Origin of the sequence: Nonomuraea sp. NPDC049709, assembly GCF_040674815.1 — a bacterium.
GTDB lineage: Bacteria > Actinomycetota > Actinomycetes > Streptosporangiales > Streptosporangiaceae > Nonomuraea.
This window is the reverse complement of sequence record NZ_JBFANM010000062.1, coordinates 1-55,384: the sequence shown is the minus strand read 5'-3', so window position 1 is coordinate 55,384 and position 55,384 is coordinate 1. Positions and strand designations below refer to the sequence as shown.

The 55,384-nt window shown below is 71.0% G+C and carries 56 protein-coding genes (1 of these 56 cut by a window edge); 32 read left to right on the top strand and 24 right to left on the bottom strand.

What is annotated here, in order from left to right:
* On the bottom strand, window positions 1-607 hold the 5' portion of the coding sequence (locus AB0J69_RS44425; RefSeq protein ID WP_364131165.1) for a TetR/AcrR family transcriptional regulator C-terminal domain-containing protein. It extends 86 nt beyond the left edge of the window; only the first 607 of its 693 coding nucleotides appear in the window; it begins with the start codon at window positions 605-607; its stop codon lies off the left edge, out of view.
* A gap of 53 nt (window positions 608-660) precedes the next feature.
* Here AB0J69_RS44425 and AB0J69_RS44420 point away from each other — a divergent pair, with 53 nt between their 5' ends.
* Both AB0J69_RS44420 and AB0J69_RS44415 read left to right on the top strand, forming a co-directional pair.
* Window positions 661-1,260, top strand: coding sequence for an NAD(P)-binding protein (locus AB0J69_RS44420; protein ID WP_364131162.1), 600 nt, complete (start codon window positions 661-663; stop codon window positions 1,258-1,260).
* 67 nt (window positions 1,261-1,327) lie between these two features.
* Complete coding sequence (locus AB0J69_RS44415; RefSeq protein ID WP_364131160.1) at window positions 1,328-1,504, top strand: hypothetical protein; 177 nt, start codon at window positions 1,328-1,330, stop codon at window positions 1,502-1,504.
* Window positions 1,505-1,757: 253 nt separating this feature from the next.
* On the opposite strand, the gene AB0J69_RS44410 is transcribed toward AB0J69_RS44415, so the two are convergent.
* Window positions 1,758-1,967: a hypothetical protein gene (locus tag AB0J69_RS44410; RefSeq protein WP_364131157.1), complete on the bottom strand. Its 210-nt coding sequence runs from the start codon at window positions 1,965-1,967 to the stop codon at window positions 1,758-1,760.
* A gap of 302 nt (window positions 1,968-2,269) precedes the next feature.
* Between AB0J69_RS44410 and AB0J69_RS44405 the strand changes: the two genes are divergently transcribed.
* Entirely contained in the window at window positions 2,270-2,611 is a 342-nt protein-coding gene (locus AB0J69_RS44405; protein ID WP_364131154.1) for a helix-turn-helix transcriptional regulator, read from the top strand.
* Between the two features lie 269 nt (window positions 2,612-2,880).
* Window positions 2,881-3,648 carry an alpha/beta hydrolase gene (locus AB0J69_RS44400; RefSeq protein ID WP_364131151.1) on the top strand — a complete coding sequence of 256 codons (768 nt, stop codon included), beginning with the start codon at window positions 2,881-2,883 and terminating at the stop codon, window positions 3,646-3,648.
* 155 nt (window positions 3,649-3,803) lie between these two features.
* On the opposite strand, the gene AB0J69_RS44395 is transcribed toward AB0J69_RS44400, so the two are convergent.
* Window positions 3,804-4,220, bottom strand: a complete 417-nt coding sequence (locus AB0J69_RS44395) for a carboxymuconolactone decarboxylase family protein (RefSeq protein WP_364131222.1) — start codon at window positions 4,218-4,220, stop codon at window positions 3,804-3,806.
* Window positions 4,221-4,397: 177 nt separating this feature from the next.
* Between AB0J69_RS44395 and AB0J69_RS44390 the strand changes: the two genes are divergently transcribed.
* Entirely contained in the window at window positions 4,398-5,270 is an 873-nt protein-coding gene (locus AB0J69_RS44390) for a sigma-70 family RNA polymerase sigma factor (RefSeq protein WP_364131148.1), read from the top strand.
* Window positions 5,271-5,419: 149 nt separating this feature from the next.
* Here the strand turns inward: AB0J69_RS44390 and AB0J69_RS44385 are convergent, their stop codons facing one another.
* The 4 genes from AB0J69_RS44385 to AB0J69_RS44370 all read right to left on the bottom strand — a co-directional run bounded on the left by AB0J69_RS44385 (window position 5,420) and on the right by AB0J69_RS44370 (window position 10,985).
* Window positions 5,420-7,729 (bottom strand): helix-turn-helix domain-containing protein, encoded by a 2,310-nt coding sequence (locus AB0J69_RS44385; protein WP_364131145.1) that lies wholly within the window; start codon window positions 7,727-7,729, stop codon window positions 5,420-5,422.
* Window positions 7,730-8,324: 595 nt separating this feature from the next.
* The gene (locus tag AB0J69_RS44380) at window positions 8,325-8,822 is read right to left on the bottom strand and encodes a hypothetical protein (RefSeq protein WP_364131142.1); all 498 of its coding nucleotides are present in this window, start codon (window positions 8,820-8,822) and stop codon (window positions 8,325-8,327) included.
* The gene (locus AB0J69_RS44375; protein WP_364131139.1) at window positions 8,819-10,303 is read right to left on the bottom strand and encodes a HAMP domain-containing sensor histidine kinase; all 1,485 of its coding nucleotides are present in this window, start codon (window positions 10,301-10,303) and stop codon (window positions 8,819-8,821) included. The genes AB0J69_RS44380 and AB0J69_RS44375 overlap by 4 nt, the downstream gene beginning before the upstream one ends.
* A gap of 7 nt (window positions 10,304-10,310) precedes the next feature.
* Window positions 10,311-10,985: a response regulator transcription factor gene (locus tag AB0J69_RS44370; RefSeq protein ID WP_364131137.1), complete on the bottom strand. Its 675-nt coding sequence runs from the start codon at window positions 10,983-10,985 to the stop codon at window positions 10,311-10,313.
* 192 nt (window positions 10,986-11,177) lie between these two features.
* On the opposite strand from AB0J69_RS44370, the gene vanY-N reads away from it, so the two are divergent.
* From vanY-N to AB0J69_RS44350, 4 genes are all read left to right on the top strand, one after another.
* Window positions 11,178-11,732, top strand: coding sequence for a D,D-peptidase/D,D-carboxypeptidase VanY-N (vanY-N, locus tag AB0J69_RS44365; RefSeq protein ID WP_364131134.1), 555 nt, complete (start codon window positions 11,178-11,180; stop codon window positions 11,730-11,732).
* A gap of 159 nt (window positions 11,733-11,891) precedes the next feature.
* Window positions 11,892-12,782, top strand: coding sequence for a hypothetical protein (locus AB0J69_RS44360; RefSeq protein ID WP_364131131.1), 891 nt, complete (start codon window positions 11,892-11,894; stop codon window positions 12,780-12,782).
* Between the two features lie 317 nt (window positions 12,783-13,099).
* Window positions 13,100-13,345 carry a hypothetical protein gene (locus AB0J69_RS44355; RefSeq protein WP_364131128.1) on the top strand — a complete coding sequence of 82 codons (246 nt, stop codon included), beginning with the start codon at window positions 13,100-13,102 and terminating at the stop codon, window positions 13,343-13,345.
* Window positions 13,346-13,416: 71 nt separating this feature from the next.
* Window positions 13,417-14,694: an MFS transporter gene (locus AB0J69_RS44350; RefSeq protein WP_364131126.1), complete on the top strand. Its 1,278-nt coding sequence runs from the start codon at window positions 13,417-13,419 to the stop codon at window positions 14,692-14,694.
* Window positions 14,695-14,825: 131 nt separating this feature from the next.
* Here the strand turns inward: AB0J69_RS44350 and AB0J69_RS44345 are convergent, their stop codons facing one another.
* The gene (locus AB0J69_RS44345) at window positions 14,826-16,010 is read right to left on the bottom strand and encodes an FAD-dependent oxidoreductase (RefSeq protein ID WP_364131123.1); all 1,185 of its coding nucleotides are present in this window, start codon (window positions 16,008-16,010) and stop codon (window positions 14,826-14,828) included.
* Between the two features lie 81 nt (window positions 16,011-16,091).
* Window positions 16,092-17,033, bottom strand: coding sequence for an RNA polymerase sigma-70 factor (locus tag AB0J69_RS44340; RefSeq protein ID WP_364131120.1), 942 nt, complete (start codon window positions 17,031-17,033; stop codon window positions 16,092-16,094).
* Window positions 17,034-17,378: 345 nt separating this feature from the next.
* Between AB0J69_RS44340 and AB0J69_RS44335 the strand changes: the two genes are divergently transcribed.
* The gene (locus tag AB0J69_RS44335; RefSeq protein ID WP_364131117.1) at window positions 17,379-17,816 is read left to right on the top strand and encodes a DUF5980 family protein; all 438 of its coding nucleotides are present in this window, start codon (window positions 17,379-17,381) and stop codon (window positions 17,814-17,816) included.
* A 191-nt stretch (window positions 17,817-18,007) separates the two neighbouring features.
* Complete coding sequence (locus tag AB0J69_RS44330; RefSeq protein WP_364131114.1) at window positions 18,008-18,544, top strand: VOC family protein; 537 nt, start codon at window positions 18,008-18,010, stop codon at window positions 18,542-18,544.
* 522 nt (window positions 18,545-19,066) lie between these two features.
* Here the strand turns inward: AB0J69_RS44330 and AB0J69_RS44325 are convergent.
* Window positions 19,067-19,900 (bottom strand): TetR/AcrR family transcriptional regulator, encoded by an 834-nt coding sequence (locus AB0J69_RS44325; RefSeq protein WP_364131111.1) that lies wholly within the window; start codon window positions 19,898-19,900, stop codon window positions 19,067-19,069.
* Between the two features lie 29 nt (window positions 19,901-19,929).
* On the opposite strand from AB0J69_RS44325, the gene AB0J69_RS44320 reads away from it, so the two are divergent.
* From AB0J69_RS44320 to AB0J69_RS44310, 3 genes are all read left to right on the top strand, one after another.
* Window positions 19,930-21,678, top strand: a complete 1,749-nt coding sequence (locus AB0J69_RS44320) for a right-handed parallel beta-helix repeat-containing protein (RefSeq protein ID WP_364131108.1) — start codon at window positions 19,930-19,932, stop codon at window positions 21,676-21,678.
* A gap of 4 nt (window positions 21,679-21,682) precedes the next feature.
* Entirely contained in the window at window positions 21,683-21,892 is a 210-nt protein-coding gene (locus AB0J69_RS44315; RefSeq protein ID WP_364131107.1) for a hypothetical protein, read from the top strand.
* Between the two features lie 464 nt (window positions 21,893-22,356).
* Complete coding sequence (locus tag AB0J69_RS44310; RefSeq protein ID WP_364131104.1) at window positions 22,357-22,758, top strand: DUF998 domain-containing protein; 402 nt, start codon at window positions 22,357-22,359, stop codon at window positions 22,756-22,758.
* 215 nt (window positions 22,759-22,973) lie between these two features.
* Here the strand turns inward: AB0J69_RS44310 and AB0J69_RS44305 are convergent, their stop codons facing one another.
* Window positions 22,974-25,784 carry a BTAD domain-containing putative transcriptional regulator gene (locus AB0J69_RS44305; protein WP_364131101.1) on the bottom strand — a complete coding sequence of 937 codons (2,811 nt, stop codon included), beginning with the start codon at window positions 25,782-25,784 and terminating at the stop codon, window positions 22,974-22,976.
* Window positions 25,785-26,138: 354 nt separating this feature from the next.
* On the opposite strand from AB0J69_RS44305, the gene trpB reads away from it, so the two are divergent.
* From trpB to AB0J69_RS44285, 4 genes are all read left to right on the top strand, one after another.
* Window positions 26,139-27,344 carry a tryptophan synthase subunit beta gene (trpB, locus tag AB0J69_RS44300; protein ID WP_364131098.1) on the top strand — a complete coding sequence of 402 codons (1,206 nt, stop codon included), beginning with the start codon at window positions 26,139-26,141 and terminating at the stop codon, window positions 27,342-27,344.
* Window positions 27,341-28,156 (top strand): tryptophan synthase subunit alpha, encoded by an 816-nt coding sequence (trpA, locus tag AB0J69_RS44295; RefSeq protein WP_364131096.1) that lies wholly within the window; start codon window positions 27,341-27,343, stop codon window positions 28,154-28,156. Before trpB ends, trpA begins: the two co-directional genes overlap by 4 nt.
* Window positions 28,153-28,908, top strand: a complete 756-nt coding sequence (locus AB0J69_RS44290) for a GntR family transcriptional regulator (protein WP_364131094.1) — start codon at window positions 28,153-28,155, stop codon at window positions 28,906-28,908. The genes trpA and AB0J69_RS44290 overlap by 4 nt, the downstream gene beginning before the upstream one ends.
* Before the next feature lie 68 nt (window positions 28,909-28,976).
* A complete protein-coding gene (locus AB0J69_RS44285; protein ID WP_364131093.1) occupies window positions 28,977-29,117 on the top strand; it encodes a hypothetical protein in 141 nt (46 codons plus the stop codon).
* A gap of 443 nt (window positions 29,118-29,560) precedes the next feature.
* Here AB0J69_RS44285 and AB0J69_RS44280 read toward each other — a convergent pair whose 3' ends face one another.
* Entirely contained in the window at window positions 29,561-30,025 is a 465-nt protein-coding gene (locus tag AB0J69_RS44280) for a hypothetical protein (protein ID WP_364131090.1), read from the bottom strand.
* Window positions 30,026-30,082: 57 nt separating this feature from the next.
* On the opposite strand from AB0J69_RS44280, the gene AB0J69_RS44275 reads away from it, so the two are divergent.
* Window positions 30,083-30,265 carry a hypothetical protein gene (locus AB0J69_RS44275; protein WP_364131088.1) on the top strand — a complete coding sequence of 61 codons (183 nt, stop codon included), beginning with the start codon at window positions 30,083-30,085 and terminating at the stop codon, window positions 30,263-30,265.
* On the opposite strand, the gene AB0J69_RS44270 is transcribed toward AB0J69_RS44275, so the two are convergent.
* Complete coding sequence (locus tag AB0J69_RS44270) at window positions 30,239-30,751, bottom strand: urea carboxylase-associated family protein (protein WP_364131219.1); 513 nt, start codon at window positions 30,749-30,751, stop codon at window positions 30,239-30,241. The genes AB0J69_RS44275 and AB0J69_RS44270 overlap by 27 nt on opposite strands.
* On the opposite strand from AB0J69_RS44270, the gene AB0J69_RS44265 reads away from it, so the two are divergent.
* Entirely contained in the window at window positions 30,722-31,351 is a 630-nt protein-coding gene (locus tag AB0J69_RS44265; protein WP_364131085.1) for a GntR family transcriptional regulator, read from the top strand. The two genes, AB0J69_RS44270 and AB0J69_RS44265, sit on opposite strands and share 30 nt — an antisense overlap.
* Before the next feature lie 142 nt (window positions 31,352-31,493).
* Here AB0J69_RS44265 and AB0J69_RS44260 read toward each other — a convergent pair whose 3' ends face one another.
* Entirely contained in the window at window positions 31,494-32,330 is an 837-nt protein-coding gene (locus tag AB0J69_RS44260) for a helix-turn-helix transcriptional regulator (RefSeq protein ID WP_364131082.1), read from the bottom strand.
* A gap of 101 nt (window positions 32,331-32,431) precedes the next feature.
* Between AB0J69_RS44260 and AB0J69_RS44255 the strand changes: the two genes are divergently transcribed.
* The gene (locus AB0J69_RS44255; RefSeq protein WP_364131079.1) at window positions 32,432-33,154 is read left to right on the top strand and encodes an SDR family NAD(P)-dependent oxidoreductase; all 723 of its coding nucleotides are present in this window, start codon (window positions 32,432-32,434) and stop codon (window positions 33,152-33,154) included.
* A gap of 11 nt (window positions 33,155-33,165) precedes the next feature.
* Window positions 33,166-33,546: a hypothetical protein gene (locus tag AB0J69_RS44250; RefSeq protein WP_364131076.1), complete on the top strand. Its 381-nt coding sequence runs from the start codon at window positions 33,166-33,168 to the stop codon at window positions 33,544-33,546.
* Window positions 33,547-33,622: 76 nt separating this feature from the next.
* On the opposite strand, the gene AB0J69_RS44245 is transcribed toward AB0J69_RS44250, so the two are convergent.
* Entirely contained in the window at window positions 33,623-34,042 is a 420-nt protein-coding gene (locus AB0J69_RS44245) for a VOC family protein (protein WP_364131073.1), read from the bottom strand.
* A gap of 57 nt (window positions 34,043-34,099) precedes the next feature.
* The gene (locus tag AB0J69_RS44240) at window positions 34,100-34,813 is read right to left on the bottom strand and encodes a histidine phosphatase family protein (protein WP_364131216.1); all 714 of its coding nucleotides are present in this window, start codon (window positions 34,811-34,813) and stop codon (window positions 34,100-34,102) included.
* A gap of 721 nt (window positions 34,814-35,534) precedes the next feature.
* On the opposite strand from AB0J69_RS44240, the gene AB0J69_RS44235 reads away from it, so the two are divergent.
* The 3 genes from AB0J69_RS44235 (at window position 35,535) to AB0J69_RS44225 (ending at window position 38,893) form a co-directional block, all read left to right on the top strand.
* Complete coding sequence (locus tag AB0J69_RS44235) at window positions 35,535-36,491, top strand: NADP-dependent oxidoreductase (protein WP_364131070.1); 957 nt, start codon at window positions 35,535-35,537, stop codon at window positions 36,489-36,491.
* Window positions 36,492-36,816: 325 nt separating this feature from the next.
* Entirely contained in the window at window positions 36,817-37,464 is a 648-nt protein-coding gene (locus tag AB0J69_RS44230) for a hypothetical protein (RefSeq protein ID WP_364131068.1), read from the top strand.
* A 220-nt stretch (window positions 37,465-37,684) separates the two neighbouring features.
* Window positions 37,685-38,893: a DUF6596 domain-containing protein gene (locus AB0J69_RS44225; protein WP_364131066.1), complete on the top strand. Its 1,209-nt coding sequence runs from the start codon at window positions 37,685-37,687 to the stop codon at window positions 38,891-38,893.
* 21 nt (window positions 38,894-38,914) lie between these two features.
* Here AB0J69_RS44225 and AB0J69_RS44220 read toward each other — a convergent pair whose 3' ends face one another.
* The 3 genes from AB0J69_RS44220 to AB0J69_RS44210 form a co-directional block, all read right to left on the bottom strand.
* Window positions 38,915-39,274: a YciI family protein gene (locus AB0J69_RS44220; protein ID WP_364131063.1), complete on the bottom strand. Its 360-nt coding sequence runs from the start codon at window positions 39,272-39,274 to the stop codon at window positions 38,915-38,917.
* Between the two features lie 368 nt (window positions 39,275-39,642).
* A complete protein-coding gene (locus tag AB0J69_RS44215; protein WP_364131061.1) occupies window positions 39,643-40,218 on the bottom strand; it encodes a hypothetical protein in 576 nt (191 codons plus the stop codon).
* A gap of 118 nt (window positions 40,219-40,336) precedes the next feature.
* On the bottom strand, window positions 40,337-40,759 hold the full coding sequence (locus AB0J69_RS44210; protein WP_364131059.1) for a hypothetical protein: 423 nt from the start codon (window positions 40,757-40,759) through the stop codon (window positions 40,337-40,339).
* A 313-nt stretch (window positions 40,760-41,072) separates the two neighbouring features.
* On the opposite strand from AB0J69_RS44210, the gene AB0J69_RS44205 reads away from it, so the two are divergent.
* Together AB0J69_RS44205 and AB0J69_RS44200 are read left to right on the top strand one after the other, a co-directional pair.
* Entirely contained in the window at window positions 41,073-42,413 is a 1,341-nt protein-coding gene (locus AB0J69_RS44205) for a protein kinase (protein WP_364131056.1), read from the top strand.
* A gap of 203 nt (window positions 42,414-42,616) precedes the next feature.
* Window positions 42,617-43,753, top strand: coding sequence for a DUF6042 family protein (locus tag AB0J69_RS44200; protein WP_364131054.1), 1,137 nt, complete (start codon window positions 42,617-42,619; stop codon window positions 43,751-43,753).
* 284 nt (window positions 43,754-44,037) lie between these two features.
* On the opposite strand, the gene AB0J69_RS44195 is transcribed toward AB0J69_RS44200, so the two are convergent.
* Window positions 44,038-45,075 (bottom strand): DUF4240 domain-containing protein, encoded by a 1,038-nt coding sequence (locus tag AB0J69_RS44195; protein ID WP_364131051.1) that lies wholly within the window; start codon window positions 45,073-45,075, stop codon window positions 44,038-44,040.
* Between the two features lie 27 nt (window positions 45,076-45,102).
* On the opposite strand from AB0J69_RS44195, the gene AB0J69_RS44190 reads away from it, so the two are divergent.
* From AB0J69_RS44190 to AB0J69_RS44175, 4 genes are read left to right on the top strand one after another with little or no spacing between them, the layout of a single operon-like run.
* Window positions 45,103-47,562, top strand: coding sequence for a nitrate- and nitrite sensing domain-containing protein (locus AB0J69_RS44190; protein WP_364131049.1), 2,460 nt, complete (start codon window positions 45,103-45,105; stop codon window positions 47,560-47,562).
* Window positions 47,562-47,993, top strand: a complete 432-nt coding sequence (locus AB0J69_RS44185; RefSeq protein ID WP_364131213.1) for a roadblock/LC7 domain-containing protein — start codon at window positions 47,562-47,564, stop codon at window positions 47,991-47,993. The genes AB0J69_RS44190 and AB0J69_RS44185 overlap by 1 nt, the downstream gene beginning before the upstream one ends.
* The gene (locus AB0J69_RS44180; RefSeq protein WP_364131047.1) at window positions 47,990-48,388 is read left to right on the top strand and encodes a DUF742 domain-containing protein; all 399 of its coding nucleotides are present in this window, start codon (window positions 47,990-47,992) and stop codon (window positions 48,386-48,388) included. Before AB0J69_RS44185 ends, AB0J69_RS44180 begins: the two co-directional genes overlap by 4 nt.
* Window positions 48,369-48,968, top strand: a complete 600-nt coding sequence (locus AB0J69_RS44175; RefSeq protein ID WP_364131044.1) for an ATP/GTP-binding protein — start codon at window positions 48,369-48,371, stop codon at window positions 48,966-48,968. The genes AB0J69_RS44180 and AB0J69_RS44175 overlap by 20 nt, the downstream gene beginning before the upstream one ends.
* A 33-nt stretch (window positions 48,969-49,001) precedes the next feature.
* Here the strand turns inward: AB0J69_RS44175 and AB0J69_RS44170 are convergent, their stop codons facing one another.
* The 3 genes from AB0J69_RS44170 to AB0J69_RS44160 form a co-directional block, all read right to left on the bottom strand.
* Entirely contained in the window at window positions 49,002-49,982 is a 981-nt protein-coding gene (locus tag AB0J69_RS44170) for a DUF1838 family protein (RefSeq protein ID WP_364131042.1), read from the bottom strand.
* Between the two features lie 153 nt (window positions 49,983-50,135).
* Window positions 50,136-52,685, bottom strand: a complete 2,550-nt coding sequence (locus AB0J69_RS44165) for a tetratricopeptide repeat protein (protein ID WP_364131040.1) — start codon at window positions 52,683-52,685, stop codon at window positions 50,136-50,138.
* A gap of 370 nt (window positions 52,686-53,055) precedes the next feature.
* Window positions 53,056-53,499, bottom strand: a complete 444-nt coding sequence (locus tag AB0J69_RS44160; RefSeq protein ID WP_364131037.1) for a hypothetical protein — start codon at window positions 53,497-53,499, stop codon at window positions 53,056-53,058.
* Between the two features lie 267 nt (window positions 53,500-53,766).
* Here AB0J69_RS44160 and AB0J69_RS44155 point away from each other — a divergent pair, with 267 nt between their 5' ends.
* Entirely contained in the window at window positions 53,767-54,780 is a 1,014-nt protein-coding gene (locus AB0J69_RS44155; protein WP_364131035.1) for a helix-turn-helix domain-containing protein, read from the top strand.
* A 127-nt stretch (window positions 54,781-54,907) separates the two neighbouring features.
* Here the strand turns inward: AB0J69_RS44155 and AB0J69_RS44150 are convergent, their stop codons facing one another.
* A complete protein-coding gene (locus tag AB0J69_RS44150; RefSeq protein WP_364131032.1) occupies window positions 54,908-55,174 on the bottom strand; it encodes a MerR family transcriptional regulator in 267 nt (88 codons plus the stop codon).
* Between the last annotated feature and the right edge of the window lie 210 nt (window positions 55,175-55,384).

The following is a 55,384-nucleotide window of genomic DNA, read 5'->3' as shown; positions in this document are numbered from 1 at the left end:
CCGTGCCGTCGTGCACGAACTTGGCCAGCGCCGGGAAGCGGCCCGTGGCCAGCATCCTGCTCACATGCGGGCCGGAGGCGCGCTGCCACTCGCGCTTGGACAGGCCCGTGGCGCGCTCGGCCCGCAGGTTCGCGACCTCGCGCCTGATCGCGCCGGTGAAGTAGGCGCTGACGGTCTCCACGGCGCGCATGACGGTGCCGAGGTCGGCGAGACCGTCGAGGGCGGCCAGCGTGGCCTCGGTCACGGCGAGGGCGTTCGGGCCCAGGGCCGGACGGCCGCCGAGCAGATCGGCCAGCCATTCGTGACGGAGGGTGGCCTGCCTGGTGCGGTGAGCGCGGACGCGCAGCGCCTCCCGCCAGTCGGCGGGCTGCTCCTCGGGGAGGATCTCGGCGTGGACCTCGTCCACCATGAGGTCGAACAGCTCCTCCTTGGTGGAGATGTATCCGTACAGGCGCATCGGGCCGGCGTCCAGCCGGGCGGCGACCTTGCGCAACGACACCGCCTCCAGCCCGCCCTCGTCGGCCAGGGCGATGGCGGCGGCGACGATCCGCTCCCGGTCGAGCGGCGCGGGTCGAGTCGGCGGCTCTGGCCGGTCCCACACAGTCATGCGTACATCGTACTGTTGCGATACACCATCTCAGCGAAATACAGTGTATCGACGTGAGACACCGTATCGCCGTGGTTGGAGGCGGCCCCGCCGGCCTCACCTTCGCCCGCGTCCTGCACCGCCACCATCACCCCGTCACCGTCCTCGAACGCGATCCCGCCCCCGACGCCCGTCCCCCGGGCGGCACGCTGGACCTGCGTCAAGCTGGGCCAGCTCGCGCTGGGCAAGGCGGGGCTGCTGGCGGAGTTCCAGGCGCTGTCCCGTCCCGAGGGGCAGGCCATGCGCATCCTGGACACGGACGGGACCGTCCTTCGCGACTGGCAACCCCGTCCGGATACCGGGCCAATCCCGAGATCGACCGCGGGCAACTCCGTGACCTGCTGCTCGGCCCCCTGGACGTTCAGTGGGGGCGGGGCGTGACGGAGGTGGTGCCGGGTCCGCCCGGCAGTCTCGTCCGCCTCAGCAGCTCGCCACGGCTGCACGGGACAGCACCCGCACCGCCACGGGTTCCTTCCGGCAGACCCCCGGACGCGGAACGAAGCCGCCAACGCTGTGACGCAGGTCGACGACTACGCCCGGGTCGTATCCGCCTCCGCTCCCGTGGCTCCTTCAGTCCCCGGTCCTCGTGCGGGGCCGCGCTATCGCCGCGCTAACCGCCCGCCAACGCCCGTCCCGATAATCGCCACGATCGTCAGTAGGTAGGGGATACGAGGAGGCAGGATGAAGATGCTCATCGACAAGGCTCTGGCGCTGGTACTTCCGGAGGTGAGGGCGTCGGCGATATGCGCGTACCAGTACAAGTGCTTCTCGAGCGGCTGGCACAGGAGGCTGTGCTGCTCGTCTTCCGCCGACAACTGCTCGCCCTGGCAGAAGCTCGGCCCCAGCTGCCCGGTCTAGCGAGAAGACCCGCCACGCACCGTACCGTCAGAGGTGGGAACCATCGCCGCGCTGTCGCTCCCGGACGCGCCGATGGTCCGATCTGACGGTTGTTCATCGCTGACGGGCCGGGCTCCGCAGGGGCCCGGCCCGTCCGTGTCCTGGCGGGCACGCCGCCGGCTGCATGGGGATCGGCGGCCAGCTCCCCAACTCGTCCGCTGCTCGACCCGGCCGGCCAGAGTGTGCAGCGCGGTGGCGGTGGCGCTTACACACTTCACACGGTCACCCGGGGACGCCGTCGCCGGCCTCGTCGGGGGCCGCGCCCGCCCGCCAGCCGGCCGGCGGGCCGGGCGCTGCGCAGGCCGAAGGCGGAGACCGCCGCCCCCAGCAGCACCATGATCACCGGGACGACGAGGGCGGTGCGGTAGGCGTCCAGCACCGCGCCCGGTGAGCCATCGGCGCCGGCCGCGGCGAGCCTGTACACCGCCGGTCACCGCGGAGATCCCGACCGCCGAGCCGAACTGGGTGAAGGTGTACAGCAGGCCGCCGGCCAGACCCTGCTCCTCCTCCGTCACGCTGTCGGTGGCCGCGATGGTGAGCGGACCGTAGGCGAGGGCGAAGGCGGTGCCCGCGATGATCAGGGTCGGGAACACCGCCGCGTGCCGTACTGCATCGATGTGAGGCCCTGCTGGCCGCGGACCCGGACGCCGAGGAGCACTTCATCGCCGCCCTGGACCGTACGGACCGCCCCTTCGAGCAGGCCCGCACCGAACTGCTCTACGGCGAATGGTGCGCCGCAACCGGCGTCGCACCGACGCGCGCGCCCACCTCCGCGCGGCCCAGGAGACCTTCCGCGGTATCGGCGCCGCCCAGTGGGCCGACCGCGCCGCGGCCGAACTGCGCGCCACGGGAGAGACGCTCAGCCGCCACGACACCGACGACCTGGCCGCCCGGCTCACCGCCCAGGAGCTCCAGGTCGTCCGGCTGGCCGCGACCGGCGCGACGAACAAGCAGATCGCCGCTCAGCTCTTCCTCAGCCCCAAGACCGTCAGCCACCACCTCTACCGGGCCTTCCCCAAGCTGGGCGTCACCGTGCGCACCGAGCTCGCCCACATCGACCTGGGCTGAGTTCGGCCGTCGTCGACGGCCGCGTCAGGTGGACGAGACTCCCGCCGCGGCCAGGTGCCTCAGTCGCTCCCAGCCATCGTTTCTGGCGATCGAGTCCATCGGAAACAATCGCTTTTCACGATGGCGTCTGGCTCCTAACGTGGTCGGCATGACATTGACCACGTGCCGCCCCTCGTCGGCGGCGTGATCGTGGTGCTCGCGGTCGCCGTCTGTCGTGCGCTCCGGGTTCCACCGATGAATCCGGATTCCAACAATCAAGGGAGAGTCCAATGAGCACATTCGTGTTGATCCACGGCGGAGGAGACGTCGGATGGTCCTGGCACCTGGTGGAGGCGGAGCTACGAGCGCGCGGGCACGACGTGCTGGCTCCCGACCTTCCGGGTGACGACGAGTCGAAGACCCTGGCGGACTACGCCGACGCCGTGGTCGAGGCCGTCGGCGACAAGCAGGACCTGGTCGTCGTGGGCCACTCCTTCGGTGCGTTCACCGCCCCGTTGGTCGCCGCTCGGCTGCCCGTCGATGTGCTGGTCCTCCTGGCCGGCATGATCCCGACGCCGGGTGAGTCGCCGGATGAGTGGTGGGCCAACACCGGCTACCAGAGCGCGATGGAGGAGCAGGCCAAGCGCGATGGCGGTTTGACCGGCAACGCGGATCCGTTCGTGAGCTTCTACCACGATGTACCCCGGAAGCTGGCCGAGGAGGCGCTGAGCAAGGAGCGCGACCACCCGTCCATGGCCGCATCGGCCGCTCCATGGCCGTTGGATGCGTGGCCGGACGTGCCGACGAAGTTCGTGCTCTGCGGCGAGGACCGCTTCTTCCCGCCCGACTTCTTCCGCCGGCTGGCGCCCGAGCGCCTGGGCATCGTCCCCGACGAGATCGCGGGCGGCCACTGCGTCGCACTCAGCCGCCCCGAAGAGGTGGCGGACCTGTTGGCGGGTTACGCGGCTGCCGCGTCCGCCACCCGGACCGAGCAGCGAACCGTTCCTCGTGACGCCCGCCCTGGCGGGGAGCGTCAGAGCGGCGCTGGGCGAAGCTGAGACCGAGACTTCCGCACATTCCAGACCAGCGGCGACGTACGTGGCGATGGGGCCGCCCGCGCGCGCCGCATGACGCACAGCTCCTGAAGGCGTACGTAGTCACTGCGGCGGCCCGCCGGGGGGTGGGCCGCCGCAGTACGTTCACGCGTACGTGATCAGTCCCACCTCCGGCCGGCGGGCACCCGGAACGTGGTGTTGATGCGGTTGAAGAAGTTGGTGGTCGCGATCATCAGCACCAGGGCCCCGAGCTGCCGCTCGTCGAAGTGCTTCGCGGCCTCGGCGTAGATCTCGTCGGTCACCGCGCCCGGACGGTCGGAGAGCCGGGTCGCGGCCTCGGTGAGCGCGAGCGCGGCACGCTCGGCGTCGTCGAAGATCGGGTTCTCGTACCAGGCGGCGAGGTTGAGCATCTTCTCCGCGCTCACCCCGGAATGCGCGGCACTGGCGGTGCCGGCGTCCACGCATGCGCTGCAGCCGTTGATCTGGCTCGCGCGCAGATGCACCAGCTCCAGCGTCTGCTGCGGCACGCCTCCGGCGTACATCGCCTTGAAGAGCTGCTGTACGGCGCCCGTGATGTCGGGCTGGGTCGAGGCGTCTTGATACGCGCCATTTCTACTCCCCGCAGGGTCGTCGGATCGGTTGACGCCACTACGACGTGCCGCCGCCCGGGAAGGTAACGCGGGTGCCCGCGTTACCTTTGCGGCTCGCGAGACGTCCAAGTGCCGGTACCGAGGAAAAGACCGAGGAGGATCGTGACCGTGACCGACGAGGAAGAGCTCGCCGCCGCGTTCGAGGCCCAGCGCTCCTATCTGCACGCGATCGCGTTCCGCCTGCTCGGCTCGCACGCGGACGCGGACGACGCCGTGCAGGAGGCGTGGCTGCGGCTCGTGCGCAACGGTGCGGACGGGATCGGGGAGCTACGCGGCTGGCTCACCACGGTGACGGTCCGGATCTGCCTGGACGCGCTGCGCAAGCACGGGGTGCGGCGGGAGCAGCCGCTCGAACTGGAGGTCGGGATGCTCCCGCGGGAGGCGGTCTGGGGCTCCGGGACCGACCCCGAGGAGGAGGTCCTGCTCGCCGAGTCCGTCGGTCTCGCGCTGTACGTCGTCATGGATGCCCTGACCCCGGCGGAGCGGGTGGCGTTCGTGCTCCACGACGTGTTCGAGGTGCCGTTCGACGGGGTCGCGGCCATCCTCGGCCGGAGCACCGCGGCCACGAAGATGCTCGCCAGCCGGGCCCGGGGGCGGCTGCGGACCAGGGTGGCCGCCGCCGACGCCGCGGGCCGGGAGGTCGTGGACGCGTTCTTCGAGGCGGTCGGCAAGGGTGACGTCGCCCGGTTGCTCACCATGCTCGCGCCCGATGTGGAGCTGCGTGCCCAGACGCCCGGAGGTGCGGTCACCATTCGCGGAGCGCGCAACATCGCCGGTCAGGCGACGCTGTTCAGGAACGCGGACGCGCGGATGCATCCGGCGCTGGTGGACGGCGCCCCTGGAGCCGTCATCACCTTCGGCGGGCGGCCGGCCACGGTCGTGGCCTTCACGATCGTGGACGGCCTCATCACGGTGATCGGCTCCATGACCGACCCGGCCCGGCTGGGCCAGGTCGTGCCGGCGTGGGTGGAGTGAGGCGCGGCAGCGCGTCATGTACGGGTGAGCTCGATGTGACGTTCATACCCATGCACCGCAGCCCTCGTCGAGGAGCCGAGCGGAGGTCTTGTGGCGGTGCCTGAGGGCATCGGCGATCGCTACCGCGCCGGCCTCCCCGTCAGGTGACATCACCCACCTGTCCCGTCAGCTGCTTCCGGCCTGCCGAGGGCCGCCAGCTCCGCTTTCACCTGCTCAAGCGATCTGGGCGTCCACGTTTTGTGCTTCTCCGCCAGCTCGATCGACCGGGTCAGATACTCGCGGGCCTGGCCGGTCGCACCCAGCCCGGCATATGCCCGGCCCAGCGCCAAGCGCATGTTCATCGTCCAGATGCTGCCCTGCTCCAGGGTCTCGGCCAGAGCGGGCTCCGCCACCTCGATGGCCTCCTGCCAGCGCTGCGCGGCGAGCAGAGCGCCGGCCAGGCCCCCCAGAGCGAACATCCGTGAGTGCTGCGCCGCAGCGGAGGCGACCGGCTGTTCGTCAATGTTCCTCAGCAAGCTGCGGTACTCCTCGATGGCCTCCTCCTGCCTGCCGAGACGGGAGAGCGCGATCGCCACTCCGCCGCTGGCCCAGTAGTAGGTGTGGTGGTAACCGGCGGCTTCGGCCAGCTCTCGCCCCCGGGTGTACGCCCACAGCGCCTGATCGATGTCGGGGAGGGTCCGCCAGGCCTCGGCCGCGTTGCACACCGCGTCGGCCTGCTCCCTGTCGGCGCCGAGGCTTTCGGCGAGCCGGTAGACCTCCATCGCCCGCTCCGCACCCTCACTCAGCGCCGCCTCCCCGCGGCGTGAGTAGGCGGCGAGGAACGCCCAGACGTGGCGGTTCATGTGCCACAGCTCCCGGCGGCGGTCGGACAGCCGGGCGGCGGCGGCACGCGTCAGCCCGAACACCTCCAGCCAGTCGCCCAACCAGTGCGGCGTGTAGGCCGCGAACCAGCGCATCGCCTCACCGAGTCCGGCCACCTGCTCGTGCCGGTCGGCGGCGGCCGCCATCCGCAGCGCGGACAGCCAGGTGTCCCTTTCGGCCTCCAGCCAGGCCCGCGCCTCCTCCTGCGTGGCGAGCGGAACGAGGCCCTTGTAGCCGGGGGGTGGTGCTCCGTAGTCGGGTTCGAACCACCGCCCGGCCACGGTCGCGGTCTCCACCAGCCAGTCGGCCATGCGCCGCTCGGCCGCCGCTCTGGCCTCTGCGGGTTCCTCCTCGCGCAGCCGGTGGCTCGCGTACAGCCGGATCAGGTCGTGGAAGCGGTAGCGGTCGGCGCCTTCGTGCTGCAGCAGGCCCAGCTCGACCAGGTCATCGAGCTGATCCTCGGCCGCGAGCACCTCGCTCCGGGTGAGCACCGCGGCGATCGGCGCCGCGAAGTCCACCGCCGGAACCAGCGCCAGCCGCCGGAAGGTCGCCTTCGCCCGCGACGACAGCACCGCGTACGACAACGCGAACGCCGCCTCCACCCCCACATCGCCCACCGCCAGGTTCGCCAGCCGGCGATCCGCGTCCGACAGCCGCTCCGCCAGGTGTCGCATCGTCCATCCGGGCCGGGAGGCCAGCCGGGTGCCGGCGATCCGCAACGCCAGCGGCAGGTGTCCGCACAACCCCGCCACCTGCGCCGTCTCCGCCGCCGCGCGATCGGCGGCCTCTCGCACGATGGCCTGCAACAGCTCCGCCGACTCCCGCGGCGAGAACGGCGCGAGCGCGATCCGCGTCACCCCCTCCAGCCCGCCCAGCGTGCGACGGCTGGTCACGACGACCATCCCCGCGCCGGGACCCGGCAGCAGGGGGCGTATCTGAGCCTCGTCGGCGGCGTTGTCCAGCACCAGCAGGCACCGCCGCTCCGCCATGACCGCCCGCAACTGGCTGGCCCGCTCCTGCTCCTCCTCGGCGATCGCGCGCGGGTCCAGGCCCAGCGCCCGCAGCAGCCGGTGCAGCGCTTCGGCCGCCGGCATCGGCTCGGCGTCGACGCCCCGCAGGTCCACGTAGAACTGCCCGTCCGGGAACACCTCCCGCAACAGCTCGGCCGCCCGCACCACGCACGCCGTCTTCCCCAAGCCGACCTGGCCGTGCACCACCACGACCGGGGTGGGGCCGTCTGCGGGCGCCGCCCGCCCTTGCGCGCACAGCAGCTCGAGCTCCGCCTCCCGGCCGACGAAGTCGCCGAGCCCCCGCGGCAGCTCGTACAGCCGCGGCCGCCCCACGCGCTCCTCCCCCGGGCCGCTGGACCGCGGCCGGCCCGCCCTGGCGGCCTCGGCCAGCTCCGCCCGCTGCTCCTCATCAAGCCGCAACGCTTCGGCCAGGGCCTGCACCGTTCGCCGTTGCGGGCCGCGGCTGATGCCGCGTTCCATGTCCCCGATGGCCCGCACGCTCACGCCGGAGGCGTGGGAAAGCTCCTCGATCGTCAAGTGCGCGGCCTGCCGCAGGCTCCGCAGGAGCGGGCCGAACGAGTTGACCATCCATCCTCCTCGCTGCCTGCCCCCGGCCACCGGGCGGCGTGATCCAAAGTACCGGCGTGCCCGAGATCGGCGACCGGCGGGCCGTGCCAGGGGTGGAGTCGCCGGTTCTGCCTCCCGTCATGACCCGTTCACGGCCAGCATGCGTCCGCGCCTGCTGAACACCAGCCGCCCGGCCCGGTCGGGGATCGTGCTCAGCAGGCGCGGGCCCAAAGAATCACGCCATCGCGGGCGCCGGCCAGGATCCGGCCGTCGGCGCTGTACGCGAGCCGGTACACCACGTCGCGGTGCCCGGGGAGACGGGCACCCCGAGGAATGAACACGGTCGATCGCAATCTTCCCAGCCCGTACTCGTCACACTGCCAATATTCATCGACTGCGCTACCGGGCTTCCACCATTCCCGGAGCCTTTGTAACGCTCCTCACCGGTAGCCGCGTTCGTGGCCCATGCACGGCATTCGGCGTGCCGTCTCACCCGACTTCACGCAATGATCGCTACGTACGTGGGAGCGGAAGCGTAGGCTGTGCCGCTGCTCCCGTACGCGGAAGTCGATCTGACCACGACCGCGGCGATCTGTCCGAAGGAGAGGATGGGTCGTCACCGTCGCCCCGGACAGCTCCGCAGGTCGACGTCCTCCCCCGTGCCGACGACGGTGACCTGGGCAGGGCTGTCCGGCGTCATGGCGGCGGCCGTGCACACGATCTGCTGGACGGCGAGCGTGGACAACTCGCCGGCCGCAGCGGACGGGGTCACCAGCAGGTGGCCGGCCGGTTTGGCGGTCACCAAGAACGGGGCGGCTTGGGGTGGGACGTCGGTGGTGAACCCTTTCGCCTGTTCCCTCGCGGTGGGTCCGTCTGCCAGCAGCGCCAGCGTGTCGGCCCCGAACAGCGGACGGCCACCGGGCCCGGGCCGCGCCACCGGGCTGAGCCGGCCGTTCTTGACCAGGTAGAGAGTGATCGTCGTGACCGGTAGGACGTCTCCGCTCGGCGGGTCGCCGGCTTCGATGACGTCGCTGGGTCGCACGCCGCAGCCGGCCACGGCGGCGAGCGATACCAGGCCCGCGGCGAGCACGCGGCGGGCGAGTCCGGTCCTCACTCGGGGCCTCCCGTGTCGGTCTGCCCGTCCGGATCGTGTGCCCGGCGCGGCAGGCGCAGCGTGAAGACGGCGCCGCCATCCGGGGCGTTGGTGACGGTGAGGTCGCCTCGGTGCAGGCGCGCGTTCTCCCGCGCGATGGCCAGGCCCAGGCCGCTGCCCTCGGACCGGGCCCTGGCCGCGTTGGCCTTGTAGAACCGGTCGAACACGTGCGGCAGCACCGCTTCGTCCAGCCCCGGTCCGTGGTCGCGGACCTCCAGAGCGATCCAGTGCGGGTCGGCGGAAAGCCGTACCGACACCGGTGGCTCGCCGTGCCGCAGGGCGTTGCCGACCAGGTTCGCGAGGATGACGTCCACCCGGCGCGGGTCCAGCAGGGCCGTCACCTCAGGTGGCAGCTCGGTGTCCACCCGCTCTGACCAGCCCCGGGTACGCAGGGTCGCGCGCACCAGCTCGGCCACGTCGATCTCGTTCAGCGCGAGGGCCGCGACGCCGGAGTCGAACCTGCTGATCTCGATGAGGTCGTTCACCAGAGCGGTGAGGTTGAGCGTCTCCTGGCTGACCAGCCTGGCGGCCCTGCCGGCGGGCTCGGGCAGCTGGGCCGCCTCCTCGTCCAGGACGTCGGCGACCGCGGTGAGCGCGGCCAGCGGGGTGCGCAGCTCGTGGGACACGTCGGCGACGAACCGGCGCGCGTCGGCCTCCATCTCGCGCAGCTGTTTGACGTGCCGTTCCAGCTCCGCGGCGGTGTTGTTGAACGTGCGCGCCACGTCGGCCAGCTCGTCGGAGCCGCGGACCGCGATCCTGGTCCGCATCTCGCCCTCGCCCAGCAGGCGCGCCGCCCGGCCGAGCTCGCGCACCGGGCGCAGCACGCTCCGGGTGGCCAGCAACGCCAGGGCGACCGCGAACGCCAGGGCCACCCCGCCGGTGGCCCAGGCACGTGCGGCGAGCTCGTCGATGCTGCGCTGTTCGGAAAGCAGGCTACGCGCGGCATAGACCTCGATGCCGGACACCCGCGTCCTGTGGTCCGGCTCGGCGATCAGCAACGGCGTGCCGACGATCAGCCAGGGCATGCCCTCCCACACCACGCGTTGCCACGCCAGGCCGCCGTCGGCCACCACCCGGCGCAGCTCTGGTGAGATCACCGTGAGATCCAGCACCCTCCCGCCCGGCCTCCAGCGCCCCGGCGGGGGGACCGGCGAGTGCATCTCGCGGTAGACGGCGACCGCGAACTCCACGCTGGTCTGGTCGGGCACGGCGGCGGCGATGTCGTCGAGCTCGCCGGGGCCCGGCGTCGAGGTCCGCAACGGGTAGAGCGCCTGCACGCGGCTTCTCATCGCCTGGACCGTGGCATCCTGGGTCCGCTGCAGGATGTCGTTGCGGGCCTGGACGTAGAGCCCGCCGGCCACCGCCGCCGCGGTGACCACACACAGCAGTGCGAAGGCGAACAGCAGCCGGGTACGCAGCCCCAGGCTCGGCCGAGGTGACACCGGCGGCTCACACCGGCCCGAAGCGGTAGCCGAACCCACGCACCGTCTGCACGTAGACGGGCGCCGCCGAGTCGTCCTCGATCTTCGCGCGCAACCGCTGCACGCACGCGTCCACCAGGCGCGAGTCGCCGAAATACCCGTGCTCCCACACCGACTCCAGCAGCTGCTGGCGGCTGTGCACCCGGCCCGGCGTGGCGGAGAGCTCGAGCAGCAGGCGCAGCTCGGTCGGGGCGAGGCTGACCGGCACGCCGCGGTTGGCGACCACCAGCCCGGCCCGGTCGATGGTCAGCTCGCCGTGCCGCTCCAGCTCCGCCTGGTCCCGGCCGACCCGCCGCAGCACGGCGCGAATGCGCGCCTCGAGCACCCTGGGCTGCACCGGCTTGACCACGTAGTCGTCGGCGCCCGCCTCCAACCCGGCCACCACGTCCATGTCGTCGCCGCGGGCGGTCAGCATGATGATCGGCACCTCACCGGCGGCCCGGATGCGGCGGCAGACGGCGAACCCGTCCATGCCGGGCAACATCAGATCGAGCACGACGACGTCGGGCAGGTCGGTGCGCAGCCGGTCGAGCCCCTGCTCGCCGGACTCCACGGCGCGCACCCGATGCCCATGCCGGCTCAGGGCCAGCTCAAGGCCCTCCCGCACAGCCGGGTCATCCTCGATCAACAACACTCGCGACACGCCCCCGAGTATCACAGTACGCTCCGTAACTCGCCTGCCCGGTCAACCCCATCCACTGTCGGCCGGCCGTGTCCCCGCCTCGTCCGCGCCGTGTCATGGTTGTGTCACGGTCGCGCCGGCCGTGGTCGCCGTCGATAAACCATGACATGCGGCGGACAACGCACGCATATTCGGCGCCAATCGTAGTTCGTCATGAGCGAACCACGCACCATCCCACCTCGGCCCCGTGACCGGCTGTACGCGGCTGTCACGCTGGTGCTCGCCGTGCTCCTGCTGCCCGTGGCGTTCGCCCGCCATCCCGGCCGCGCCCGCGAAGTGGCCTGCCACTGGGCGTTGGGGATGCGATTCCCCGCCGAGGACCTCACCGGGCTCACCGACGGCGCCAGGGCGGCGTTCACCGCGGCGCGCACCGAGGCGCTCTGGCGTCACGGCCAGCTCATCGGCCTCACCTCCGGATACCGCGATCCCCTTGTCCAGCAACGGATGTTCGACGAGGAGGTACGCCGCTCCGGCTCCCCGGCCTCGGCACGAATGCTCGTGCTGCCACCGGCGGAATCCAACCACGTCAAGGGCATCGCGCTGGACGTGCGCCCGCACGAAGGCGCCCGCTGGCTCGAGGAACACGGCGCCCGCTACGACCTCTACCGCATCTACGACAACGAGTGGTGGCACTTCGAGCACCGCCCGGACAGCTGCGGCACGCCACCACGACGACGACCCCACCCCGGCGTCGGCTACGTCAGCTGACCTGACGCACTCCAGGCCATGACCTGACACGTACGTCAGGGTCGCTGCCGGCGGCACGCGGTCCCCAGACGGCGGCTTCCACGAACGGCCGGCGCCACCGCGGCATCGTAGAGGCTCCGTCGACACCTCAACTGCTCACTACCCGGAGGATCCGAATCCGTGGCGGATGTGATCGTAGACCCCGGCGTACCGCCGCAGGACGCGCAGGTGCTCAGAAAGAGCCGGCGCGTTCTGATCAAGATGCGCCAGGGATGGGCCCCCAAGCTGTGGCGGCCATCCTCCGGCCTGCACTACTGGATGCTGGCGGCGTTCGGGCCGGCGGCCTCCTTCGGCCTGCTGCTGAGCCTCGGCCTCATGAGCCCGGGGCTCGCCGTACTGCTGCTGGCACTGCTCGGCATCCCCTTGGTGATGTTGCGGCTCGGCCGCGACGACCAATCCACGGACGAGGCGGATGAGTACGCGTTCGAGCGGCAGGCCTTCGCGCAGCTTCGCTGGTACGAGGGTCGCTACGTGCTCGCCGACGACCTTGATGAGCCCGCCGCCCGGCTCCTGGCCCGCGCGCAGCGCGCCATCGCCACCGTGAGCGGCTCCCGGATCAACGCCGAGGGCCTGCTCGACGACGTGCGCAACGCGGTGATGCTGCCCGCGCAGGAGTGGGAGATCGCCCGCCTGCTGGCCAAGCTGTCGGCGCTGCGCGCCCAGCACACGGAGGTCATCTCACTGGGGCTCACGCCCGACGTGGCGGCCGTGGCCGAACCCTTGACGCAGGCGCTGAACAGCAGCGAGGCAGCGGTGCTGGCCCGGGTCGAGGCGCTGGAGCGGTACGCGGGCAACGTCGCCGACGCCGAGCGCGCGTACCTGGCCCACCACCAGATCGAGGAACTGCGGAGCCACGTGCACCAGTACGAGGAGCTGGTGGCCGAGACGGGGGCCGACGCGTTCACTGTGCCCGAGCTGGAGCGCCTGGCCGCAGACGCCGGCCAACTGGAGCAGGCCCTGAGGCGGAGCGTGAGCTCCGCCCGCGAGACCATGCGTCGTTTGTTCCCATGAGCTCGCCCGAGAGGTGCTTCTCCGCGAGTCGTCAGTGCGTCGTCACGCCCGGTTCACCGGCGCCCGCCGTACGGTCACCGTCGTCACCACCGCCGGCACTGCGCCATGCCCCACGAGCCCTCGATGCGCCGAGTCCGCCCCTCCTCGCCGACTGGACGGTGACGATCTTCCTGTCCAGGTCGCGATCGCCACGCCCACCGGCAACCCCTGCCGATCCGGGACTTGCGCCCTGATTTGGCACCCTACCTATTGGTAGGTAGGGTGCGTTCGGCCCCAAAGCCTCGCATCGCTCATGACGAGACCGGAGTGGAGCGCTCGTGACCCAGCAGGCCGGCACGCGCGCCCGCGCCCGGGACGAGTTCGCCCGGCTCCTGACCGAACGCGGCCATCCGAGGGACGGGGTGCCCTGGCGGGCGGCGCTGGACTCCGGCGGCACCCTGCGAGACCGGCTTCTGGCCCAGGCCTGCACCTACGCGCGGGGCACCGACAACTCCCCCCTCGGCGACGGCGAACCGGGTTTCCGCGCCCTGTACGGCGCGGCCTCCGACCGGCCTGCCGCCTGACCACGACGAGCCCAGCCCCCTGCCCACCCGGCGCGGAGAAACCACGTCCAGCGCGAGCGGAGAAGGACCAGATGACCACGACCACCCGCTGGCGGCGTAACGTCGCCCTGTTCCTGACCGGGCAAACCGTGTCGCTGTTCGGCTCGATGATCGCGCAATACGCGGTGATGTGGTGGGTGACGCTGCAGACCCGCTCCGGGCTGGCGGTGGCACTCTACGCGGTGGCCGCGTTCCTTCCCCAGGGCCTGGTGTCGATCTTCGGGGGTGTGCTCGCCGACCGGATGAACCGCCGGGTGCTGGTCATGGCCGCCGACGGCGCCATCGCCGCGGCGACGCTGGCGCTCGCGCTGCTGATGGCCAACGGCGTGAACGACCTGTGGATCGTCCTGCTGGCCGTGGCGGTCCGGTCACTGGGAGCCGGCGTCCAGACTCCCGCCGTACAGGCGATGATCCCGCAGATCGTGCCGGGCGAGCACCTCATGCGCGTCAACGGGATCTTCCAGACCATCCATTCGGCGATGGCCCTGCTCGCCCCCGCGGCCGCCGGTGCGATCTTCGCCGCGTACGGACTCGTCCCTGTCTTCTTCCTGGACGTGGTCACGGCGGTGATCGGCATCGGGCTGCTCGCCCTGGTCGCCGTACCGACCCTGGAACGGGTGACCGAGTCCCGCGCCTCCTACCGGCAGGACCTGACCGAGGGGATGCGCTACATCCGCACCCACCCGATCGTGCGCTGGCTGCTCATCGTGTACGCGGTCATCTTCCTGCTCACCGTGGCCCCCTCGTTCGTCACGCCGCTGCTGGTCGCGCGCAGTTTCGGTAACGAGGAATGGATGCTGGCGGCACTGGAGATCGCCTTCAGCCTGGGCATGATGCTCGGCGGCATCCTGATGTCCACCGTGCTGGCCAAACGCAGCCCGATAGGACTGATCCTCGTCGCCGTCTACGGTTTCGGGCTGGTGACCGTGGCGCTCGGGCTGAGCGGCAACCTGTGGGTCTTCTACGGCTTCATGTTCGCCTTCGGACTGCTGGTGCCGCCGTTCGCGACGCCGTTCATGACGCTGATCCAGGAAACCGTCGAACCGGCCCTGCACGGTCGCGTGTTCAGCTACGTCGGCATCGTGATGGCGCTGGCCACCCCGGTCGGCATGGCCGTGTTCGGCCCGCTGGCCGACGTGGTCAGCGTGCAGGTCCTGCTCATCGGCGCCGGGCTGGCCGCCATCGTCGTCATCGCGATCGCGACCCGCCTGCCCTCCGGCCGGGCCACCATCGCCGCCGCCCGCGCCCACGCCACGCACGATCCCGATGCCGAGACTCTCCCCGAGGAGGAGGCCGCCGGCGGCCGGTGAGTGCCGGACCAGCGTGAGTGTCGTCCGGCGGTGCGCGGGCAGCTGCCGGCCGCCGATCTCGACATCGTGGGTGGCGGCCCTCGGGAAACTCGGCGATCTGCGCAGACCGGCAACGTCGTCCACAACGACGCTCATACCGTGTCCTGCCTCAGCGTCTGCTCAGGCGTGACGCGGTGCTGCCGGGTCGGCATCCCGAACGTCGGGTTGGCGACGCTCCACGCGGCGCTCTTGCAGATCAGTTCCTTGTACGCGGCGGCCAGCCGGCCGGTCAGGACCCCCTGCTTGGCACGGTCGTCGGCCGTGACGTACTGGATCAGGCCCTCCTTGCGGCCCAGCGAGATGCACTGGTTGAAGTAGCCGATCGTCTTGTCGGGGACCTTCCGGCCGGTCAGGCGGGCCGCGATGGCGTCGGCGGCCAGCGCGGCGGCGGGGATTCCCGAGGCGCACGACATCCGTAGCGGCTTGTCCCCCGCGCCCATCGCCATGGCCGCGTCGCCGACGGCGTACACATCGGGGTGTGAAACCGAGCGCATGGTCCGGTCGACCACGATCTGGCCGGTGCCGGAGACCTCCAGGGAGGTCGCCTTCGCGATCGGGTGGACCGCGAAACCGGCGGTCCATACGGTGACCGCGGCGGGGATGACCTTGCCGTCGGCGGTGGTGACGTGGTCGGCCTCGACGCCGCTGATGGTGGTGTGCTCGTACGCGGTGATGCCGAGCTTGCCGAAGACCTTCCTCACGTGCTCGCGGCCCTTGGGGGAGATCCAGTCGCCGAGGCCGCCGGTGACGGCCAGGGCGACGTCGAGGTCCGGGCGGGCCTCGGCGAGCTCGGCGGAGGCCTCCACGCCGGTGAGGCCGCCGCCGACCACCACCACGGTCTGCCCGGCGTCGAGTCCGGCCAGGCGCTCGCGCAGCCGGAGTGCCCCGGTACGGCCGGCGATCTGGTGGGCGTGCTCGGCGGTCCCGGGTACGCCCTGGCTGTTCCAGCCGCTGCCGAGGGCGTACACGAGGGTGTCGTACTCCAGTTCCGCGGCACCGTTCGCACCGGTGACGGCGACGGTCTTGCGGTCGACGTCGACGCCGGTGACCTTAGCGAGCCTCAGTTCGACGCCGGTGCCGGCGAAGATCTCGCTGAGCGGCCGGGGTTTGAGGTCCTGGCCGGTCGCCAGCTGGTGGTTGCGAATGCGTTCGACGAAGTCGGGCTCGGCGTTGACGAGGGTGATGGCGACGTCCTCGCGGCGGAGCCGCTTGGCGAGGCGGCCGGCGGCGCTGGCTCCGGTGTATCCGGCTCCGAGAACGATGATGCGGTGCTTCATTTCAGGCTCCTGTCCGGTTCGGATTCGCCACTTGAACCGGATGGCCCGCCGTTTCCTGACAGGAGCGGAATGTGAATCACGTCACATCACGAACAGGGGCTCCCCATGGCCGGCCGCCGCCCATTGCTCGGTCGCGCGTGCGAGCTTGTCGGGGTTTGCCTGGGTACGGCAGGCGGCGATGCCCTCGGCGGTGATCTCCAGGCACATGATCGCGACGACCCGGCCCTCCACGACCGCCACAACGGCCGGTTCGCCGTTGGCGGTCCAGGCGTATATCTCGGGCGCGCCGCCGACGACGGCGCGCTTGGCCTCGGCGGGCTTGAACATGCCCCACACGAACTTCGCGACCGCGACGGCACCCTCGAAAGCCTTGGTGCGTGCCGGAACCTTCCCTCCGCCGTCGCCGATGGAGATGGCGTCCTTGGTGAGCAGGCGTACGAGCTCATCGGTCTGACCGCTGGTGGCGGCCGCGAGGAACTCCTCGACGATCCGCCGGGCGGCGGCCTCGTCGATCTCGGCGCGGGCCTTGCCGTACGCCACACGCTTCCTGGCACGGTGAAAGATCTGCTGGCTGGCCGCCTCGGTGATGTCGAGGATCTCGGCGATCTCCCGGTGCGGGTAGTCGAAGGCCTCCCGCAGCACGTACACGGCCCGTTCGTTGGGCGACAGGCGCTCCATGAGAGTGAGGACCGCGTACGAGACCGATTCGCGCTGCTCGACGGTGTCGGCCGGGCCGAGCATCGGGTCCCCGGCGAGCAACGGCTCGGGAAGCCATTGGCCCACGTAGGTCTCGCGGCGCGCCCGCGCGGAGGTGAGCTGGTTGAGGCACAGGTTGGTGAGCACCTTCGTCAGCCAGGCCTCGGGAACCTCGACGCGGTCGACGTCGGCGGCCTGCCAGCGCAGGAACGTCTCCTGCACGGCATCCTCCGCCTCGTCCGCGGAGCCGAGCAGCCGGTAGGCGATGGCCCCCAGACGGGGCCGCGACAACTCGAACCGGTCGACGTCGTCCACCGTTAATGGCATGACCTGATCCTAATGGCGTGGCGGCGCTTGATCGACCAGCCCGCCTACCTGACCTGGGAGATCAAAGCGACCAAGCATTTGACGGCCACAGTTCGCGGAGCACTTTCGAGGCGTCCGGCCCGACCGCGACTCCTCGTAGACAACCCGACCCTGGACCAGGTCGCCGCCCGCACCGCCACACTGTCCGCCGTCTGCCGTCCGCGTGGCCCGAATGCTTAATTCAATGAGACCTAGCACCGTAAAAGTGAAAGTTTCATAAGAATACCGAAACTTCCAAAAGATTCTTTAATCGTCAATAATTGCGGGCAGGCAAACGTCCGAAGCACAAGCACCAAGGAGGCAGACGTGAAAACGATTCACCGTGCCGCCAGGCTGGCACTCGGCGCGACGGCCGGACTGGCGCTCGCATTGTCCGGCAGCACACCGGCCTCGGCGGCGACGTGGGAACTGCTCGACTTCCAGCCCCAGCAACAGATATGCGTCCAGCCGGGCGCCCACCGCGACACGTACCTCGTGGCCGCAGTCGTCGGAAGCTGGTCGACAACCGTCCGCATCGGACTGCGGAACTTGCCCCCCGGCTCAACCAGCGCGGGCGGCTCGCAGATTCCGCCCGGCTCCAACTACACCAACCCCGAAACCGGATCGACGGTGCTGAACGGCTTCGTCCAGATATCCGTCGCGCCGCTCCCAGCCGGGGTGTACAACCTGCTGCTGACTGCCTCGGACGGGACGGAGACCCAGAGCAACCCCGTCGCCATCAACGTGAAGGACCGCTGCTACTAGACCCCTCAGGGCGCTTCCCAGGCGGTCAGCTGCCGCTCGGGCCGGCTTCCTCGCGTGCACTGGTTGATCAGTTCGGCGAGGGCGTGATGTGATGCGTTCAAGCGGGGTCATGATGGACTCCTGACCAATGGTGCACCCGGTGCAACCGGCTGCCCTAGCAAAAAGACGGCCCAGGTCAGCACGCTGCCGACTTGGCAGAGCCAGGCCTTCAGGTCGGCGATCATCTGGGGCAGCAGGCGGTGTTCTCGCGCCGGACCGCCTGCGGGTCGACGGCTGCGGCCGCAGTGCCCTACGGTGAGGCCATGGGGCTGCGTATCGGTGCCTTGATCGTCGATTCTCAAGATCCCGGACGACTGGCCAGGTTCTGGGCAGAGGCACTGGGTTGGGTGATCAGCAAAGACGAAGACCCTGAGTGGGTCGTCGAGCCACCCGAAGGCAGTCGCGAAGACTGCGTGGTGGCCGACCTGTTGTTCATCAAGGTGCCTGAGCCCAAGACGAGCAAGAACCGCCTCCATCTCGACCTGCGACCCGAGCACCAGTCCACAGAGGTTGCCCGCCTGGAAGCGCTGGGAGCCACCCGCGTCGATGTCGGCCAGGGCAACAACCAGACCTGGGTAGTGATGGCCGATCCGGAAGGCAACGAGTTCTGCGTACAGGACGCCCATCCGCCGCAGGTCCGAACACAGTGGTTACAGCGGTACGAGGCATACCAGCCGGTTCACACCTGAACGTGCTGGTCCAGATGGCCGGCGACAAGCAGCGTTGCGGCGACTGGCGCACTCTGTTACCCCAGCCGCGGTTTGTCGTTGTTGATGGGCGAAGCCCATATTTATTGTGCACCGACCGCCTTTACATTGTAGATTCCCTCGAAGGGCGGGAGCCGGCCAAGCGCCCTCCAGCCACCCGTGCGCACTCCCTCACGGCCCTCCGCTTCCGAAGATGTCCCCAGCCCTCGGTGAGGATGTGCCGCTGCCGCAGCAGCGACTGGGTCGCGGTTGACACGCGCGAGTAGACGGGCCGCACCGAAGACCTAACCCGACACCCTCGCAAAGGCGGTCGCCGTCCCGGCCGCCGCGCTGCTCGCCGTCCACGGGCTGCTGGCGTTCCTGTCAGGCTTCTTCGACGGCGGGTACGCGGCCGACCTGACGGCCGCGCAGCGCGTCTACCAGATCACGCTCGTCTGAGCCCATTTGGGGCTGAGCAGCCCGACCGGGCGCCCGCCTGGTCAGGCTCACCAGGCGGGCGCACGGTCAGGCGTCCCTCCGGCGCCTGCGGTAGGCGCGCTGCTGACACGCTCGCGAGCAGTACGCGCGCGGCCGCCCCGACACCGGCTGCTCCACCGGCTCACCGCACACCTGGCACCGACTTTCATCACGCCTTTCGTCACGCTCTTGGGTGACGAGCAGCTCGACGCCGTCGAGCAGGCGGGCCAGGCCGAACTCGAACGGGTCCTCCGGCTCGTCGTAGCCCCCCGACTCCCACAACCAGGTGAGCGTCGGATAGCGGTAGAGGCGGGCGTAGAGCGAGTCGCGCGCCCCCCACCACTCCTCGTGGCTGACGCCGCTGCTCTCCTCGGCCCGCCTGGTCTCCAGCAGCCGCAGCGACTCGGCGTCGACGAACCTGCCGACCAGGTCGACCACGGCGATCATCCGGGCCGGCGTCAGGCCGGTGTCGCGCACCGCGGCGAGCATCGAGTCGTAGTACGCCACCGCGTTGGGCCCGGGGACGTGCCGGCCGCCCCGGATCTCCGCCAGCCACGGATGCCGCCGGCGCAGCTCGTACCCCTGCCGCGCGCACGCCTCCAGCCGCGCCCGCCAGGTCCGCCCATCGGGCGCCGTGACCCCGGCCAGCACCGCGTCCTGCATCAGGTCGACCAGGTGGTCGCGCCCCGGCACGTGCCGGTACAGCGACATCGTGGTGAAGCCCAGGCGCTCGGCGACCTTGCGCATCGACAGGCCGGCCAGGCCCTCGGCGTCCGCCACCTCGACGGCCGCGCGTACGATCCGGCCCGCGCTCAGCCCGGCACGCCGGCCCTGGTCCCACAGCAGTTCCACCCCGAGATCGGGGTCGTGCGCCTTGCTCATGTCGCCCTCCTCGTTTACGGTATATACCCATGTACACCATAAACAAGGAAGACCTATTCGTTTCCCCGCACGGCGACGACGCCGGCCCCGGCACCCAGGAAAGCCCCTTCGCCACCCTCGACCGGGCCAGGCTCGCCGCCCGGGAGCTGTCCGGCGACGTCGTCGTCCACCTGCGCGCCGGCACCCACACGCTGACCGCCCCCCTCGTGCTCACCGGCGAGGACGGCGGCCGCGACGGCCACCGGATCACCTACCAGGCCTTCGGCTACGGCACCCCCGCCCAGGAGACGGCCGTCGTCAGCGGCGGCCGGGAGATCACCGGCTGGCGCGAGGAGGACGGCCACCTGGTGGCCGACGCCGGCGACCTGGACACCCGCCAGCTCTACACCGGCGATCCGCTCCGCCGCGCCGAGCGCGCCGGCATCGACGCCCTGCCCGGCAACGCCACCCGGACCGTCACGGGTTACGTCACGGACAGCGCCGCCCCGCTCGCCTGGCGCAGCCCGTCCGACGTCGAGTTCGTCCACCGGGGCGTCTACCCGTGGACCGAGGCCCGCATGGGCGTCGCCGCCGTCACCGCCGACGGCGACGGCGCGGCGATCACCATGGCGCAGCCCGCCTTCGCCCGCGCGATCGAGCTCTACAACTTCACCTGGGAGGAGCACGTCCAGGTCGGCCCGCCGCTGCCCACCAAGATCGAGAACGACGCCGCCTTCCTCACCGAGCCGGGCACCTTCGTCCTCGACCGTTCCCGCCCCGGCCACCATCGGCTGCGCTACCTGCCCCACCCCGGCGAGGGGCCCCGCGTCGTGGCCCCCGCCCTGGAGACCCTGGTACGCGTCACCGGCGCGCACGGCGTCTCCTTCCGTGGCCTGGTCTTCGCCGACGCCACCTGGCTGCGCCCCAGCGGCCCGGCGGGCTTCCTGCACTACCACGGCAGCGACCACTACGACGGCGGCCCCATCGAGAAGGTCGTCATCGTCGAAGGCCAGGCGTGGGTCACGGTGCCGGGCCGATCCGAGACGATCCCCGCCTGCGTCGTCGCCGAGGACGCAGGCGACGTCGTCTTCGAGGGCTGCCGGTTCACCCGGCTCGGCGCCGCCGGGCTCGGCCTGACCGGCGGCTCGGGGCTGGTCGTGCGCGGCTGCGACTTCGACACCCTGTCCGCCTCCGCGATCACGGTCACCGGCAGCAGCGACGTCCTCGTCGAGGACAACCTGGTCGAGCGCGTCGGCCTGGACTACTCGGGCTCCCCCGGCATCGCCCTGTCCGGCACCGACGGCTGCACCGTCGCCGGCAACCACGTCCGCGAGGTCCCGCACTGCGGCATCGTGGCGGGACCCGGCCGCCGCACCCGCATTCTGCGCAACCTCACCACCGGCACGATGAGCGTGCTCGCCGACGGCGGCGGCGTCTACCTGTCCGGTCCTCAGGGCAGCTCGCACGACGACGGCGCCGAGATCAGCGGCAACGTCATCAAGGACACGCGCACGCCGTACAACTTCGGGCTTTACACCGACTACGGCGCCGCCTGGGTGACCGTCGAGGGCAACGTGGTCGCGGGCGCCGACAACACCGCCGTGCTGCAGGTGTCGCCGCCGCTGGACAACGTCGTCTACCGGGGCAACTTCTGGGACGCCGACCCCTACGGCGCCGACGCGGTCCCGGACGGGGTCACCTACGAAAACAACACCACGCTGGCCGAAGGACTGGACGAGGCCACCGCGCACATCCAGGCCCGCGCGGGACTGCGGCGCGGCCGGGGGTCAGCAGCATGACCTGATGCACCTCGGTGTGAACGTCCCCAGCTTCGGGCCCGGCACCGATCCGGCGACGCAGCGGGCGGCGGAGGTGCTCGGGGCCGCGACCCCGGCCGGCGCCCGCTTCGGCGTCGCTGCCGAGTTCCTGCTCCTCGCTGACGCGAGCCTCGGACAGGTCATGGAGCAGTGGCAGCAGAACCAGGACGAACGGAACGCCGGGCACCGGTCATGATCTCTCGCGGCTTTCGGCGGGTCCAAGGAGGGATCCCTAGGAAGACGCACTCCCGCCACCACACGCTCCTGCGCGGCATGCCATGTACGCGATGACAGCCTGTTGTCACGTACATGAGCGATCATGGCGGAGATGCTCGCCATGAACGTCTAAGACCTCGATCTGGAGGCTCCCGGACGGCAGCACGCGCACGCACGGGCCGCTGTTCCTGTCCGAGCGCCGCCCTGTTCCCGCCAGGCGCCCAGCCGCCGGCGACATCTGGCCGCACACCGGCCGTGCCCGCCTCGGCTACGACCGCGCCCGAGTCCTGCTTGACCAGTACGCGCGGCTCGACCTGCATCAGCTGCGGCGCAGCGCCATGGGCAAGACCCGGGACAAGAACCCCGCACCGCAATGCGCCACGTCAAATCCGGAGCCGAAGCCATCGCCAAGGCCACCTGGGCTGGATCCAGATCACCACCTTCGTGGTCACCGGACTGCTGGTCCTGGCCTACGCGGTCGCGACCCGGCGGGTGCTGTATCCAGGCCCGGGCGGCACCTGGGCACCGCTCCTGATCGGGGTGAGCGGCGCCTCCCTGATCGTCAGCGGGGTGTTCCTCGCTGACCCGATCAACGGCTTCCCGCCGGGCATGTCCGAGCAACCCACCTGGCATGGGATCGTGCACTCCCCCGCCCCGGCCCTCGCCGGACTGGCCGGCCTGGCCACGTACGTCGTCTTCGGCCGCCGCTTCGCCGCCGCCGGCCGACGCCGCTGGGCAGCGTTCTGCCTGGTGGTCGCGCCGATCGTCGTCGTCCTCAACTTCGCCGCCCTCCCCGCCGCCGACTTCCGGCCGATCCTGGCAGGGCTGACCCTGAACTGGACCTGAACGTCGCTGATCGCGGCACATCTGATGGCCCAGGCCCGCTCCCAGGCCACGAACCGACTAGCGAGGGCCACCGACTCTTCCGCCGCGCCAAGAGCGGCACATCCGGCTCCGAAGCGCCCGCGTCGCCGTCAGTCGCCAGGGGCACGTCACCCCTTTCCTGAGGTGGCCCCGCCACCACCACCGGGCGACCAAGCTGTGGCCGGGGCAGCGAAAGCTCACAGCTGGTTCTTGATGGGTTCCGGCGTGTCCGGGACGGGTTGTGCGAGGTAGGCGGCCACCTCGGCAGGGGTCAGGAGGCGGGCCTCGTGGAGCAGGTCGAGCGACACCCGCCAGGAAGCCCATGCCTCCTCCGACCGTCCCAGGTCGTGCAGGGTCCGGCCGAGCCACCAGCTGGACACGGCGGTGTAGAGCGTGAAGCCCGCCGCACGTTGGAGCGCGATGGCGTGGCGGTATTCCGCTACGGCCTCGACGAGCATGCCGCCGGCCCGGTAGGCGTCGCCCAGGGTGTCGTGGACGATGCCGAGACCCCCGGTGTCGTCCAGTTTCTCCGTCATGGCCACGGCATGCCGTGCTTCCTCCACGGCTTCCTCGAATCTCCCCTGACGGTAGTAGACGTGCACCCGGTTGTTGCGGACGTAGGACTCGTGGTCCACGCGACCGGTGCGCTCGACGATCGCGAGCGCGCGCTCCAGCGCGGCCAGGGCGTCGTCGTTGCGGCCCATCATGGCGTAGACGGTTCCGAGGTCGTTGTACATCCCCGCCTTCCGGTCGGGCAGTCCGGCCCGGTCCCAGCAGGCCAGCCCCTCCTTCACGTTGTCCAGGGCCTCCTGGAAGCGTCCGAGCTGGTAGTGAACGGAGGCGAGCCCCTGGTGCAGGAGCGCCTTGCCGGGCCAGTCCGCCAGCTCGGCGGCACCTCGCAAAGCCTCCTCGCTGACCTCGACAAGCTCCGAGAACCAGCCCCGCCGGTCGAACAGCCACTGGGTGACGTTCGCGAGCGCGGCCGCCGTCTGATCGGCGGAATCACCGGTCGCCTGGCGGACCGCGGCCAGCAGGTTGTCCCGTTCGCGCTCGATCCACTCGTTCGCGGCCTCCAGGGTGGTGATCTCCTCCCCGGGCTGCTCGGCGGGGACGTGGTCGAAGTTCGTGGCGGTGGAACCCACCATGCCCTCGGCCCGCCTCGCCGTGGCCAGGTAGTGGTGCAGCGCGCGGCGGATCGCGCTTGCCCGCTCCTCCGCGGTGAGTTCCTGTTCCCGGGCGTAGAGGCGGACCAGGTCGTGGAACTGGTACCGGTCGTGCCCCGCGGGTTCGAGGAGCCGGGCGTCCAGGAGACGTTCCAGGGCGGCCTCTGCACGGTGTTGCGGCCAGCCGGCCAGGGCGGCAGTGGCGGCGGAGGTGTGGGTGGGCAGTTCGAGCAGGCCGAGCAGGGCCAGGAGGTGAGCGGCGTCCCGCCCGGCCGGCTCCTCGTGCAGCTGCTGGTGGCTGACCGCGATACCGGCGCGTACGGCCAGGTCGGCGTACTCCAGCAGATCCAGGCGGCGGGTGGCGTCGGCGAGCCGTACGGCCAGATCGGAGAGCGCCCGGGTGGGGTGGGCCGCCAGCCGGGCGCCCGCGATGCGCAGCGCGAGCGGGAAGCCGCCGCAGAGCTGTACGATCTCCGCCGCCGCTTCCGGCTCGGCGCGCACCCGGTCAGCACCGACGACGCGGGTGAGCAGCGCGGCCGCGTCTGCGTCGGCGAGGGTGCCGAGGTGCAGGTGGTGGGCGTTGTCCAGGACGGAGAGCGGGGCGCGGCTGGTGATGAGGACCCGGCAGCCCGCCCCGCCCGGGATGAGCGGGCGGACCTGACGTGCGTCGCGGGCGTTGTCGAGGATCACCAGCAGGTTGCCGGTCGCGGTGAGCGAGCGGTAGCGGGCGGCGGCCTCACCGGGGTCGGCGGGTACGGCGGTGCCGTCGAGGCCCAGCGAGCGCATCAGGTGGCGGAGCGCTTCGATGGCCGTCAGCGGGGCGAGCCCGGCGGTGGAACCGTGCAGGTTGACGTAGATGACGCCGTCGGTGAAACGGTCGGTGACGGTGTGCGCGACGTGTACGGCGAGCGCCGACTTGCCGATGCCGCCGGGACCGTCGATCACTGTGATCGTGGACCCGCCATCCGTGACGAGGGCGGCACGCAGCCGCTCGATCTCGGCGGCCCGGGCGGTGAACGCGTGGGTGTCGGCGGGCAGCTCGGCGGGCACGATCGGCTCGGCCGGCGTGACCACCTGCGCCGGGGCCCTGAGGTCGAGCTCCGGGTCGCGGGCGAGGATGGCCTGGTGGAGGCGGCGCAGCTCGTTGCCGGGGTCGATGCCCAGCTCCTTCACCATGGCCCGGCGGGTGTCCTGGTAGACGGCCAGCGCCTCGGACGATCGCGCGTCGCGGTACAGGGCGAGCATGAGCTGGGCGGCGGGCCGCTCGCGCAGCGGGTGTGCCGCGACGTGCCCGGCGAGTTCGGCGGCCACGGCACGGTGGTCCCCGGCGGCGAGCCGTACATCGACGTGATCTTCCAGAACGGCGAGCCGCTCCTCCTCCAACCGCCCGGCCTCGAGCCGCGCCCAAGGCGCGTCCACCTCGGCCAACGCCGGCCCTCGCCACAGCCCGAGCGCCTGGCGGAACAGCATGTCGGCGTCCGCCGTCTGGTTCCGGGAGCGGGCGGTACGCGCCTGCCGAGCCAGCCGGCTGAACACGTGCGCGTCGACGCGGTCCCGGTCAAGGGTGAGCCGGTAGGCGCCGGGCACGGTCTCGATGATCTCCTCCCCGCCGTGGGGAGCGAGCGTCTCCCGGAGCTTGGAGATCACGATGTGCAGCTGCTTGGCCGCGGTCGCCGCCGAACTGTCCGCCCACACGTCGGCGAGGAGGCGCTCGGTGTGGACCGCCTGGCCTGCGTCAAGGGCGAGCCTGGCCAGCACCCCGATCCGCCGCTGCCCGGCCAGCTTGACCACATGGTCACCCGCCGCGATCTCCCACGGACCAAGGAATCTGATCTCCAGACCCATTCGGAGCGCTCCCCCTTCGTCACCGGATCTAGAAGAGTAACGAGGTCTTGCTGCGGCGGAGGCGCGTTTCGGACCGTTCTGTACCTGGTTCCGTTCGCGGCTGAAACGGTGGGCCGGGCTCGCACCCCGAACTGATCCGCTGGAGTGACGGATTCGCGCTCAGTCTCGGTGTGCCCCAGCCTCGTCGCCCCGTCCGGGTCCGCCGGCATCCAGGCGTTCGGCTTCGACGTCACCGTCCCCTACACGCGCCGGGCGGAGGGGCGGCCGCATGCGGTGGTGGCGCGTTCACGCCGTCCGTGCCACACTCACTGTTATAGAACTCCATACAGAGTTATAGAACGATCGGAGGATGGCATGCGAGACGTGTTGCCGTGGCGTGAGCCGGTCCCGCTGGACGGGACGATGGGCGACCCCCTAGCGCGGGGCCGGTTCGGCGAGTACGGCGGGCGGTACGCGCCGGAGTCCCTGGTGGAGGCGTGCCGCGAGGTGGACGAGACGTTCCGGGAGGCCTGGACGGATCCGGGGTTCCGCGGCGCCCTGGCGCGGCTGCTCGCCGTGCACGCCGGGCGGCCGACCCCGCTCACCCCGGCCCGCCGGCTGTCGGAGGCGCTGGGCGTGCAGCTGTACCTCAAGCGCGAGGATCTCACCCACACCGGATCCCACAAGATCAACAACGTACTGGGCCAGGCCCTGCTGGCCACCCGGATGGGACGGCGCAGGCTGATCGCCGAGACGGGGGCGGGCCAGCACGGGGTGGCCACCGCGACCGCCGCCGCGCTGCTCGGGCTGGAGGCGACGGTGTTCATGGGCGAACGCGACATCGAGCGGCAGGCGCTGAACGTCTTCCGGATGCGCATGCTGGGCGCCGAGGTGATCCCGGTGACCACGGGCAGCCGTACCCTCAAGGACGCGACCAGCGAGGCCATGCGGCACTGGGTGGGCGCGACCGGCGACTCTCACTACTGCATCGGCTCGGTCGTCGGTCCGGACCCGTACCCATGGATGGTCAGGGAGTTCCAGCGGGTCATCGGCGACGAGGCCCGCGCGCAGTTCGCCGCCGAGCTGCGGACCGGCGTCCCGGACCACGTGGTCGCGTGCGTCGGCGGCGGCTCCAACGCGGCCGGTACGTTCGCTGGATTCGCCGACACCCCGGCGCGCCTGGTAGGTGTCGAGGCGGAGGGCGGCGCCGGGGCGGCCCGCGGCCGGCTCGGCGTCCTGCACGGCTGCCGCTCGCTGTTCCTGCAGGACGACGACGGGCAGATCATCGAGGCGCACTCCATCGCCGCCGGTCTCGACTACCCGGGAGTGGGCCCGGAGCACGCCCACCTGCGCGAGCTGGGCCGGGCCCGCTACGTCACGGTGACCGACGAGGAGGCGACCGGCGCGGCGGTACGGCTGGCGCGTACCGAAGGCATCGTTCCGGCGCTCGAGTCGGCGCACGCCCTCGCCTGGGTGATCCGCGCGGCGGGCAGCGGCGAGCTGCGCGCAGGGTCGACGGTGCTGATGACGTTGTCCGGCCGGGGCGACAAGGACGTCTCAACCCTGAAGGAGCTGCTGTGACGAACCCCACCCTGGCCGCGGGCGCGGTCGAACGCCACCTGCGCGCCAGCCGGGACACCGGCCGTGGCCTGCTGATGCCGTACGTCACCGGAGGGATCACACCCGGCTGGACGGACTACCTGCGGGCGTTCGCCGCCGCCGGGGCGGACGCGATCGAGGTCGGCCTGCCCTTCTCCGACCCCACGCTGGACGGCGTCACCATCCAGCAGGCCAGCGCCATGGCACTGGCCCGGGGGGCGAGCACCCGCCGGATCCTCGCCGACCTGTCCGGCATGCCGGACCTGGGCGTGCCGCTGGTCGCCAGCACCTACTACAACCTGGTGCTCCACGACGGCCCCGAGGCGTTCTGCGCCGCGCTGCGCCGGGCCGGCATCAGCGGCGTGATCGTGCCCGACCTGCCGGTGCACGAGGCGGACGAGCTGACGGACGTGGCCGCCGCCGCCGGGATCGAGCTGGTCCTGCTGGCGTCGCCGGCGACACCGCAGCCGCGGCTGGCCGAGATCTCGTGCCGCAGCCGCGGGTTCATCTACGCGGTGTCGCTGATGGGCACCACCGGTGAGCGGGCCGACCTCGCCGCATCGGCGGCGGAGCTCACCGAACGGATCAAGCGCGTCACCGACCGGCCGGTCTTGCTAGGATTTGGCATTTCCACCCCGGACCAGGCACGTGAAGCCCGCCGGCACGCCGACGGCGTGGTGGTCGGCGCCGCGGTCATGCGGCGGGTGCTCGACGGGGGTGGGCCGGACGACCTGCGGGCCTTCCTCGCTACCCTGCGGCAAGCCCTCGACCAGGAGTGTGACCGATCACGATGACCCCCGACGCCGGGCACGAGGCGAGATACCGCGCCATCGCCGCCGACCTCGCCGCGAAGATCCGGTCGGGACACTACGCTCCCGGTGAGGCCCTGCCGCCGCAACGGGAGCTGAGCGCCTCCTACGGGGTGACCCTCATGACGCTGCGCCAGGCGTTGCGGGAGCTCAGCGACGAGAGGCTGATCGTGCAGCAGCCCGGCAAAGGCACGTTCGTCGCCCCGCCGCACCTGGCGTACCAGCTTGACTCGCTCCGCAGCCTGGTCGACGACCTGCGTAAACAGGGCCACGACGTGCGCACCGCGGTGGCCGGGCAAGCGGTGCGCCGGGCCCCCGCCCGGGTCGCCGCGGACCTGCGGCTGCGTCCCGGCGACACCGCCCTGCGGCTGGAGCGGGTCCGCGAGTTCGCGGGACGTCCCGCCGTACACCAGGTGTCCTGGGTCCGCCGGCCGGTGGCCGACCAGATCCGCGACCGCGACTTCACCGCCGTCTCCCTCTACACGGCTCTCGCCGACGCGGGAGTGACGGTCGCCCGGGCGTCCGAGGTGGTCCGGCCCGGGTTGCTCGACCCCGCCGCCGCCCGCCACCTCCACGAGCCGCAGGGCAGCCCGGTGCTCGTCAGCACCCGGATCACCTACACCCTCGACGCCACACCCGTGGTGTCCGACCATGCCACCATCCTCGGCAGCATGATGGAGATCCGTACCGAACGCGCCGCCACCGGCCTGTCTCTCACCTGGGGCGCCACCAGCTGAGAACCTGTGTGCGGTCTGTCCCACGTGGCGACGCAGCGGGTTCAGGCGGACCTTGCTCTCGATCTTCCATGCGGCGAGGGCCTGGTACGCGGGGAGCCGCTGACGGCGTCGACGTCGAATGCGGCCTCATCGGCGACCTCGAAGCCACGCTGGTGGTGGCCGGCCTGCAGGCTTCAAGCGTGTACGCCGCCGACACCACGACGATCTAACCCGGGCTTCCTCAAGCTGGGTGCCTCTCACGGTGCGACCAGCGCCGGCGGCGGAACTTTCGAGGGAGTGAAGACGACCCTCCACAGCGGCACGGTGACGGTTCCCGAGCTGGGTGAGCGGCAGGCCGGGATGACCTTCCGGACCGAGGAAACCCGTCAAGATCACGGCCCCGCCCAAGCATCTCATCACCGACGAATGGTGATCGACGATCTGCCCGACAACACGATCGACGCCATCGCCAGCCCCGCGGGCAGCGCTCGCCGCCGGAACGCGGTGCCAGCGAGGCGGAGGCGAATCGTCCTCGTCGTCGCACTCATCGCCAAGGGTGAGGTGCCAGCCGCCGATGCACGCGACGGTCGCGGCCGTCCCGCTCGGCGCCGGCATCGGCGGGACGTCGGCGCGGCTGGAGGTCGAGGGGCGGCCTACTTGCCCTGGCTCGCGGTCAGACGGTCTCATCCAACTGTGCGGCCACCTGCTCCAGTCCGCTCTTGATGAGCTGCCCATACTCGTCGTCGCCAAGTGCGCCGATCCCGTCCCGCGCATGCTGGAGGTGCTCACGGGCGCGGTCGAGATCGCCCAGCTTGCGATAGCACTCGCTCAGGTTCAGGTGCAACGACGGATACAAGCCGGCCACCGAAAGCGGCACCCCGGCTTGGGCCACCCGCTCATCGGTGATCAGCCCGACGGCGGCGAGCGCGCGCAGATCCCACATCAGCTCCTGGTTCACGTCGTCCTGCACATCGGCCATCGAGTGGGCAAGAACGCAGACATGCAGCGGGTCGCCTTGCTCGCCGCCGATGTCGTCCCAGATCTGCGCGAACAACTCGCGAGCGGCTTCACGCTGGCCCTGGTGGTGATTCAACTCCACCCCCTGACCGATCCGGGCCATCGTGGGGTCGGCGGTCATGAGCGGCTCCTTCACCGTCGCAGGGATCGCGGTCAGCCTACCTGTATACGTGGCTTGATGACCTTCAACCGGCTGACCGGCAGGTTCGCTGGACAACTCCAGATGACCATCGGCGCCACGACGCGCCAGGTGCTCGTCCCGGGTCCCGCCGCCCGCGGCATGGACGTGGCGCTCTTCCGGCTGCGTCGCGAGTCCCGGGGCTCCCGCCCCGCCTCACCCGCTGAGCCTCGTGCCTGGTGAAGTCGGTTCGGTGAGCTCGACCTGGAGAGGACGGGCGCTGCCGCCGTTGGCGCCCGGCGCCGAGCAGGAGGTCACCGCCACCAGCAGGTCGTGCTCGGCCACGAAAGTCATGCTCTGGCCTGCCTTCGACACGGGTGGCAGGACTGCCAGGCGCCCGTCGGGGGCGATGGTGGAGTTCATGAAGAAGTTGACGGCGATCGTCACCGTCGTCGCCGGGACCCCGAACGCCGCCAGCGGCACGGTCAGGTTGTCCAGGCAGTTCGGGTGTGGGCCGGTCACGCCGTACTCGATCTCGAACATCTCCTGGCTGCACGGCGCGTACAGGAAGTCATGCACGCCCACCTCATCCTCGGCGATCTTCAGCAGTGGACGGCTGCGCCGCGAGTACAGCACCGAACCCGTGGACGGCCTGAGGGTGCCGCCGTAGTCGAACGTGCGGCCGTTGCTCAGGCCGTCGTGGAGATCGTCGGCCGCAACGGCGAACAGGTCGCCCGACTGGCCGCCCTCGACATCGATGATCTTCAGGAGGGTGCCGGCGTTCGTTTGGCCACCCGCCTGGACGTCTCACGGACCCCCGTCCGCGAAGCCCTGCATTCGCTGGCCGCCCACGGCCTGGTCATCCGCTCGTCACGCACCTGGACCGTGCGCAAGCTCGATGTGCGGGACGTGCGGGAGATCTACGAGATCCGGTGCGCCCTGGAGTGCGAGGCGGCGCGCCTGGCCGCGATCCGCCGATCATCGGCGCAGGCTCACGCCATCCACGAGGCCAACCTCGCCAGCCGAGCCGTGTTGCACGGCGCCGCCACCGACTTCACGCCCGCCAGCGAGCACGTGCACGGCCTCTTCGTGCGCGCCGCCAACAACCAGCGGCTGGTCCAGGAGATCGACCGGACGCGCCTGATCTACTTCAGCCGCCCCATCGCGGCCATGTACGCGGCCGAGGAGATCGAGGAGTCCATCGCCGAGCATGAGGCAGTTGCCCGGGCCATCGACGCTCAGGATCCCTCGGCAGCGGAGGCAGCGATGAGACGGCACATCGAGCACGCCCTCCAGCACGTCATCCAGAAACTGGCCTGGCTCGGCTGACCTCAGAGATGCACGGCCGGCGCGCTGACGATCAGCGCTCACCTTGAGGAGGCGCTGGTGCTGGACGCCCCCACCTCCAGCCGGCTCGGGGGCATCGCCGCGTTCTGCCCCGGGGGTGTCCGTCCCGCCGGCCGCGACGTCCTCACAGACGCTGCAGCCCGGCCACCCGCAGCAGGTCCAGCGCCGTCGCCTCGGGAGTTCCCGGCTCCGCCGAGTACATGAGCACCGTCTGGTCGGTGTCCGGGAGCAGCAGGGTGTCGCAGTCGAGCGTGATCGTTCCGACCTCGGGGTGGTTGACGGACTTGGTCGCGCTGCGCCAGGGCACCGAACGTGCCTCCCGCCAGAGCTGCTCGAAGGGCGGGCTGCCCCGGCGCAGTTCAGCGATCAACCGTCTCAGGTCGGGATCGTCCGGGTAGCGGGCCTGGGCGGCGCGCAGGGTGCCGACCGCGGCGCGCGCCGCAGCCTCGTCCTCGTCCGGATCCGCCCCGGCCTGGCAGCGGCTGCTGCCGAGGAACCGTTGCCAGATGAGATTCCGCTTGCGCTGCGGCCAGGCGGACATGTCGCCCTGAAGCGCCGCGCCCAGCGGGTTCCAGGCCAGCACGTCCCCCTTCGCGGACAGCACGAGCACCGGCAGGTCCGACATCCGGTCCAGCAGGCGTAGCACGCTCGGCCGTACGACCATGGCCACGCGCCCGGCCTGGGGCGGCTGGTGGCCCGCGAGCCGGAAGACGAGGTCGCGGTCGTCGTCGTTCAACCGCAGGGCCTGGGCCAGCGCGGCGACGACCTGCCCCGACGGCCGGGGGCCGCGCCCCTGCTCCAGCCGGACCACGTAATCGACGCTCAGCCCCGCGAGCGTGGCCACTTCCTCGCGGCGCAAGCCCCGCACCTGGCGGCGCGGCCCGGACGGCAGCCCGACGTCCTGCGGTCGCACGCGGTCACGCGCGCGACGCAGCACCTCGGCGAGTTCGGCGCGGTTCACCTCTCCATCGTGCCGCAAAGATCGCACGGCGGGGTGGTACCGCCGGTCCCATGGCTCACCGGTCCTGGCGGGGCAGGGCGGCGCGTACCGATCATCGACTCATGGCAGACGCGAACACGGTGGCACTGGTCACCGGAGCGAACAAGGGGCTGGGCCGCGAGACCGCGCGCCGCCTGGCCGGGAGGAACTGGCGGGTGTTCCTGGCCGCCAGGGATCGGGAACGCGGCATGCGCACGGTGGACGAACTGGCCGGCGAAGGGCTCGAAGTGGAGTTCGTCGAGCTGGACGTGGCCTGCGACGAGTCCGTCGCGGCGGCGGCCGAGGCCGTCGCCGCCCGCGTGGACCGCCTGGACGTCCTGGTCAACAACGCCGGGATCGGCAGCCCGGTGCTGGATCCGGCCGGCACCGGGGTCGACACGGTCCGGCAGGTGTACGAGGTCAATGTGTTCGGCCAGGTGCGGGTGACGCATGCGTTCCTGCCGTTGCTGCGCAGGTCCGCACGGCCTCGCGTCGTCATGGTCTCCAGCGCTCTGGCCTCGCTGGCCCACGCCGCCGACCCCGCCCGACCCGAATCCGGCTTCCTGAACCTGGCCTACGCCTCGTCCAAGACCGCACTCAATATGATCGTTTCCCAGTACGCCCGCGCCCTGGACGGATTCAAGATCAACGCAGCGGACCCGGGCTTCCCCGCCACCGACATGAACCAGCACACCGGCATCCACACCGTCACCGAGGGCACCGACGCGATCATCCGGCTGGCGACCCTGGACGCGGCCGGACCGACCGGCGGGTTCTTCGATCGCGACGGCGCTGTCCCCTGGTAGGAGCAAGAACCATGACCAAGATCCTGACGATCGGCCTCCACCCCCGCGAGCTCGACTACAACCTGCACCCGGGCCTGGACGAGGCGACGCTCACCGCTCGGATCGAGCAGGGCCACAGGGCTCTGCAGGAGGCGGGCTTCGACGCCGAGCTGTGCCTGGTCGACGCCGACCCGGACGCGGCCGAGAAAGCCGTCCGCGAACGACTGTCCCAGGCATCGTTCGGCCTGGCCGGCATCGGAGCCGGCCTGCGCTTTGCGCCCGAGCACACCATCCTCTTCGAACGCTTGATCAACGTGCTGGTGGGGGCCTCACCCGGGATCCGGTTCTTCTTCAACAGCTCGCCCGAGACGACGATCGATGCCATTCGCCGCCACCTGCCCGGACCCTCCTGAGCCGCCCGGCCCCGGTCCCGGGCGGCCGCCCGGGTCCCGCGGTCGGCGCGGCACGTCCACGCCGCAACCACGGCGTCTACGGCGCCCCGATCTCGGGCTCGGCCAGCGCGACCAGCTTGCGTTCGTCAGATCGTCCCAGCACGGGTCGAGCGGGGAGCCCGAGGGAGGCGGCCGGTTCGGGCTCGGCGACCAATATGGGCTCCGGCTGGACGGAGACGTCGACGAGTTCCAGCCGCAATCCCAGGCCTGTCATCCAGTGGTAGGTGAAGGGACGGCCGTACGGGCGAGCGTCGAAGTCCAGCGGCCAGCCCTTCTCGGCGAGACGGGCCGCACAGTCGTCGATCCTGGAGGCCCAGAATCCGCGGTGGTCGCAGCGGGCTCCCCCGCCGGGATCCCAGGGGCTGCCCGCGGGCCCCTCGATCAACTCGGTGTAGAGCGGACCGTACCGGGAGAAGACGATGCGGTAGGCCCAGTCGCCCAGCCGTCCTTCCCGCACCGGCTATCCGTCGCGGTGGCGTGGGACGTGTTCGCGCGCGGGGATTCCTGACGCGCATCAGGCGAGTTCCGTCCAGGCGCGGGCGAGCACCCTCGCCACCCGCACGGGCCCGCCCGTGCCCGGCCGGTAGACGGCGGCCTCGCCCTCCGCCAGTTCGATCCCGTCCAGCGCGCGCGTGTAGTGGCCGTGGACGACGAGCACGTTGTTCCGCCCGGACGCGGGAGCCTGACGCAGCAGCGGCTCCAGGCGGCGGGCGGCCAGCCGGTCGGCGGGCTCGTCCTCCGGCCACAGGCGCTCCAGCTCCGGCGTGGCCGTGGCACGCCCGAAAGCGAGTCTGCCGGTCTCCTTCGTGCGGCAGTAGGGGCTGGTCAGCACGTCCGCGACGGGGATGCCGAGCTCGCGGAACGCCCGGCCGATCGCGTGGGCGTCGGCCCGGCCCGCGTCCGACAGGTTCCGCTGCGTGCCGCAATCGCCGAGATCGACGTCGCCGGCATCGGGGGTGGCATGATCGGTCGCCGCGTGCCGGAAGACGACATGGTGACCACCGTCCCGAAGCGCCTCCAGCAACGCCCGGCCGGTCAGGGCCTCTCCGCCCGGCGTCCCGAAGCTCCCGCCCGGCGTCGGCGTGGCTGTCGCTGACGTGCCACCCGCCGCCGCCCGCGCACCGTCGCGATCCTCCGGCCCGCCGGCGCAACCCGTGGCGCTCCCCACGACCAGCGCGACGATGACGAACCACAGGCGCCGCGGATGAAGAAGATTGCCTTTGCCCATACGCACCTGACCTCCATGATCGGAATCCACAGGGGCAGCATGCCCAGGACACCCGAAAAGCCGGAGAAAGGTCCGCGCCGTGGAGCGGGAAGTCCTGCTCGGCGCGCTGCGCCTGGGTGTGCGGCGGTTTCCGCCGCTGCGCGTGCGGGCCGTCTTCCGGCCGTCCGAGAGGCCTGACCCGGGCGAGCACCACCACCTGCTCGTGCCCCCCGCGGGGCAGGATCCGGCGCGTCGAAAGCCGCCGAGACGTCGAACCGACTCCTGAACGGGGCCGCCGATCGACCATCCGCGCAGCGGGAACCCGCAGACCAGTCTTATCTGGAACGGACAGTCAATTTTACGCTCGCTCGAACCGGCCGGGGAAGGCAAGGCGCCGACCTGCTGGTCGAGCCGGGGGTCCGCCTACTTCGACGCGCCCCGCCCAGGGGTGGTCAGGCCGCCTGCTCCCCGTGTCACGGCCCGTTGCGGGCCGCTGGGGGATGTTCGGGATGCTGGACTCGCCCGTGGGAGTGACTTTCCGAGACACGGGGGGATATGGCCGGGACGGGTCCATGCTCCCGTGGAATTCTTGGTCTCCTACGGGTGGACGATCGGCACCAGGCGTGCGGCTCCGGCGACACCAGTGGTGGCTGAGCTAGGCCACTTCCCCCTGGCCGGTCGGTGGCGGGCCGGCGGGGGTTCGCCGCCCACGCCCTGGCTCGGCTCACAGGAGGAGTACGTCATGACGGCGACCATGCGGGCGATCGTCCAGCACGCCTACGGCGGGCCGGAGGTGCTGCAGCTCGCTGAGGTGTCCCGGCCAGAGCCGGGGGTCACCGAGGTGCTGGTCCGGGTGCATGCCGCCGGGGTCAACCCGATCGACGGCAAGACCCGCGCCGGCGGCGGCTTCGCCCCCCACGTGGGCCGGCCGCCGTTCATCCCCGGCTGGGACCTGTCGGGCGTGGTGGAGCAGATCGGCTACGGCGTGACCCGCTTCCAGCCGGGCGATGAGGTGTACGGCATGCCGAACTTTCCGCACCGTGCCGGCACGTACGCCGAGTTCGTCGCGGTGCGCTCGCGCCAGCTCGCCCGCAAACCCGCGAGCCTGTCGCACGTGCAGGCCGCGGCGCTGCCGCTGGCGGGGCTGACCGCCTGGCAGTCCCTGGTCGACACCGCCCAGGCAGGGCCCGGCATGCGCGTGCTGATCCACGCGGCGGCGGGCGGCGTCGGCCATCTGGCGGTGCAGATCGCCCACGCGCGGGGCGCGTACGTGATCGGCACCGCCCGCGCCGCCAAGCACGACTTCGTGCGTGCGCTGGGAGCCGATGAGGTGATCGACTACACCGCCGTCGCGTTCGAGGACGCCGTCGAGCCGGTGGACGTGGTGCTCGACCTCGTCGGTGGCGAGACCCGCCGCCGCTCGCTGGAGGTGCTGGCCGACGGCGGACTGCTCATCCCGCTGCCGCGCGGGCTGGACGTCTCACAGGAGGCGGCCGAGCGCGGCCTGCGGGTGGCGCCCGTCATCGTCGAGCCCGACTACCGCGGCCTGGAACACCTGGCCGAGCTGGCCGACTCCGGCCAGCTGAAGGTCAGCGTGTCCCGGGAACTGCCGCTGGCACAGGCCGCCCAGGCGCACCGTTACCTCGACGCGGGAGGCGCCACCGGCAAGACCGTCCTCACCGTGATCACCCCGAGCTGACCGCGGCGCTCCGAAACATCGGCCCCCGCCGGAATCTCATCCACGCGACGACCGCGCGCCTGGCCGCCTGCTCAGGCTCCCGCCTTCGCGTCGCCGCCGATGCGGCGCGGACCCGGACGATGAGCGAAACTCCGGCGCGGTCTCGAACCAATGGTCGTGTCGTGGCATCCAACAAGATCACAGCATCGGAAGGGACTCATGTGATCATCTGGCTGAACGGCAGCTTCGGGGCGGGCGACCATGTCACCGTGGATGGGCCTTTCGCCAGACGACCGGGGCTGCCCATGACGCAGGGTGCCCTCGCAGCCGTGAACGTGTCCCAGGCATGGTGATCCGCAAACGCGCCCCACAATCCACGCAGCGCATCGACGTGAGCCGCCTTCCCGAAGACGTCGTGGCGCTGATCGACGCCCTCGAGCCTGGTGAGAGCCTGGTCCTCACGCGTGACGGCGCGTCGATCGCGACGATCTCCAGCACCGTTGACGTGGTCCAAGGTGCCATCGTCGATCGCGACGCGCCGGATGAGGCCACCGATCAAGCACCGGTCGACTACGAGTCCGTGACAGTCGTGGCCACCGCGATGGAGCTGTCGACCGCGGCTCGGGTCGCGCTGTCCACCCAGCTCGGGGCCGACTACGTAGTGCTCGACATGCATGCGGCTCCCGCAACGACCGATGTGCTGCTGGTACCGGCAGGCAGCCCGCAGCTGATCGCGGCGCTCCGGTCGATGTTCCCGAAAGCTCGGGTCGTCGTCACCGAGATCGAGGACCCCGAGCTCGGAGTCCAGTACCACGGCCCGGTCCGACGGCTGCTCGACGCCGGCGCTGACGCGTACCTGCCTCCGGCGACCATCCCCCACCTGGCCAGGCAGCTTGACTACACCCTGAATCCAGGGCGCGAGATCGCCGGCGGGGCCGCGACACCACTGCAGATCGCATCGACCGTGGAGCCGGCAGATCCGGACGACGAATGACCCCGCGCCTCTTCCCTGGACCGTCGGCCGGCAGATCATCGTGGCCACGGGAGCTCCGGGCCATCGCGGGCGGGTACGGTCAAGCGGGCCCGTCACCGGAGGCGAACCTTCAGCACTGCTTCGACAGTGACATGGGCTTGCTTCGCCACGGAGAACCATCTTGGAGATCGCGCGACGGGAAGGGGGTGCTGCGGTCCCGCGGGTATCGCACCCTGGTGCGGTGGACGACGTGGCGGAACTGCTGGACCGGATCTGGCGGACGGATGCGGCCGGCATGCTCGGCGCGCTCAGCCGGCGGCTGGGCGACTTCGACCGGGCCGAGGAGGCGCTGGCGGACGCGCTGGCCGAGGCGCTCAAGCGCTGGCCCGGCGAGGGTCTGCCGGAGAGCCCCACCGGTTGGCTGGTCACCACGGGCTGGCGCAAGGCGCTGGACCGGCTGCGCCGCGACGCCGTCGGCCGCAGGAAGGCGGCACAGTTGGCCGCGGAACCGCCGCCGGAACCGGGCGTGGACGATCGGCTGGCCATGGTTTTCGCGTGCTGCCATCCGGACCTCGCCGAGCCGGCCCGGGTCGCGCTGACGCTGTACGCCGCCGGCGGCCTGAGCACGGCCGAGATCGCCGCCGCGTTCCTGGTGCCGCTGCCGACGATGGCGCAGCGGCTTTCCCGGGCCAAGCGCCAGCTGCGGGAGCGCTGCATCCGGTTCGAGGTGCCACAGCCGCATGAGTACGCCGACCGGCTGCCGGCCGTGCTCGCGGTGATCTACCTGGTGTTCAACGAGGGGTATCTGTCCAGTGGCCGGTCCCTCCAGCGACGCGAGCTGGCCCGCGAGGGGGTCGAGCTGGCGCGCCAGCTCGACGTGCTGCTGCCCCGCGAGCCGGAGGCCGCCGGCCTGGCCGCCTTGCTGGAGCTGCACCACGCCCGCGCCGCCGCGCGGTTCGACTCGTGGGGCCGCATCGTGCTGCTCGAACAGCAGGACCGGAGGCTGTGGGACAAGGCGGCCATCGAACAGGCGGCGCTGCGGCTGCGGGCGGCGGTGCGCCAGGGCCGGCCCGGGCCGTACCAGCTGCAGGCCGGCATCGCCGCGCTACACGCCCTGGCCACCTCGTACGAGGCCGTCAACTGGGCCGACGTGCGGGCGCTGTACGACCGGTTGTACGCGTTGGACCCGTCGCCGGTGGTGCTGCTGAACCGGGCAGTGGCCACGCGGTTCGCGATGGGCCCGGCCCCGGCGCTGGACGAGGTCGACGCGCTCGGGGACCGGCTTGCCGGTTACCACCTGTGGCACGCCGCCCGGGCCGACCTGTTGGGCACGCTCGACCGGCCGGCCGAGGCGCTGACGGCGGCGGAGCGGGCGCTGGAACTGGCGACGAACCCGGCCGAACGGGAGCTGATGTCGCGTCGGGTGGGCGAGCTGAGGCGCCGGCTGTGAGACCGGCGCCCAGCCTCACCGCTATTCGCGGCTCATCACCGGACGAACCTCCAGCGCGCTCATCCCGGCGGCGAGGGGCCAGGTGGCGGCGATCCGCGTGGCCTCGTCAATGTCGTCGCACTCCAGCATGACGATCGCGCCGATGACCTCCTTGAGCTCCAGGTACGGTCCGTCGGTGATCACCGGCTGCCCGCTCGCGCCGGCGCGCACTGTCTTCGCCGTGTCCCGGGGCTGTAGCTCGGCGCCGCCGTCGGCGATCTTGCCGGTCGGCTGCCACCGCTCGAACCACTCGTAGACCTGCTTCATCACGTCCTGCTCGTCGGCCGGGGACAGCGCGGTCCACTCGCGGTCGTCGCCGACGATCAGCATCGCGTACTTCATCGTCACTCCTCGTGGTTGGAAGGGCTCTGTCGTCCGTGTGACGAACGGCCGGCACCGGTCCTCGACAGGTCCCGCCGAATTTCCTGCCGGACTTTCGGCGGCCAACGGCTCCAGGGTCGCATCCGCGACGACCGTCCCGAAGACACCCGGTCCAAGACGCGCCACGAGCGGCCGGCCGGCGCTTACAGCTCGCTGGTGTTCCTGGTCGGTGGCGTGTGGTGAGCGGGCTGCCGGTGCGGCGTCGGCGCGCTCGCGCTCGTACGGCGCCGGTGGTGGTCTCGCGGATCAGGCAGGCGCTGTGGCCTCTCGAATGGTCTGTCGAGTACTGGCATCGCCGACCTGCGGTTCGCCGTCCGTGACTGGGATGGTCACTGGTCTGGCCGGGCAGTTCTTGTCCGAGGTGGCGGATTCGAGGGAACGGGACGCCGGCCTGCCAGCCACATCGTGAGTTCCTCCACAAGAGTGCCGGTGAGTGTCTCGAAGCGCGGTGTCCGGCGTTCGGGATCGGGCTGGCCGGCCATCCGGCGTTGCGCGCCGCGCCAGGACCGCGAGTGCATCCACGGTGGCTTGAAACTCATCATCTCTTCGTGGATCTCGTTCATGAGCTGGAACAAGCGCTGCTCGAACCCCTCATCCACCGCCGCGATCGTCGCTATGTTGACCGCGCAACTGTTGAAGAAGGCCACGCGCGCCTCGTCCAGCTGGAGCAGCCATTCCCGCCGGTCACGCCGTTCTGGCGAACGGCTCAGCCGCATGACAGCACGCATCAGCGCCTCGGTATCACGAATCAGCGTTCGAGCGGCGTTCCTGGCATCGATGATCAGCGCCTGTCTGTGCGCCTGCCGCCCCGTGCCGGCGACGACCGCCCAAGCGGTGAGAGCCGCCACGATGCCGCCGATGACAGCGCTGATTCCGCCCTGCAGAAGGTTCGCCCACCAGTCCATGGAGTGTGATCTACCGGCAAACTCCGGCCCACGCCAGCGGAGAAGGGCCATCAGCCATTCCCGGCGCAGTCGACGTCGTCTGCCACACCAGGTGAGCACTCGCCGCGTTCCCGCGCGGTCACGAGCGCATCTGCACCCTCATGGCGCCGCTGACGCACTCGGTGTAGGTGTTGGGGCCGGTCGGGCGCTCGCTGCAGGTCCAGTCCTTGCCGTCCACATAGACCGTGACCGGTCTCCCGCCGGCCCCTGCCCAGGCGTTGGCCACGTTCTGCGCGGTGGCGCACAGTTCGGGATGGGGCTCTCCGTCCAGGCTGGCCACCGCGAAGACGTCACCGCCCGGCCCGGGCCCGCAGTCGATCGCATCCGCGGGCAGCGGTTCGGACAGCCCGGCACCGATGGACTGCGAGGCGGCCGGGGCGATCGAGGCGTGAGCGGCGGGTCGTGCCGGCGCGTCGGCGACGGCCGGCGTCGAGGGACTGCCGGCGGCGAATGCGGCCACGGCCAGCAGCGCGACAGAGGTACGGATCGTCATCGTGCCCATGCGAGGACTCCTCCGAATGGTCCGGACACCTCCCGACCTCTCCACCATGACCCGGCAGGCGGCGATGGTGCGTCATGGCCGGACGACGATTGTCCAAGCTTGGGTACGGTTCGCACCGGCAACGGCGATCCAAACCCGCCACCCTTGCCCACTATCGTCGGCACGCTGTCGTCCGCCTGGCGGGCGCGGCCCCGCGGCATGGAACGGGGAACGACGTAGCGGGCCGGCGATGCGACCCAACGCGCAGCGCATGGGCAGGCGTTGATCGGGTAGGTCGCGCGCTATGGCCGATGCGGAGGGATATCAGGGTGGGTTGCTCGCTGGTCGTTACCGGCTGCAGGCCGAGCTCGGCCGGGGCGGGATGGGCCGGGTCTGGCGCGGTTACGACGAGTTGCTGGATCGCCCGGTCGCGGTCAAGGAGGTCACCTTGGACCAGCGGCCGCCGTGCGAACGCGAGGTGCTGCTGGGCCGCACGATGAGCGAGGCCCGTCTGGCCGCCCGGCTGTCCCATCCGCACATCGCCACCGTCTACGACGTGGTCGTGGCCGACGGACGGCCGTGGATCGTCCTGCAGTTGGTCTGCGCCCCCACCCTGGCCGACGTGCTGGCCGCACGGGGACCCCTGGCGCCGACCGCGGTGGCCAGGATCGGCCTGCAGGTGCTGGAGGCGCTGCAGGTGGCGCACGCCGCCGGCATCGTGCACCGCGACGTCAAGCCCGCCAACGTCCTGCTGGACGGCGACCATGCGGTACTGACCGATTTCGGTCTGGCCACCAGCCGGCAGCAGCCGGAGGGCCACACCCAAGCGGGCCTGGTGGTCGGTACTCCCGCCTACATCGCCCCCGAACGGGCCCGCGGCGCGGCACCGAGCCCGCCCAGTGACCTGTGGTCGCTGGGCGTCATGCTGTACACCGCGGTCGAGGGCCGCTGCCCCTTCGAGCAAGGCAGCGCCCTGGCCACCCTCAGCGCCGTCCTCACCGCCGAGCCGGCCCCGTTCGACCTCGCCGGCCCGCTGGCGCCCCTCATCACCGGCCTGCTGGACAAGGACCCGGACCGCCGCACCGGCATCGACGACGCCCGCCGGCACCTGCACCGCATCAGCTCCCCTTCCCTCGATCGAATGCCGGTCACCGGCGCCATGGCTGCGGTGACAGCGCCGATGGATACGGCCGTGCCCGCCCCGGCGCCGCCGCCGTCCCGCCCCGCCGGCTCCGCTCCCGCGGGAAGCCTCACGTCGTCTCCCGCCCGCAAGGCTCCCTCCCGGATGCGGCCGGCCGCTGATCCGGCCGGGCGCCGGCCGTGGACCACGCACCTCCGGCCCGCAGCGGCGGCGACCGTCCTGGTCGCCGCCGTGCTGGTAGCCACCTCCTGGCCGAGCCGGCCTGCCGGCGGGCCCGCCGCGGAGCGGCGGATACCCGCCGCCACCATGCCCACCGAGTCGGCCCCGCCGCCATCGACCGCGCGCCTGCAGGCGCGGCCCGCGGCCATCAACCGCGGCACGCCGACCGCCCGGCACCGGGCCGAACCGCCCGCGCCGTCCGCAGTGGCCTCCGTGCCGCCGGGCCAGGCCAAGAAGGCCGGCAAGAAGGGCGCGGTCGGACTCGGGCACAAGCTGCGCTCGCCCGGCAAGGGCGGCGGCAAAGGGCGCAAGTGATCAGAATGCGGGTGCGGTTCGCGGGAGGGTTGCGCGAGCCTGGGGGCGGCGGGGGCCTTGGTACGGTGCGCTCTGGCACTGGCCACCCGTCCTCGTCGCTTCGCCGCACGCCGGCTGCTCGAGGTGCGACGGCCGGGGGCGGGGCTGCGGCGAGGCCGTCTTTCGCCTGCCCGTCTGTCGGGGCCGTTCGCTACGGTCCCGGCATGAGGATGATCGCCATCGAAGATCATTGGCCCGAGTACGGAACCATCGTCGTCCGGGACACCTCGGGTGTGGACCCGGCGTTCAGGCAGGTGCCGGATCTCGCCCTGCTGGGCGAGCACGACCTGCACGCGCAACCCGGCGGTACGATCGCCCGAGCAGGCGACGGATGGTTACAGGCGTCATCCCGCGACGCCCGCCATGACGTACGTCTGGAAGCCCATCCCACTCCCCCGCCCCTCGACGACGGCTGGCACGACATCGTCGAGAGCCCCTACCACAGCGCCACCGGCTCGGTGATGCTGACCACAGTGCTGCACAGTGAGAGCTACGGCGACAGGCCGCTCGATCTCGGTCCGCCCGGGTTCTACCGGGTGCGTGTCTGTTGCCGCAGGACGGCGCCGGAGGTGCCCGGCTTCGAGGCCGCCGCCGGCGATCTGTGGCGGATGCAGTTCTGGGCGACGCCGGCACCGCCGTGCCCTCCCCGATGGCTGGCGCGCAGCCGCCCCGCCGTACGACCGGGAAACACCGGATGGCGAGCCGTGCTCGGGATCGCGTGCGAGGAGGTGCTGCACGCCCTGCGCGTGGCCGCGGCCGACGGCGCGGTCGGCGCGGAACGGATCGCCGCCGCCTATCAGCCGTGGTCCAGCATGTCAGGTGGCTGGAACGCGCCCCTTGCCGACGACCTGTCGCCGTTCGCGGCCCAGTTGGGCGTGCCCTCTCCGGCCACCCGCCGGGACCTGCTCCCGCTGCTGGCCGCCGCCGGTCTGATAGTGGCCCATTCCACCGGCCGGGAGACGCGTTACCGCCCGGTCGCGGAGCCGCCCTCTGCCGAGACGGTGCTGCGCCTTCCCGATGAACAGGTGGCCGCCATCCGGCGCCAGGACGCCTTCGCCCGCTACACCTCGTTCGCCGCCGACCTGGCCGCCGTCGCGGTGTGGAGCCCGGACCAGACCGTCTCGGCGACGCCGGCCGAGCTGGCTGACCGGTTGCTGGCCACCCCGGAGGAGATTCGCGACACCCTGCGCTACGGCGCCGAGCGCGGGCTGCTCCGCACGTCCGGCGAGACCGTCTACACCGCGCTGCCGCGACCGCCCGAGCCGCCCCAGCCGGGCCGCCGGGCTCGCAGGCAGGTTTGAAGGACGGTACGACCCTTCTCCGAATGCCTGGCCCGCCTGGTAAAGCCCCGGGTTCCGGCGCGCCCGGACGTAGCGGCGCAATGGCATAGGAGCCGCCGCCGACCCGACACCTCCATGCGCGAGGCACCGGCCCCAGGCGACAGCCGCCCGGCCTTCACCTGCGGCAGAACCTGCTCCAGCGATCAACGGCGCGCCGGCCCAGGACTGGCTGGCCGCGCCGTGGCCGGTCCGGCAGGACACGCTCCTGAGCGCGTACGGCAAGCGGTTGTGCCCCGGGCGCGAAGTCAGGGCGCACAGAAGCAGTTGTCCTTTGCCGGCCACGTGCACGCTTTCTCGATGCCGAACCCGCAGCGCAGGTGACGCCGGTCCCGAACGGAAATCCTGTCCCCGCCCTTGCGGCGGAACAACCATGCGCGGGTCCGTTCCTCTCCCCGGGACAAGGACCGAGGCCACCGTGTGACGCGCGGGCCGTCGGAGCGCTGTCCGCCGTGTTGGTCCGGCTCGTCGGTGAGCCCACGGTGGCGGGCGAGGCGCGGAAGGCGGCGCGTGAACTCCGCCCTGTCGCTGAAATCCCATTCCTGGCCATCGGGCTCAGCGAGAAAGGTAAGGAAGGGGAATTTGCTGTCGATCCCCCGCGCCCGGACGGCTTCCCCCACGTGGGCCGTTTCCACACCTGTGACTCGCCGGTACGCGCTGGAGGCCACGTACGAGAGCAACTCGAACTTCGGATAATCCTCGTCCGGCCATACCTGACGCCGGATCTGCGTCACCCGCCCGAGCCGGAACCTGCCATCCCTGGATGGCGAGGTCCGCTCGTGGGAGAAGTTCCGCGACAGCTCGAAGAGCCGCTGAATTTCCGGAAGCTCCACAATCCGATCAGGAACGCCGGCGACCTTGTCGAAGGAATCGCGGCCGAGGCTGATCAGCCAATCCACGAAATACTCGAAGCCATCGGACGACCCGAAGCCGGTGATGGTCCAGCACGCCGCGTACATGTCCCAGGAGCAGGCCCGGTTGGCGCAGATCGTGAACCAGGCCTCGAAGTCCACGATCTCCTCGGCCGGCAGGCGTGAAAGGTGATGCGCAAGCCAGTCCAGTCGCTCCCGCCGGTTGCCGGTCTCCTGGGCGGAGCGCTCCACAAGTTCCCAGAAACCGTCGATTTCCATGAGCTTGATCATGGCATTCGGTGAACCTGGATAGACGGCGAATTCGTACGGACCGCAGTTCAGCGCGGTGACGGGATGGGCCGGCGGCCAGGAAAGGAGCCGGGCTCCCGCAACGGGGGCTTTCGGCCCCACTTCCGGATGGCTACGATCGGGCACCGATCACCTGTGTGGAGATCTTTCGTCTTGGGTTCACCGACCGGCGAGGAGAGTGTCCTGCACGTGGCTGGATGGGGCAGGGGCAGGCAGCGCCGGACGAAGGCCCTGAACGATGAGAGCGAGCCGGCGGAGTCGATCACCGACGGGCCGCGACGACCGGCCGGCGCCCGCCGGCTGCGGTTGCGTACCGTGCTGATCATCATGGTGATCGTGCCGAGCGTGACGTTCACCCCGCTGCTGGCGTCCGGCATGTCACAGCTGTTCACGCAATGGCGGGCGGAGAAGGCCCAGATGGATCTGGCCACCGCGACGGCCGGCAGGCCCGCGGCCGACCTGTTCTTCGCCCTTGATCAGGAGCGCCGGCTCACCGCGAAGGTGCAGGCCGACCCTGGGAGCGCCGCCCGTGAGAGGCTCGCCGAGCAGCGCGCGGCGACCGACCAGGCCGTGCGCGCCTTCCGCCCCCTGGCGACCCTGAACGTCGCCGACGCGCAGGACGGGCTCGCCGACGCCGTCTCCCGTACCGAACGCAACCTCGGCCTCCTCGACCAGCAGCGCCGGGCGGTGGACGCGGGCTGGTCCAGCGGCCGGGAGGCGTTCGACTACTACAGCGGCGTCATCGAGTCGGACCTCAGCGTGCTGACCGTCCTCAGCAACACCGACGAGGGCCAGGTGAACACCGAGGCGCAGACGCTGGTCGACCTCTTCTGGACCATCGACATGGTCGGCCGCGAAGACGCCATTCTGGCTCGCGGCTGGGAGACCGGGCGGCTGACGAGGACCGAGTACGGCCTCGCCGCCGAGGCCATCGGCACCAGGAACCACCTCATGCACGCCCGCGTGCTGCCCGCCCTCGCGGGCGAGGAGACCCGGTACGCGAAGCTCACCGACGGCCGGGCGTGGCAGACCATGACCGCCGTGGAAGGGCGGCTGACGCTCGCCGCGGGCAGTTCCGAGGGCGATCAGGTGCGGCTCCGCGACGACGACGCCGCGTGGCGCTCGGCGATGGAGGCGCTCACCGCGCAACTGCGCGAACTTCTCGGCCTGCGCTTCGAGCATGTCAGCAGGATCGGCTACGGGCACGCCGACATGATCTTCACGGTCTTCGTCAGCATCTCCAGCGTGGGCCTGCTCGCTCTGGGCCTGGTGGTCTTCACCAGCTGGCGCCTGACCGCCGTTCTCCGGCGGCGCATCCTGCATCTGCGCCACGACGCCCACGAACTCCAGGAGCGGCTGCCCGACGTGGTCGCCCGGCTGGAGCGCGGCGAGGACGTCGACGTGGACGCGGAAGTACGCATGATCGAGCCCACCGGCGACGAACTCGGCGAGCTCGGCCAGGCCCTCAACATGGCCCGCCGCAGCGCCGTCCGCACCGCCGTGCGGCAGGCCGACCAGCACCGCGGCTTCCAGCGCATGCTCCAGCGCATCGCGCGCCGTACCCAGATCCTGATCGGCCTGCAGCTGAAGAAGCTGGACGAGCTGGAGCGCAGGCACGAGAACCCCGAGGTGCTGGAGGGCCTGTTCGACCTGGACCACCTCACCGCCCGGCTGCGCCGCTACGAGGAGAACCTGGTGATCCTCGGCGGCGGGCAGCCGCAGCGCCGCTGGCGCAGGCCCGTACCGCTGCTCGACATCCTGCGCGCGGCCCAGAGCGAGGTCCAGGACTACCGCCGGATCTCGATCGACGTCGAGGACGAGCCCTGGATGGCCGAGCGCGCGGTGGGACCGCTGATCCACGTCCTGGCGGAGCTGATGGAGAACGCCACCACCTTCTCCAAGCCGCTGACCCCGGTCGAGGTGCGGGCCGCACCGGTCAGCCGGGGCGTCGCCGTGGAGATCGAGGACCGCGGCCTGGGCATGGAACCCGAGCAGTACGAGGCCGTCAACGCCCTGCTGCAGGCACCGCCGCAGCTGGACGTGATGACCCACGCCGACGACGTGCGTCTGGGCCTGTACGTGGTCGCCCGGCTGTCTGCGAGCCTGGGCCTGCAGGTGGAACTGCGCTCGTCGGCGTTCGGCGGCACCCGGGTCATCGTGCTCCTCCCCGAAGCGCTGGTGGTGGACCGCCCGCCCGCCGAGCCCGGCCCCGCCACCCTCCCTGAGGAGGTCCCCCAGGAGGCGGCCGCCGCTCGGCCCCGTCCGCCGCACGAGGACGGCGCCTTGCCGGCCCGCACCAGAGGACGCGCGATGGCTTCCGTCACCGCACCCGCGGGGCCGCCGGATCGGGCCGGGGCACCGGCCTCGTCCGGTCCCCGGCCGCTGCCCCGGCGGGTGCGCCAGGCCAGCCTGGCCGAGGAGCTCAAGGTCCCGGCGGACCCGAATGACCGCGGCGACCAGGAGAGCTGGGCCGTCCGCGAGCAGCCCAGCCGATCCAGCGCCATGATCGGCGCCTTCCAACGGCAGTCCCGCAGGCGCCGCACCGGTGACGACGCCCAGACCGGGCCGAGCGGATCGGCCGAACCCCCTTCCCCGACGACGGAAGATCGATGATGACGCAGCGCACCACCGCCACCAACACGGACCTGGACTGGCTGCTCGACGGCCTGGTCAGCCAGGTCGCGGGCACCCGGCACGCCATCGTGCTGTCCGACGACGGCCTGGTGATCAGCCGGTCGCGGACCATCGAACGCGCGAACGCCGAACGCCTGGCCGCGATCGCCACCGGCCAGCAGAGCCTGGCTCGCGGCGCCGGGCAGCTCTTCGGCGGCGGGCCGGTCCACCAGGTCATCATCGAGATGGCCGAGCTGTGGCTCTTCATCACTGCCGCGGGCCGGGGCACCCACCTGGCCGTGGTCGCCTCCCAGGAGGTCGACGCCGAGCTCATGAGCGTCGCGATGCACACCCTGATCCAGCAGGTCGGACAGAACCTGGGCACTGACGCGCGCCCCCCGCAGGGCCGTGACGTCGGAGGACACGGATGAATCACTGGACGGAGGGGCTTGCCGACGATGACGCCGACCAGCCCCTTGTCCGTCCCTACACGATCACCGGCGGACGAACCGCTCCCGAGCGGGACGACCTGACATTGATCACCGTGATGACGGCGGTGTCCGGGGTCCCCGCGGAGAGGGGACGCGGCCAGCGGGGGCTGCAGCCGGAGCACCGCACCATCGTCGCGTTGTGCCGGCGGCCCCTGGCGGTGGCCGAGATCGCCGCCGCGCTGAACCTGCCGGTGTCGGTGGCCAAGATCCTCATCGGTGACCTGATCGAGTCGGGCCGGCTGCGAGCCCGGCCACCGCTGGCTTTCGCGCAGGCAGGCGGTCTCCCCGATATGGCGATACTTGAGGCGGTGCGGGATGGGTTACGGGAACTCTGACCACGGGGACGACGCTCCCCTGGCCGTGAAGATCCTGATCGCCGGTGGGTTCGGCGTCGGGAAGACGACCCTGGTCGGCGCGGTGAGCGAGGTCGCCCCCCTGCGTACCGAGGAGTATCTGACCCATGCCAGCGTCGGCGTCGATGATCTGGACGGGGTGAGCGGCAAGTCCACCACCACCGTCGCGCTGGACTTCGGCCGGATCACCATCAACAGCCGGCTCGTGCTCTATCTGTTCGGCACCCCCGGGCAGGAACGCTTCTGGTTCATGTGGAACGACCTCGTCAACGGGGCGCTGGGCGCGATCGTCCTGGTGGACACCCGCCGGCTGGAGGTGAGCTTCGCCTCCATCGACTTCTTCGAGAGCCGCGGTGTCCCCTTCGTCGTCGGCGTCAACTGCTTCCACGGCGTCCGGGACCGTACGCGGGAGGAGATCCGCACGGCGCTCGATCTCGATCCGCAGGTGCCCCTGGTGCTCTGTGACGCCCGCGACCGCGGGGAGGGGCGCGATGTGCTGCTGGCGCTGATCGACCAGCTGATGGCCGTCCAGCCCCGCGCCACACCGCACCCCGTGACCTGACCGGACGCGGTCACCGGCCGGCGGTCGAGGTGTTCAGGCGCGGCCGTTGGCCGCGCACCACCCTGCCCAGGTGGTGGCGCCCTTGCCGAGCTGCTTGGTGTGGAAGGACGTCCAGGAGTTCTCGCTCGGCCCCGGAGCGCTGGGAGCGGCCTTGTACAGCGGGTGGTTCGCCTCGACCTCGGCCCGCAGCCACGGCTCGATCTGGCCGTAGGAGCCCAGCGACCAGCTGCGGGCGTGGTAGGTGAGCTGGCCGCGCACGTCGGTCTCGGCCAGGCACATGAACGGCGCCCACGGGCTGGTCCGCGCCCAGCCGATCTTCGTCTTCATCGCGCCGGTCGGGACGCCGGATCCGGTACGGGCCACCACCTCGCGCCCGTCGACGGAGAAGTCGAACATCTCCTGCGCGGCGTACACGCCGCCGACGAGGCCGAACCGCTCGCCGAGCGTGGTGGCGAAGTTCGCGCGTACGCCGATGTCGCTCGTCCACACCGTCTCGTCGTGCAGCTGCTGCAGCGGCGGGCCCGCGTAGGAGGAGGTGATCGTGAACGGGCCGAAGTTGACCATGTCGTTGTTGATGGGGACGACCGGGTAGGTCTTGCCGTCGATCGGGTTCTTCCATTCGCGCAGGACGCGCTGCGGATCCGCCGGGTCGGTGTAGAAGACGATCTCCCGGGAGAGCTGGTAGAGCTGGTTGGTGTCAGGGACCCGGTAGAGCCGCCGGATGTTGTAGCCCTCGATGTTGAACAGTTTCTGGCCGTGCCGCATCGCCGGGTCCAGGCTGTTGCCCTCGATGTTCGCGTACACCGATCCGGAGATCCGGAACACCATGTCCTTTCCGTCCGGACGTCCGAACGTCTGTAAGGACAGTTTCCCGCTCTTGTCGGTGACCGTCGCGTAAACCGGTCCGGGATGTGTGGAGCCGGCGGGTACGTCGTGCGCCGCCGCACCCGTAGTGCCGGAGCTGAGGAGTATGGCGATCGGGACCAGCAGCCCCTTGATGCCTTTTCTGATCACGTTCGGCCTTTCGTGCCGCGAAGGAAGCGAACAGCGCCATATTGTGATCATGTCCCGCGAAGGCTTGTCCAGCCCGGCGATCAGCGGGCCGCCATCGGGCCCCGGGCACCCGGCATGCGGGAGAAGGACACCGTGGCCGGGTGTTCCCGGTGACTAGTGGCGGTGGTCGGTGACGGCGGCGAGCGCGTCCCCGCTGGAGTGTTCCAGAGCGGTGAGGTGGGCGCGGATGGTGTCGACGTTCGCCTCTTCGTCCTCGGTCTGCTGGTTGCCCAACGTGGTGAGGATCTCCAGGGCCAGCCGCCAATGCCGGCGTGCCTCTTCGTGCCGGCCCAGCGTGTGGCAGGCGTGGGCGACCCCGTCGTGGGCACGGGCCTCGTCGTCCGGCTGGTTGAGGTCCGTCGCCAGCGCGAGCGCCCGCTGGTGGTGGTCGAGCGACTCCGCCGGCCGTCCGGCGGCGCGCCACAGCCGTCCCAGCCCCTGGACGGCTTCGAACTGCCAGTTGGGGCTGCCGATCTCCGTGGCGATGTCGAGCACCTGTTGGTAGGTGCTGGCGGCCGCCGGCAGGCGACCGCGCAAGCGATGGATGTCGCCGAGGCTGCTCAGCGTGTCCAGCTCGCCGGTACGGTGCCCGGTCGCGCGGGCGATGGGCAGGGCGCGCGCGAAGTTGTCCGCCGCCTCCTCCAGACGGCCGAGGGCGCGGAGGACGTGACCCAGGCCGCTCAGCGACTTGAGTTCGCCGGTGCGGTGCCCGAGCGCTCTGGCGATGTCCAGCGCCTGAGCGAAGTCGTCGGCGCTCCGCTCGTGCAGGCCCAGCATGCGGTGGACGTCACCGAGGCCGGTCAGGGAGTCGAGCTCGCCGGTGCGGTTGCCGATGGCGTGTGCGATGGCCAGAGCGCGCTCGAACACCTCGGCCGCTTGCTGGTACCGGCCCCGCCGCCGGTGGGTCCAGCCCAGGCCGTTGAGCGCGCCGAGCTCGCCCCGGCGATCGCTGGTCTCCTGAGCGATGTCCAGAGCCTGCCCGAGGTGGGCGGCGGCCTGTCCGTGCAGTCCCCGGGCCGAGCTGATCTCGCCGAGGCCGAGCAGCGCCTCGATCTCGCCGGAGCGGTTGCCCGTCACGCGGGCGGCCGTCAGCGCGCGATGGAGGATGGCCTCGGCCTCGATGTAGCGGCCGCGGGTGCGCAGGCACCGGTGCAGGGCGGCGGACAGTTGCACGGCACGGTCGCCGAACCCGTGGTCGGCGGCGTGTGCTGCGACGGCGACCAGGTTGGCCAGCTCCGCGTCCAGCCAGGTGGACGCCTGCGCCGCCGAACGCATGGCCGGAGCGGCGACCCGGGCGGCACGGACGGCCGGGCGCTTGTCCGCCTCGTACGGGTAGAGCGTGTCCACCGCTGCCGTCACGGCCGTGCCGTAGTAGTCGAGCAGCCGGCCGGTCGCCGCCCCGCTCTCGACGCCGTCGTGGCCGGCCGCCACGGCGGCGTGCTCGCGGACGAGGTCGTGGAAGCGGTACCGGCCGGCGACGGGCTCTTGCAAGAGGTGGACGTCGAGTAACTGGTCGAGCAGTTGCCTGGCCGCCGGGACGGGAGCGCCGAGCAGCGCGGCGGCCGTGTGGACGTCGAAATCCTTCCCGGGATGCGTGCCCATCAGCCGGTAGGCGCGCTGCTGGCCGGGGGTGAGCTCGCGGTAGGACAGATCGAGGGCGGCGGTGAGGCTTCGTTCTCCCGCCTGGAGCTCGTCGAGCCGCGGTTCGTGCTCGTCCATCCGTTCGAGCAGGTCCTCGACGTTCCAGGAGGGGTGGGACCGCAGGCGGGCGCCCGCGATGTAGATGGCCAGCGGCAGCATGGCACAGCGCTGAACGGTCTGGTGGAGCAGATCGGTCGGTGTCCGCACAAGGCGGTTGTGCCCGGCCGCATGGACGAACATCGCGAGAGCGTCAGTGGACGAGGGGATGTCGAGGCTGACGGTGTGGGTGCGCTCGAGGCCCGTCAGACGGCCACGGCTGGTGATGATGACCATGCACCCGCCGGCCCCGGGTAACAACGGGCGCACCTGTCGTTCGCTCACCGCGTTGTCGAGCACGATCAGTGCCCGGCGGTCGGCGAGCACGCTGCGGTAGAGCGCCGAACGTTCGTCGAGCTCGGGCGGTATCCGCTCGCCGGCCAGGCCGAGGCCGCGCAGGAGCTGGTCGAGCGCGTCGCCGGCGTCGACCGGTGCCCGTCCTTGCGTGTAGCCGTACAGGTCGACGAACAGGGTTCCGTCGGGGAAGTGGGGCGTCAGCCGGTGAGCGGCGTGGATGGCGAACGTGGTCTTGCCGATCCCGGCCATCCCGTCGACGGCGATGATCTTCACCGGCGGGCCGTGGCCGCTGTCGGGATCGACGCTGTGCTGCTGATGGGAGTGGACGTTCTCCAGATCGGCGAGCTCCTGCTCCCTGCCGATGAACACGGCGACGTTGGCCGGCAACTGGCGCGGCACCGGCACTTCCGTCCCTGTCCGCCGAGGCAGGGCGGCCGATGTGGCGGTGACCAGAGCCTCCCGCTCAGCGGCGCTGAGCCCGAGAGCGTCCGCCAGGAGCTGCAACGAGGCGCCACGGGGCCGGACCTGGATGCCTCGCTCGAGCCGCCGAACGGTGCGGACGCTGAGGCCGGCCTGGGCGGCCAGCTGCTCCTGGGTCAGCAGTGCCCGCTCCCGCCAGCCACGCAGCAACGTGCCCCGAATGATCTCCGCTTGCTGGGATCCTCCGCCGACACCGTGTGCACCTGACGACTTGTCCACTCGACCTCCGGCGTCCGAACAGCGATGACATGCCTGTGCGCGCTTGCTGGTGGCCTTGCCGGCTCGGACCAGACAATACATGAGCATGTCATCGCGGCGCCGGGTCCGCCGCCGGCGAGGTCTTCGCGATGCGGGGCGCTGCCGCAGGTCAGCGCCCTGTGTTCAGCGCCCTCTGTTCAGCGCCCTCTGTTCAGCGCCCTCTGTTCAGCGCCCTCTGTTCAGCGCCCTCTGTTCAGCGCGAGCGTCAGCCCCGCACGCAACTCGTCATGCGGAGCTCGCTCCCGGCATCTTCAGCACTTTTCTAGGTCCAGACCCGCGGGCTTTCCAGGGATCCGATCTTCGCATTGCTGCTGTTGAATACCGTGATCCTCGAGATATACGTCCATGGTGTGTTGGAGTCCCGGTAGAGGACGATATCGGAATGCACCCTGTTACAGGGCTGATGCGACGACAGGTTGGCCACCCGGCCGCCGGTGACCGGCGCAAGCCGGTCCCACTCGATGAGATAGACGATGTAATAGGAGCAGCCGGCCGGTAATCCCGCGGTGTAGGAGTCGGCTCGGAAATAGCCGCCCGACACGGATATGCAGGGGTAGGTGTTCTTGAAGCCGTTGGAGTCGTACGCCGCCCGGCAGCCGCCGCCTTCCAGTGCCCCGGCCGATCCTGCGCCTTGCGCGGACCGGGCCAGGCCTGGTGTGGCGAGAAGGAGTATCAGGCTGAAGCAGGTTGCGAGGACGGCTGTCATTCGTCTCATGGTTTCCCCCTGTGAACGGAACGCTCCCGGCCGATGGCACCCGCCCCGTGTACGTGCGGATGTCGCTTCCGATTCGGTCGCGGGCATCGCCGATTACGGCATGCCCGGCAATCACCGAACCGTTCCAGAAGCTTGACACCTCTGGAGCGTGCGGGTTTGCCGCTGTGCGTCCACTTCCTTGACCTCCGGCGCCATGAGATCGAGGATGAGCACATGCCTGGCGGGGCCTGGTCCAGGGGATGTCTGCGGGGGCGACAGGTGGCTTTGACGGTGGTTCGGCTCGACGACGTCCCTGTCAAGGACAGGTTCGCTTTCTGGTGGCAGGCGGTCGCCGAGTCGGTGGTATCGGTGGACGCTTTCAGCGAACATGTCGACGACTTCTGGGCGGAGATGCGTACCGTCGACCTGGGTGCGCTGCGGCTGTCGAGGGTCAGATGTTCCGGTTTCGAGGCGCGCAGAAATGCGAACAGGATTCGACGCGCCAACTCCGATGCCTACCAAGTGGCACTTTCCTTTCGCGGCCGATCCGGAATCGTCCAGGAAAACCAGGAGACGACGCTGGCTCCTGCGGACCTGACGCTCTACGACGCCTCCCGTCCTTTCGTGGCGTGGAGCTTTCCCGGCGAGCACGGCGCGTCGGGAGGTTCCCACGACGAGATATCCGACGGGCTGATATTGCACGTCCCCCACAGCGCCCTGGCGCTCCCCCGCTCTACCCTGCAGCGGTTACTCGCCAAGCGGATCTCCGGGCGTGAGAGCGTGGCCGCGCTTTTCAGCGGACTGCTTCACCAGGTGCTGGCCCAGGCCGCGCGCATGACCCGAGCCGACACCGAGCGGCTGTCGGGGGTCATCGTCGATCTCCTCACTTCCGTGCTCGCCCATGAATTGGAGACCGACCCCTCGCCTTTCGTGACGGATCCCGGTGCGGTGCTCGTTCTTCGTGTCCAGGCGTTCATCGAGCGACATTTGGATGACTTGGAGCTCTCGGCGGCCGGCATCGCCGCCGCCCACCACGTTTCCCTGCGCCACATGCAGCGGCTCTTCCAGAAGGAGGGCTGCACCGTCACCGGCTGGATCCAGCAGCGGCGGCTCGAACGCTGTCACCGCGCGCTGGCCGATCCCCTGTTGGACGGTCGCCCTATCAGGGTCATCGCCGCCTGCTGGGGTTTCACCAACGAAGCGCACTTCAACCGGCTCTTCCGAAAGACCTACGGGGCCCCTCCGGCGACCTACCGGCGTCACCTCCGATACAGCCAGTCCCAACAGGGGTGACGCCCACAAGCCTGGGCCGTCGGAATCGACGCCGACGGGGAGATGCACGTGCTGGGCATTTGGGTGGGATGCGGATGGCCTGGTCGGCGACGGTCGAAGACCAGGCCCGCAGGGTGGCGAAGCCGTGTCAGTTTCCGGCCGTGCGCTCGCGTTCGTGTTCGGCGTTGATGCGCAGCGCCTCGGCGAGCTGGTCTTCCAGGATGATGATCCGGCAGGCGGCTTCCACGGGGGTGCCCTGGTCGACGAGCTCCCGGGCACGCGCGGCCAGGCGCAGCTGGTAGCGGGAGTAGCGGCGGTGGCCGCCGCTGGAGCGTTTCGGCTCGATCAGTTTGGCGGCGCCCAGGGCCCGGAGGAACGTGGGGGTGACCCCGAGCATCTCCGCGGCCGTGCCCATACTGTAGGCGGGGTAGTCCTCATCGTCGAACCGGTCATCGGCGCCGTCCGCAACGCTGTGCGTGCCGCTGTCCGCGGCGCCGGCGGGCGGCGCCTGCTTGCCGCCGCGGCGGGTGTGGGCTGGATGGGTTTATGGGCAACAGCCCCGAGGTGGCCCGCCTGACCGGCATCAGGACCGGCCGGCTGACCGTCGGGGTCTACACGCTGGCCG

What these genes read in the sequence shown, in the direction of transcription:
- AB0J69_RS44415 (WP_364131160.1), top strand. Translation starts at nt 1,328, where the DNA reads ATGAAGATGCTCATCGACAAGGCTCTGGCGCTGGTACTTCCGGAGGTG.
- AB0J69_RS44405 (WP_364131154.1), top strand. Translation starts at nt 2,270, where the DNA reads ATGGTGCGCCGCAACCGGCGTCGCACCGACGCGCGCGCCCACCTCCGC.
- AB0J69_RS44400 (WP_364131151.1), top strand. Translation starts at nt 2,881, where the DNA reads ATGAGCACATTCGTGTTGATCCACGGCGGAGGAGACGTCGGATGGTCC.
- AB0J69_RS44385 (WP_364131145.1), bottom strand. Translation starts at nt 7,729, where the DNA reads ATGGTCAACTCGTTCGGCCCGCTCCTGCGGAGCCTGCGGCAGGCCGCG.
- vanY-N (WP_364131134.1), top strand. Translation starts at nt 11,178, where the DNA reads ATGAGCGAACCACGCACCATCCCACCTCGGCCCCGTGACCGGCTGTAC.
- AB0J69_RS44350 (WP_364131126.1), top strand. Translation starts at nt 13,417, where the DNA reads ATGACCACGACCACCCGCTGGCGGCGTAACGTCGCCCTGTTCCTGACC.
- AB0J69_RS44345 (WP_364131123.1), bottom strand. Translation starts at nt 16,010, where the DNA reads ATGAAGCACCGCATCATCGTTCTCGGAGCCGGATACACCGGAGCCAGC.
- AB0J69_RS44340 (WP_364131120.1), bottom strand. Translation starts at nt 17,033, where the DNA reads ATGCCATTAACGGTGGACGACGTCGACCGGTTCGAGTTGTCGCGGCCC.
- AB0J69_RS44325 (WP_364131111.1), bottom strand. Translation starts at nt 19,900, where the DNA reads ATGAGCAAGGCGCACGACCCCGATCTCGGGGTGGAACTGCTGTGGGAC.
- AB0J69_RS44320 (WP_364131108.1), top strand. Translation starts at nt 19,930, where the DNA reads ATGTACACCATAAACAAGGAAGACCTATTCGTTTCCCCGCACGGCGAC.
- AB0J69_RS44315 (WP_364131107.1), top strand. Translation starts at nt 21,683, where the DNA reads ATGCACCTCGGTGTGAACGTCCCCAGCTTCGGGCCCGGCACCGATCCG.
- AB0J69_RS44305 (WP_364131101.1), bottom strand. Translation starts at nt 25,784, where the DNA reads ATGGGTCTGGAGATCAGATTCCTTGGTCCGTGGGAGATCGCGGCGGGT.
- trpB (WP_364131098.1), top strand. Translation starts at nt 26,139, where the DNA reads ATGCGAGACGTGTTGCCGTGGCGTGAGCCGGTCCCGCTGGACGGGACG.
- AB0J69_RS44290 (WP_364131094.1), top strand. Translation starts at nt 28,153, where the DNA reads ATGACCCCCGACGCCGGGCACGAGGCGAGATACCGCGCCATCGCCGCC.
- AB0J69_RS44285 (WP_364131093.1), top strand. Translation starts at nt 28,977, where the DNA reads ATGCGGCGAGGGCCTGGTACGCGGGGAGCCGCTGACGGCGTCGACGTC.
- AB0J69_RS44280 (WP_364131090.1), bottom strand. Translation starts at nt 30,025, where the DNA reads ATGACCGCCGACCCCACGATGGCCCGGATCGGTCAGGGGGTGGAGTTG.
- AB0J69_RS44275 (WP_364131088.1), top strand. Translation starts at nt 30,083, where the DNA reads ATGACCTTCAACCGGCTGACCGGCAGGTTCGCTGGACAACTCCAGATG.
- AB0J69_RS44255 (WP_364131079.1), top strand. Translation starts at nt 32,432, where the DNA reads ATGGCAGACGCGAACACGGTGGCACTGGTCACCGGAGCGAACAAGGGG.
- AB0J69_RS44250 (WP_364131076.1), top strand. Translation starts at nt 33,166, where the DNA reads ATGACCAAGATCCTGACGATCGGCCTCCACCCCCGCGAGCTCGACTAC.
- AB0J69_RS44240 (WP_364131216.1), bottom strand. Translation starts at nt 34,813, where the DNA reads ATGGGCAAAGGCAATCTTCTTCATCCGCGGCGCCTGTGGTTCGTCATC.
- AB0J69_RS44235 (WP_364131070.1), top strand. Translation starts at nt 35,535, where the DNA reads ATGACGGCGACCATGCGGGCGATCGTCCAGCACGCCTACGGCGGGCCG.
- AB0J69_RS44230 (WP_364131068.1), top strand. Translation starts at nt 36,817, where the DNA reads ATGGTGATCCGCAAACGCGCCCCACAATCCACGCAGCGCATCGACGTG.
- AB0J69_RS44220 (WP_364131063.1), bottom strand. Translation starts at nt 39,274, where the DNA reads ATGAAGTACGCGATGCTGATCGTCGGCGACGACCGCGAGTGGACCGCG.
- AB0J69_RS44215 (WP_364131061.1), bottom strand. Translation starts at nt 40,218, where the DNA reads ATGGACTGGTGGGCGAACCTTCTGCAGGGCGGAATCAGCGCTGTCATC.
- AB0J69_RS44210 (WP_364131059.1), bottom strand. Translation starts at nt 40,759, where the DNA reads ATGGGCACGATGACGATCCGTACCTCTGTCGCGCTGCTGGCCGTGGCC.
- AB0J69_RS44200 (WP_364131054.1), top strand. Translation starts at nt 42,617, where the DNA reads ATGAGGATGATCGCCATCGAAGATCATTGGCCCGAGTACGGAACCATC.
- AB0J69_RS44185 (WP_364131213.1), top strand. Translation starts at nt 47,562, where the DNA reads ATGACGCAGCGCACCACCGCCACCAACACGGACCTGGACTGGCTGCTC.
- AB0J69_RS44180 (WP_364131047.1), top strand. Translation starts at nt 47,990, where the DNA reads ATGAATCACTGGACGGAGGGGCTTGCCGACGATGACGCCGACCAGCCC.
- AB0J69_RS44175 (WP_364131044.1), top strand. Translation starts at nt 48,369, where the DNA reads ATGGGTTACGGGAACTCTGACCACGGGGACGACGCTCCCCTGGCCGTG.
- AB0J69_RS44160 (WP_364131037.1), bottom strand. Translation starts at nt 53,499, where the DNA reads ATGACAGCCGTCCTCGCAACCTGCTTCAGCCTGATACTCCTTCTCGCC.
- AB0J69_RS44150 (WP_364131032.1), bottom strand. Translation starts at nt 55,174, where the DNA reads ATGGGCACGGCCGCGGAGATGCTCGGGGTCACCCCCACGTTCCTCCGG.